This is a genomic window from Streptomyces achromogenes subsp. achromogenes, assembly GCF_000720835.1.
Classification (GTDB): domain Bacteria; phylum Actinomycetota; class Actinomycetes; order Streptomycetales; family Streptomycetaceae; genus Streptomyces; species Streptomyces achromogenes.
Genome location: NZ_JODT01000039.1, coordinates 1 through 57,340, shown reverse-complemented (window position 1 = coordinate 57,340; position 57,340 = coordinate 1). Strand labels below are relative to the sequence as shown.

The following is a 57,340-nucleotide window of genomic DNA, read 5'->3' as shown; positions in this document are numbered from 1 at the left end:
CTTCTGCCGTCCTGGCCGGGGTGCTGGCGGGCGTCGGCCAGATGGAAGGACCGCCCGAGCGCCATCATCGTGGTGGTCTTCCCCGTCGTGGCCGGGCCGGAGATGATCAGACCGCGGCGGGCGCCGGCCTGCTGGCGGCGGTTGACCAGCAGCAGCCGGCGTACGGCGGTGAACACGCTGTCCATGGCCGGGGTGCGCATGACGGCGAGCTCGGAGTGGTAGTCCTCGCGCTCCGCCTGGGACCAGGCGCCGTCGGTGGCGTCGCGCGCGGGCGCCGAGGCTCGGTGGACGAAGGCATCCCAGCCCTGCCACACGGTCGGAGGGGCCAACGGGGCGAACCCGACGGCATCGTTGGAGAGCGGGCTCACCATCGCAGGGATTCCTTGAAGGGGTCGTAGACCGTGACCTGGGCACGGCGCGGGGCAGGTACGCCGGCTTCCTGCACTGGAGCGGTCGGGGAGGCGCTCGTGCGTGCGCCTTCAGTCGGCCAGGCGCCCACGGCGTCGTCGTCGGTCAGAGGCTCCTCGTCGTCCTCGCTGTCGTCGAAGACGTCCTCGTCGGCAGGCTCGAGCGCCCTGGCCCCCGGCTGCTGGCCGTACAGGATCCCCCACACCGCGCCGCCATTGTTCGCGGCGCCGGCGCGGGCCCGGGCGGTGACGACCTTCTCCCGGTGGCTGCCCTGCCCCGCGGCTGCGCGCTCGAGCAACTCGCGCAAGGCGAGGGCCAGGTCGTGTTCGTGCTGGACGCGGCTGCCGCGTCGGGCGACGGTGCGCCGGATGTGCTGCCAGGTGAAGTTGGTGAACGGGGCGGTGACCAGGGTGTGGTGGATCCACGGCACCGTCTCCCACCCATATCCGCGCGGCTGGTCAGGCTTCGGCAGGCGTACCCAGACCTGGCCGGGAGCGTGCGGGTCGTAGTGGATCTCCCACAGTCCGTCCCCTGCTGGCGAGCGTTCGCCGCGGTAGGGGTTGAGGGCTTCGTGGTTGTAGGTGCGGTAGTCGATGCGGATGCCGTAGTCGTTGATCTTCTGCCGCTTGACGGGCATCAGCTCGATGTAGTCCTCGCGGCCCAGCGGCACCGGGACGTACCCGCACACGGCGACCAGCGCCGCCCACATCTCGTTCGGCGACAGCGCGCAGCGGGGCATCATCGGGTGCCGCAGCCCGTCGTGCTCACGTCCCTGCCACCCGCAGATGATCCACTCCTGGAACATCTCGGCCAGCTGGGCCAGCGTCCACACCGCCTCGCCCGCGGGGTCATTGCCGCGCTCGCCGGTGTGCGAGGCCGTGTAGCCGGCCACATGCTGCACGAACAGCGTGTTGATCGAGGAGAAGGTGCGCTCCACGTGACCCTTGGCCGGCCCGTTGCCCGGCGGCGCGGGCTGCACGGAAATGCCCAGCGACTCGCAGGCGGCGATGAACGAGGACGAGATGAACACATTGCCCTGGTCGACCACGATGGTCTGCGGGATGATCACCGGCCGCGCCGCGGCGCCCTCCAGCCGGGCGTCCACGCTCAGCAGCCGCTCGTAAGGCACCACCGAGTGTTCCATCGCCAGCGCCTCGGGCCAGGTGGGCCGCATCGGCGCCGGGACCATCATCTGCGCCAGCAGCTGCGCCGCGTCCACGCTGCGAGTCCCCTTCGCACGCAGCACGGCCGCGCAGATGGTGCGGGTGGCCACATCCAGCGCGATGGTCAGCTCCGGACGCTCCACCACCCCGGCATCGAGCACCACGAAGGCGTCCAGCACCGTGCTGTCCATCATCACCAGCTCACCCGGCGCCATCACCGTCGTCGGGACGAACGGGGGAGCCGGCCTCGCTGAGCGCCAACGGCGCTGCCGCGCACTGCCCAGCAGCCCGCGGCCGTCGGCGAGAGCGTGCACGAGCCGGTTGAACGCCGCACCCGAGGGCAACGGCACCACCCCCTGCCCGTACTGCTCGGCCAGCAGCCGCTCGGTGTACACCCGGAGCCGTCCCAGCGTCCCGCTGGAGCGCTCCCGCCCGGTCTCCAGCACCTCCCGCAAGGCGGCCACCACCCGCTCGTCCGCACGCCCCAGCGCCGTCCGCGGCCGGGTGGCCCGGTGGTCCACCAGCCCCCACACCCCCTCACGGCGGTAGCGGGCCCGCATCCGCCGCACCGTCACCGCGCTGGTGGGCATGCCGGCCGCCGACAGCTCCGACGCCTTCGCTTCCTCGCGCTGCGCCAGCGTCCGCGTCCGGGGGTCGTACTCCGCCCGCGCGGGACCTACTGCACCGGTTCCGTCCGGCCGCCCCGTCTCCACCTCCCGCACATGCCGCTCCCACGCCAGGGCCCGCTCCCGCACCGTCTCGGGCAACGACTCCAGCAAGCCCAGCGGCGCCAGACTGGGCACTCTTGGCGCGTCCAGGACTTCGAATCCCGCATCGGCGAACAGCAGCGACAGCAAAACCGCCGCTACTTCACCGTCCTCGGCGACCAGCCGCACCTGACCGTCAGCAAGAGCCCCCACCGTCCAGCTACGCCCCCCGAACCGCACCTGGCGCCCCAGCTCCACCACCGGCCCGCCCGGCACTCCGCTACCCGCCCTCACTCTGCCGCCTGCGCCCACACCGGCATCCGCTCATGCACCGGCGCCCCCAGGTCCGCCGCCAGCCGCCCCGCCCACAGCGCATGGAACAGCGCGGGCAGCACTACCAGCGGATCCCCGACCCTGCGTACGCCCTCCCACAACGGCGCCGGTTCGGCAAACACCTCCTGCAGCGCGGCAGCCAGCAGCCGACCACCGTGATGCCGCGGGTGCCGGTATCCGGCCAGCCAGGTCACATTGCGCCGGTAGACCGGGTCGACAGGCCCGAGCACCCAGTACCGCCAGCCCACCGCCCTACAGACCTCTCCGACCACCGCAGCAAGAGACCGCTGCCGCCGAGACAGCTCCCCTCTCCCTGTGCAGTCGGCGAGCACCCCCTGACCATCGGCCAGCCGGAGCATCAGCTGAGGAGCATGCGACCGCACCGCGCTCGTCCCATGCCACCGCAGTTCAAGCGGCCGCGCAGCCATACCCCTGACACGCGGGTCACGGTCGAGGAGCATCACATGCAGCCGCATCGCCGCGGACCCGTAGTGCACCAGCCGCCCGGTTGTGGCCGACCACCACCAGCCCGGTGCCAGCCGCTTGCCTTTGCGGACCGGGAACGGCTTCAGCGGCGGGCAGTTCTCGAAAACCACCTCACCGGCCGCCGACGACCACCTCGAACACTCCGTCGCCCCGCCCGCAGCCCGGAACAGCACATCCACCGACCCGACTTCAGGCCGCCGCACCCTCGCTCCACCCCGCCCAGCATCCTGCATACAGAACTAAACGGCTTATCGGCCCATCCGGTAATGGGCGACGCGCGGCCCATCGGCAAACGTCAGCTGCGCCCGGACTGTTCTGCAGCCCAGGCGTAGCCCAACTCGGCGAGGGCGGCCCGCTGCGCCGCATCCAGCCGGTCACGCCTGGCCTTCTGGTTACTCAGAAACACACCCAGCTTGATCACCGAACCGTCCGGCAGCTCCTCAACGTGCGCCCGCCCAACGACGGTTCTGCCCTCCCGCTCGATGTACTGGGTGAGAGCGGCCAGACCGCGCTGGAAGGCTGACGCCTTCCCACCGTCCTTGGCCGCCGGAGCTGGGGCGGGCTGCTCGGCGGGCGTTACGCCCAGCCGCGCGAGCCGCTGCCGCTGTTCCTCGGAGAGCTCCGGCCAGCTGCGGCGTTGTCGCTGGAACCACTTCCCGAGATCGTCACCTTCGAATCGCACGCCGGGCTGGATGTCGGGGAGCCGGCCATCGGGTTCGTCGGCGGCGAGGTCGGCGAGGATGCGGTAGTGGCGTTGCCAGTCCAGTGGCCAGGGGCAGTTCCAGTCCGGGTCGATCGCGGCCAGCTGCTTCGCGCGCTGCTTCGCCCGCTCCGGGTTCTTTCCGAGGCCGCCTTTGCGGCGGAGGTTGGCCATGTGCTGCCCGATCGGTACCTCCACGCCGTCGGCGGGGTTGGTCCACACCGCGTCCTGCCGGGGCGCGAGGTGCCCGGTGGCCCGCCGGTACGACCTGAGCGTGGCGAGCTTGGTCTCCCAGGCTTCCTCGCCGGGCTCCCACACCATCCCGGCCTCGGGCGCGTCCAGCAGCTCCTTGCGGTGCGGATCGAGCTCACCCGCCCGAAGCGTCTTCCTCTGCTGGTGCACCCACCGCCCCAGCGGAAAGTCCTTGGTGACGCCGACCTCGACCTCCGTGTCGTACGGGACGGCGTACAGCCCGGTGATCCCGTTCTCGCGGCGCCAGCGCAGCAGCGCCTCGTAGCCCTCCAGCCACACCAGCGACTCCGGCCGGTAGACCCGGGTGCGCAGGAACGCCGCGATGGTCGAGGCGTCGCGCGGGCTCGAGAAGTGCAGCAGCGCGGACTCGGCAGCGCCGTCGGTGCCGTCGTGCTCCTGGTCCTCGCCGTCTCCTTCGCCGCCGGCCCCGACGATCCGTCCGTCCGCGTCGCGCCGGAGGTGGACTTTGCGCTTCCCACTCGTGAGGGCGCGGGAGGCGAGTTGCTCGACCAGGCGCTCGTCGTGCGCGCGCAGGCCCTGGAGCACGGCTACGAGAGGACGGAACGAGGCGGAGGCGACCATGTCGGTCGGGTCCTCGCCGGGCTGGAGGAAGACCGGCACGATGATCCGCGCGACCTTGGTGGTGCCGTCGCGGTTGGGCCTCAGCGCGCGGCCGATGTTCTGCACGATCTCCACCTGCGAGCCGCGGGTGTCCGCGAAGCAGACCGCCTCCACGCCCCGTTCGCCGGTGATGTCCACGCCTTCCCCGAGCACACGGCAGCTGGCGAGGAAGGCGCGGTGCACCCGGCGCCCGGCCGCGTCGATCCCGCCTGCGAACTGCCGCAGCACCTCCCGGCGTTCGGCCACGGTGTGGTCACCGCACAGCCACGCCGACCACACCCGGTCCGGGGGCACGTGGCGGCCGGCCTCGAGTTCGTAGAACTCCGCGTCGATGGACGACGCGGGGAGCTTGTCGGCGGCGGCCAGGTCCTCGTTGGAGACGTCGTTGGCGTACAGCTCGGCCGCCGTCTCCGGCAGCTTCTCCGCGAACGCGGATGCCTCCTCCACCCGCTGGTGGAACGTCATCACCGTCTTGAGGTTCCACCTAGCGGCGTGCTCCAGGAGCGCGGTCTGCAGCAGCGCCATGCGCCGGCCCCGCAGCGCCTCGTCCGACTCCCCGTAGACGGGGGAGGGGTCACGGATCTCCAGGACGTCGATCTCGAACCCGGCGAGGATGCCCCGCTCGACCGCCTCCGAGAGCCCGAGCTCGGCCAGCCACGGCCCGTACGTCTGGGAGTCCCGGCCCATCGACGCCAGCTCCAGCTCCTGGCCGTCCGCGTCCTTCTGCGGCCGGGGCGCGGCGAGGATGCGCGGGGTGGCGGTGAGGTAGAGCCGGAAAGCAGCGGGGATCCGCTGGTTATCGTGGATCGCCGCCCACGGACGACCAAGATCACCTGCGGTTGAGTGTGCCTCATCCACGATCGCCAGGTCGAAGCCGTCCATGCACTGGCCGTAGAGCCGCTCCCCGCCCGCCAGGGCGGCTTCCAGGGGCCCGCGCACCTTCCGCTGACCCTCGGGCGCGTCGATGTCCTCACGGTCCACGAGAGAGGCGTACGTGGCGAACACGACCACCGGGCCGGACCCGGCCCACAGCGCGAGCTGGATCGGGTTGGTGGTGGTGCGCACGCCCAGCGAGTTGAGCACCGGGTCGTTCTCCAGCGAGCACACCGCGACCATGGGGGAGCGGTGGCCCACCAGGCGCCATGCTTGGGCGGTCTGTACGAGCAGGTCCAGGGTCGGCACGGTCACGAGGATCCGGCCGTCCCGGAAGCACTCCAGCGCGCATGCGGCGGCCGTGATCGTCTTACCCGACCCGGTCGCTGACACGATCGTGGCACGGGCACCCTGCGGGGGCACAGATGATCTTGCAGGAAATCCAACCCACTTACGGAAAGCGGCTTTCTGATCGGCCTGATGTTCCCGAAGTTGAATTACCCGCATTTTCTGGACTCTCCCCCTCTAATTTGTGATTGCTGGTACGTGCTCACCGGCAGACCGGGAATTATAAGCAGTGACACCCTACCTTCACCGCCCGGCAGGATCCGAAATACAGGTTGACTGATACTGCTTTCCGGACGCCGGGGCCTGTTTATCCCAAGGCAGGCATGGTCTGTGACCATATCCTGTGACGCGGGGGAGTACCGGTGGCGTCGTATCGGTGCGACGTGCCAGGAGACCAACGTCCAGTGCAGCGCGTTCGCATGAGACAGGCCCAGCGCTGCATCGCACCGGCGGCCAAGAGCCGCGGCAGGCAGTGGCCCGGCGTCGGTCGTCGAGGCTCAACTGCCGCAGGCAGGGCGGGTCCCGCCGGATCGCGGTGGTCGCCGGCAGGTACGACCACGCGTGAAGGAACGCAGGCTCACCCCCCGCCGGTTGACCTCGACCGCCAGCTGCTCCAGGAGCAGGTGCGGGACCGGGTCCACACTCGCACCCGCATTCGTGCCACAAGGCGGCGGCATGACCGGAGCGCCCGGAGTGGAAGCGGACGCGTGGCCTGGATGGTGGAGCGACCCTCGCTGCGGCTGCCGGATGACACCGGGCGGCGGCACCGTCGGCGCTCGGGCGCGGCGGCGAGGTCGGCTGGTGCACACGCTGCTCGGAACCGTGCAAGCGGTACGGCACGAACGCCAACCCGTTGTGCCGCAGCTGCTTCGCCGAGGTGGTCGGGAGGTGGGGCTCAGGCGTGAGGCGGAAGGGCTACAACGCCTGAGCAGCGGGCTGCGGGTGCAGGATCATGGCGTCGTACACCGGGGACTCGGGAGCGTGCTTGGTGCGGCCGATCACCTCGTAGCCCCACCTGGGGTAGGCGCTACGGGCGGGCTCGTTATCGATGATGCAGGTGAGCGTTGTCCACGGCTCGGGGCGGCTCAGGACCATCACGTCGTGCAGGTGTCGGCCGACGCCCCGGTTCTGGTGGGCGGGGAGTGTCATCAGCTCCCGCAGCCAGAACACCTCGCCCCTCTCGGCGGCCTCAACGACCTCGGCGGGCCGCTTGTCGCCGAGGGAGGCCCACCAGGCACGCTCGGGGTTGAGATTCACGCCGTGGACGTACCCAGCGATGGAGCCGTCGCCCAGGCGTGCGGTGACGACTCCGAACCCGGGCATCTCGAAGGCGGCGTGCAGACGGTTGATGTAGCTGGGCACGGAGAAGAAAGGGTCACCGGCGTACGGTTCTACGTTGTAGACCTCGGCGTACACGGCGATCAGCTCGTCTGCGATCTCCTGGGCCTCTTCGGGGCTGTGGCTCTGCACGGTCAGGGTGCTGATGGTCATGCCGGCTCCTCCTAGGCGATGTGCAGGTTCAGCAGCTCGATCGTGTCACGGGCCTGACCGTTGCGTTTGGCGTACGGCTCCAGGTTCTCGCGGACGACAGCGAGTTGACGCCGGTTGCGGGTGGAGGACTGACCGCCGTCGATCAAGCGCAGCGACTCGCGGGCCGCGCTGACGCTGCGGTCAAGGTCGCTGTCCTGGACAGCCGCCGTTGCGAGGCGGGCCAGGCACATGCCTCGGTTGCGGCTGTGCTCGATGTCCTGAAGGGTCGAGGAGCGCTCCAGCAGCCGGACCGCCCGCCGATTTTGGCCGAGGTCGGAGCGGCACATGCCTTCCAGGCAGACCAGTTCGGCCTCGTTGAGGAACGTGACCCACTGGGGATCACGGTCGCTGGGGCCGCGGTCGAAGGCCCGCCAAGCCCGCTTGATGGCGGTCGAGGCGTTCAGCTCGTCACCCAGGCGAGCGTAGCCCTGCGCGGCGCGGATAGCCAGCAGGGCCGTCACCCGCGGCGGGGCAGACCATGAGGCGGCATGCTGGGAAGCGAGCTTGGCGAAGCGGACGGCTTCGCGGGGCTTGTTCAGGTCGACGCTCTGCCTAGCCATGTTGGACAGGGTGCGGGTCGCCAGCGGCAGGTTGCCTTCGAGGAGCGCGGTGTTCAGCGCCTCGGAGAAGTAGATGCGGGCCTCGTCCTGGCGGTTGGCGTCGTAGCAGAACCAGCCAAGTGAGGTCGTGAGCTGGCCGGCGATCTGGTGCAGCTCCTGCTCGATCTCTTCCGGGTAGGTGCCCTCGTCGATCAGGTGCTGCACCCACATCAGGTGCGAGCGCGCGGTGCGCCACAGCCGGTCGCCGCCGAACCGCTGGTCGATGGCGTCCAGGTCGGCGGCGGCCTCTTTGAGCTCGTGGACATCGTCCTCGGTGACGCGGACCTCGTTGGCGTGGGAGCGGGCGGAGGCGTGGGAAGGGGCAAGCCAGGGCAGGCCGACGGCGGCACCGGCCCCGATGAGGGCAGAGCGACGTTTCACGGGATCGATCTCCTCAACGACTGCGGGGGCTTCTACCCCCAGCGTCGCAGGAGATTGAAACCCAAGGAACTCCGGGCCTTTGCCGAATGCGGCCCGCAGAGCGGTCGCGTGGTCCGGCTGAGGCCAGCCGGGAGAGACGGACTCCCACCGGCGGTAGGTACGGACGCTGACCGCGAAACTGGGATCTCGTAGTGCTTCCCGTCCGACCGCGCTGATTCCGTCAGCGGCACTGTCCTGACTGAACCAGCCCTTGGAAATGCGCGCCGCGAACAAGGCCTCGTTGCCTGGCGTCTTCGCCATCAGTCCCCCTGATGCGTAGTACCGACTTCACCGTATGGGCCAACGTCTGCGCATGGGGCCGGTGACGAAAAATTCCGGGTGATCGGCTCCCCGCGGCCGGTGAATGGCCGCTCGATGGCCGCTCCGTGGCCTGGAACCACGTACGGGACTGCTGTGCACTGAGTGCGCTGCCCTCGCGGGCGACGGCTCCCGCTCTCGTCCCCCGCGGGCAGGAGCCGCCCACCCACCCCCCAGTAGAGGCGTGATGATGGCCACAGCAGGAACCACGCATATGACCAGAGCAAACATCCCCGATGTCCCCAGCGCCCGTCAGGTCGACCAGGGCGGGGACGTGGACGGCGTTGCCGAGGGGCACGTCGTCCCCACCAGCGAGCGGAACCTAGCCGTCGAGCACTGGCTGTTGACGTCGGTGCCGAGTGCTGAGGAAGCCCGGACGAGTTGGGACCGGTTCGGGGTCGCACTGCTGCACTGCGGTGTGGTGTTCACCACCGTCCGCATGAACGGCGACCTGGTGCACGCCGCGGCCGACTCGTCGGACCCGCACACGGTGAGCGCCTACCTCACCCAGGCGCTCGCCGGCGGCCCGGTCGTTGTCGATACGCACGGCCACAAGCGCTATTACGCGCTGGTACCGGTGAGCACCATCGATCGTCCGGAATGGGCCGATGACCGGCACGCTCCGGTCGCCGACTGCATGACCAACGGCTTTGTCGGAATCCCGAGGCCCGGCATCACGGAGCCCGACGACTGTTTCACCTACTGGTGTGTGCCGATGGACCGTCCGGGAGTCCTCTGCGCCCCGGAGGCAGTGTCCGAGCTCGTGTCGTACGGGATGTTGAGGCTCAAGGCGGGAGCGGCCGGCTGTGGTGAGTAACGCGGTCGCTGAGTGGCTGCTGGGCGCGGCCGAGGACAAAGAGGCCGCGCGCGTGAGCTGGCAGCAGCCCGGAGGTACGACCTACCTCCCCTGCGGCGGCCGGTTCAGCGCGGTGCGGATCCCCGCTGGCCTGGTGTGGGAGGTGCTTAATACACACGATGAGAGGCACATCGACCACTTCCTTCGGTTGTGGTTCTACGACGGTGCGGTGATTCTCGACCGGGACTACAGCTGGTACTACTGCCTGGTGCCTCCTGCCAGCGAGTGGCCCACGAAGTGGGCGCACCTCGGCGTTGAGTACCTGGGCCCGGGCGCTGAGATCTGCGTTCCCCTCCCGACCCGCACAGAGCCGCGCGGACACGGGTACTGGCCTGTCCCCATGGCGTCCCCGGGCGCGCTCTGCCGGGTGGAGCAGGTCGAGATACTGGTCGCGCTCCGCAACATCCGCCTGTTGAGGAAGGGTCCCGCTGCGCGCGCGGCGGCGACGCCGGCTACCAGGCCCTGAGACCACGCTCCGGTGCGGTGTCCCAACCCCCCGTGCCGTCCGGAGCCTCCCGGGCCCGGCGCGCCAGCGCATCCGAGCGCAGGCCGTGGTGTGCCGGGCCCCCATTTCGAAGGGAAAGATCGTGGTTCGCCAATGGGGTACGGGCGACTGCTGGCTCGGCTGCCAGCGCACGGGCGTCCCGGTGCTGTGGCTCGGGCCGCTCCAGTGGGACGGGCAGCACGCCCCCTGTACTCATGCGAGCCCTGCCTCGACCGGCTGATGGCGCAGGCCCTCGCCTACTGGCTGAACCGGCGGCCGACGACCACGGTCACGGCGGCCTGACACTTCCACCCCGAGAGCTGGAGTGGCGACCTGGCCTCGGGGTGGCACCCCACCGCCCTGGTGCGGCAACGCCCCGCTGCCGCACCAGGGCCCGCCCGGCACATCAGTACCTGTGCTGGTGTGCCGGGCATCCAACCCACCTACGACGAGGACGAGAGAGACCACCACCGTGTTTCCGTCTGCACCACCCGGTGTCATCCCGTACATCGCGGGATGGAGCGAGGAGCGCCTGATTGAGGCGCCGCTCGTGGTGAGCCGGCGGCATGCCGGCCTCGGCTACGCGGATGAGACGCCCTACGACCGGGACAGCTTCGGCCAGTTGTGGGCGCGGCCGGCGCTGCGCCCGCGTCACCGGCGCGGGCGCCCGCAGCCGCATACGGTCCACCCCTACCGGCAGCGTCGGTCGATGGCCGACATGCTCTGCCAGGTCTGTGGACGAAAGCCGCCGAGCCCTGACGGTCCGCACCTGTTCCTGATGCGGGACAGGGGCGGGCCGGTGAGGGACGGGGAGCTGACGGCGAGCCCGCCGGTATGCGTGCCGTGCGCGGTCATCTCGGTCCAGCTCTGCCCCGAGATCCGCGGCGTGCACGTCTGTGCGTGGGTCGTCCAGGCCCCGGCATGGGGCGTTGCCGGCCTGGTGTACGACGCCGGCACCCTACGGCCGGTCAGCGACAAGTTGGTGCGGGCCGAGTACGACGGGCCTCTGGCGCCGTGGACGGTCGCGCAACGGCAAGTCGTCCAGCTCTTCGGGGTCCGTCCTACGGAACTGGAGACGGAGGCCGCCGCGTTCGGCCTGGACCGGCTGGAGGAGGAGTTCAAGCGTGTCGCCGCCATGGTGGGGGCAGGGCGATGACCCCGGCGCGTGAACCCCCACAGGCGGTGGCCCCGGCCGCCTCCTCCGGGCGGCCAGCCGCGCCCGCGGACTGAGACTCCCACCCCGGCACCTGGGCGCCGGGGTGGGACCACACTCCCGTCCTGTCGGCCCCGAGGCGGCCAGGACGGGGGCTCTGCCGGTGTCGTCCAGTTGGGCGATCCTCGGACTGGGGGACAGCGAGTGTCCGGCAGAGCGCCCGTGAGCGCAGACCATCGCCTACCCGACGGCCGCGTTGGTCTGCCACCCGGAACGGGTCTCCGGCACGGGCACCCCCCTTCCGTTCATTGGACGTAGCCCGGCGGTGACCTGCCGCCGCTGCCTGTTCACCACCACTAAGGACGAGACGATCGTGAGCACACCTGCCGCCCCGCAGCCGGCCGCGCCGTTACGGCAGGACCTCCAGCGCATCGCTGACGAGGCCAGCATGCCCGCGCTAGTGGGGCCCGGGGAGGACGGGACCTCCTTGGTCTTCAGCTTGTACCCGCAGCGAAATCTGCCGTTCAGGGCACGTCCCAGCGCCGTCAGGGCGTGGCTCATCGAGCACGGGATCGAGGGCGACGCAACCCGTGACGACGGTGGCCTCACCATCATGCTGCACCTGCCCACGGCCACGTCCGTGTGCCAGATCATCAAGGTGCTGCTGGAGCCACTTGTCCGCGTCAACGCCATCGCCGACCGCCTGCAAAAGGCGCTGAACAACCACGGCATCTATGCCTCGCTGAAATCGTCAACGCGGGCCATCACTCTGGACCTGGTGGATGACGAACTGAGGTCAACGGTCGCCATGGCCAGGCTGCTCGGCGTCCCTCAAATCGATCAGGGCCTGGACCTCCAGGACCGCGAGGGCGTGCGAGGGCTGGTCACACGCATGCGGTACCTCATCTCCGGGATCGTAGGGTCTGCGGTCGTGGTGAGAGCACAGCCCGGGTCCGCCCGTGTGAGCGACCAGCTCACCCTGCGTCTGTCCATCGACCAGGCGGCCTGCCTCGCCGATCGTCTGGCCCCCATCAGCGGAGGCCAAGGGTGACCAGGCGTGGAGCCCGAGAGGAGAGCGAGACCACCGTCGTCCAGGTGCGTGCGCCCGGGCCACAGGATGAGTGGGAAGTCTCCTGGTACCGGGAACGGCTTGCCGACCCGGGGCTGATCAACGCGGGCGTGGTGCTCGTGGTGCACGGCATGGGGTACCTGGCTGTGCCTGTCGGCGGTACGCGGAGCGCGGGGCACCTCGCTGTCGCCAACGCCAAGGTGGCCCTGCTGCTGGCCGATGTGCTGCGAGGCCGCGAGGGCTTTCCGGCGGTTCGCGTGCGCTGGTCCGACAGCCCAGAGACCTGCCACATGATCACGTGGGGTGAGCTGCCGCCGGAGACCGACGACGCCGCGCGCGGCCGGGTCTTCGGATACAGCGAGCAGGCGATCACCGCGCACCTTGAGGAGCAGGCCGACCGTGATGCATAGGCAGCCTGGTGAGGAACCCACACCCGTCCCGGACTCCGACACGTGCGCCTTCCACGCCGTCGTGGACGAGGAACGGCGCGCAGTCGAGGACGGAAAGTGCTGGGAGTGCCTGTACGCGCCCACAGAGCCCACCTCTCCCGCCGACGATGAGGACGACGAGGACGATGACGACTGCGAGTGACCAGCCCAAGGCTTACTGCGCCGAGGCCAGTGACCCTGTCACCTTCACCACCATTGACGTCCGGTGGTTCGGGGTGCGGTACCGGGCGGACGGCCGCACCGGGTGGCATGCCTGGCAGATCATCCGCCGACGAGACCCGTGGCTGGCCTGGACCACGCTCCTGTGGCCCGCCCTACTCCAGTCGGCCGTGATCACGCTGGCCGTGCTGTCCGTCAAGTGAAGACGTCGATGGGTAGGGCCTGGAGGCGCTGTGGCTGGTGGCACCGAGAAGAGAGCTGATGGAGTCGGGACCGCCTCAGCCGGCCCGCAGGGCAGGCCCAACAGGCGAACTGCTGGGCCTGGTGCAACGCCTAGTCCTGATCTGCGAAGTACCGTCGGGCAGTGCACTGACCGACGAGGCGGGCCGCCCCATTGAGTCGGTGCCGTCGGAGAAGGCGCACCGGCGCACCTCGGTCAGATCTCCCCCACTCGCGGGGCGAAGACGGGGGCGTGGTGTCGTGTGCTGGTACGGGTGAGGGCCGGGAAACCGTGACTCTGCGCCCGCGCCCCCGTTGAGCAAGTCATGCGCAACATGATCAAGGTTCTGACTGTGGGTGCGGCAATTGCTTCTGTTGTTGCCCTGCCTGGTACCAGGTCGGCGTCCGCTGCGGTGGACCCCGTGATGAAGACCTCGTGCGGTACCTACCGGCTGCCGGACGATCATGCGTGTCTCATGGCCAGGCGCGGAAGGCAGGTCAACGGCTGGCGGGTGACGGTCAACCTGCATGCGCAGCAGCGGCATGGCCACGACTGGGTGTTCGGTGCGGCGTGGGTCGGCACGGGTGGGCGAGTCTGGATCGAGCGGAAGCATAGGGGGCACACCCAGATCCTCGGCCGGAAGACCTCGCTGGGTGACGGCGCCGTGTCCATGGGTATCGACGGGGCGGTGTACGACGGGCCCGGCTACAAGGCTCGTGCCTGCGCGGACATCAAGGGCGGCCGTTTGCAGGCTTGCACGGACTGGTACTGAGGGGCTCTGGCCGGGAGGCGAGCCGGGGTGCCCCGGAGAGGCTGGATGTCGATCACTCGCAGCTGTCGGCGGCGTCCCGGGGCGCTGTGCCCTGGCCGTTGGCGAGCAAGGGGAGAGTGTGCGGGCCGACGCCGACCGCCAGCAGGACCGTTGTTATGCCGTGCCTGTCTGTCCCAGGTGCGCGAGCCGGGGCAGGTCGCTTTCGCCTACCAGTACGCCTCTTCTGCGCGGGGGGGGGGACACGGACAGGATGAACTCGTCGATCGGGCAGCGGCACGGTCATCGAGCCGGTGCCCGAACAGGCGACGAGTCCGTCGTGGCGCGGCTTCTACAGCAGGGCGAGTGCCGCCCCGGCCACCAGCCCGGCGGTGAAGCCGGACACCACCACACCCCACGGGGCGGCGCCGAGAATCCGTTGTCCGTACCCCGGGCCGAGCAGTTTGTAGCTGGCCAGCCACACGGGAACGATCACGGCGGCCTGGCAGACCGTCATCCACAGCTCGCGCGGAAGCGGAAGTCATCTCTTCCCTCGCGTAGACGGCCGACATCGTCACCAGATGCCAGACCCGGGCCGTACCCGAGGCCAGCAGCGCCGTCGCCTCCGCGAGGGCAGACGGCGTTGGACCACACCATGACCCGGTCCATGGGCGGCCGGTCCGCGACGACCCCGCCGACGAGCAACAGAAGGATCTGCGCGACGATGCTCGCCGCGAGGACCACGCCCAGGGCGCCGGGGTCGCCGCCGATCCTCAGGACCGCGAAGGCCAAACCGATGGGTGCCACGGCCGTGCCCGTCCAGGACAGCAGACGGGCAGTGAAGTGCAGCCGATACAGTCTGAAGCGCCTGCCTCCCGTGCCCGGGCCGCCCAGCCGATATGTGGGACGGGTCCCGCTGGATCCCGCTCGTGGATCCGCGCCTTATGCCAGATCCAACTCCACCCAGAGAACACGACATTCCGGCAGATGCGCCACCGGGAAGCCCGTCCCGACTTCAGGGCGACACGAAGATCGCCTGTCGCAGAGGCCCCAACGGAAACCCCACAGAACCGTCCAGCCGGGGTTGATGACCCGGCCAAGGCCACTCCAGCGTGGTAGCGCCGGGGGCGCTGTGCGGGTGCCGCAGTCTGGCAGGCTCCTTCACCGACGGTTGGAGTGCGCGGTCTCATGGGATGGTCTCCTCCTATCAGGACCAGGACGTCCAGCTCGCGCTCCTCAAGGCTTAGCAGGGGCGGGATCCCAGGAGCACGCCGGCGAGTGTCCCGGCGAGCAGGCACGGGCCCAACGGGATGCTGCTCGTACGGTCGGCCCGGCCCGTGAGGGTGAGGCCGATGCTGTACAGCGCGCCGGACAGGTATCCGGCGAAGGTCCCGGCCAGGACGATCGCCCAGCCGTACCAGCCGAGGATGGCCCCGAGGACGAGGGCGAGTTTGACGTCGCCGAACCCCAAGCCCCTGCTGATCAGGAAGAGCGCGAGGTGGCAGGCGCTCAGGATGAGGGAGCCGAGCAGCGCGGAGGTCCAGCTGCCGCCGGCGCCGGGCAGCACCGCGGCGACGCCGAGCAGGACGTGCGCGGCCGCGGCGAGTGGCAGGGTGAGGACGTCGGGCAGCCGGTGTACCGCGAAGTCGACGGTGGCGAGCAGCACAGCGGTCGGCGTGAGCAGCAGCCAGACCAGCAGCTCGGGGCGGGCACCGGTGGCGGCCGCGAGCAGGGCACAGGTCACGGCCGTGACGGAGGCGACCGGGAGTGTGCTCGGTCCGTAGGTGTGCCCGGCGGTGCAGCGGGCGCGTCCCAGCCATCCGTTGCCGGTACCGGTGAGGGGATGGCCGGCCGGGCACGCCGACCGCCAGGGCTCCTTGAGGGACACGGAGAGCCGGTAAGCGGGGCGGGGTATGAGCACGCCTGCGGCGCAGCCCCACAGGGAGGCAGCCGTGATGATCAGCAACGTCTCCACCGCATGGAGCTTAGAGCGAGGCGGCCACGGGGCTCAGTTTCAACGCGGCCCCGCGCCTCGACGTCCGGGCTTGGTTCAGGCTGCGGCACTTCACCGCCTGGATGTGGTGAGGATGCCGGGCGGATGTCCGCTGGGTCCGGCGGGGACGTGGCGGGCGAGGTCACCGGTCGCCCAGAGATCCTCGCCCGTGCTGAGGCCCACCCGGGCATCAGGCCCAATGCTCCAGTGATCAGACCCGAACACCGAGACAGGAGGTCTCATGCGCGCCCTGCGTATCGCCCCGGACACCGCAGTCAGGGAACTCGACTTGCCCGTGCCCGGTGCGCAATCCGCCATCCGAGATCACATCGGGGCGACCGGTTTCGTTGATCAAGGCCTGTACCACCGGCAGGCCCTGCTGCACATCCACGGTGAAGGACGTGTGATCGGACTCGCGCAGAACATCACCGCATGGGCCCTGGCGAGCGCCTGGCGAGGCATCGCCCTGTACCCGTTCCACGGGCCGGTCGTCGTCACTGGGCGTGCCGAGGACGGGGAAGTGGCTCCCCTGGACGATGACCTGGCACAGCAGGCGCACGCGGTTGCGCAGACCGTCCGGGAAACACTGGAGGAGTGGTGCATCCGGCCGCCCGCCTCCAACGAGGCCGCCCTGAGCGAACTGCTCGCCTATGTGGCTCAGGACATGGCCCCCAACCGGTAGTACGCATCGCGTCCTTCCGTGCCTCCGCGCCTACAGGGCCTTGCGCACCGCCGTGCCCGAGCCGTTGAGGAGCTCGTTGATGAGCTGGGTGGTCTCCATCTCCAGTGAGCAGTCCAGTGATCGGTTGACCTGTTGCACGCGGGCGATCGCAGTGTGCAGCCCCGAGCGGTTCCCGCGCGCAGCCTCAAGACGCATCCAGTCCCGATACAGGAGTTCTGCTGTCTCATCTACATCGAGACCGGTTGAGACGGCCTGCCGCGCGGCGCTCAGGTCGTGGTGGGGGCCGGCGGGAATGCGGTACGTGGCCACGGTGTGCGCGACGTCGATAATCCGCGTGATCATTTCCTGAGCGTAGGGCTCGGCCCACGGCAGCGGCCGGCCGCCGAATGGCTTGCCCCGCACCAGCCTCAGCGCCTTCTCCAAGTCGGTCAGACCCGAGGGACCTAGCGGCAGCGCGCGTTCGACGAGCTGCAGGAAGCGCGTCCAGTCACACCGCACGCCGGGGCCGAGCCGGTAAGGATCACCGCCTGCCTTGCGGCGCGGCACGTACAGGATGCCGGATGAGTCGCTGCCCAGGGAGCTGCGAAGGCCCTGCATCCGCGCGTTGAGGGTGCTCGTCGACCACGGGCTGACCGGGTCCATGGCGGCACACAGAACATCCGCGCTCCGCCCAGGACGGAAATACAGCAAGGCAGCCAGCTGTGCAATCCGCGGGCCGTGCCCGGTGCTGTCCACGCCTGTGACCTCGACAGGGCCCAGAATCCGGATCTCCGGGGCGTGGAGGTCGTGCGCCTCGCCTGCTTCCGTCTCTGGCGCCGTCGTCTCTTCGACGGCGGGTGCCGGGGCGTCGGCCTTGGCGGCCTGCGGCATGTCGGAGGAGTCCGCGCCGGCCCGGGACTGTGGGGTCGAAGGCACCGTTGGCCCGGTGTTTGGGCTGGCTTCGTCGTCGGCCCCCACTTCCGACGTGGTAGGGGAGAGAAGACGGAGCCCGGACGGATTGGTACTGGCGGCGAGTAGGGCCGGGAAAGCCTCACCGCTCACATCCGATGCCGCGGCCGACGCCGACAGCGCGGTGTTGCGGGCGACGGCCTCCTGAGGCGATTCCTGTTCTGGCTGCTGGGTGCCCGCAAGTTCCTCCGGAACGACCTGCCAGGGCCCTTCGGCGGGGTGGGGTCGCTGTCCGGACACCTTCAACGCGGTGGTGATCTGCAGGTAGGCGGCGCGCTCCAACCGCTGCACCGTGATATCGGTGCCCACGTAGCCGAGGTTTTGTGGCTCGCTGAGCGAGGCGTTGAGCATCTCCGCCTCAGGGAAGTGAGCGGCCGCCGTATTGGCCGGGGCGATCAGTACGACGGGCACCGCCCGCGCCCGGCCGATGACGTCGGCGAACTGCCAGGCCACCTCCTCGTCTAGCGGGGACGCGCACAGCAGCAGATACGGCTGATGCCGCGTTTCGGGCATCTGGTGGGCTTCCAGCAGGCGTTCGCTCAGATCGCGCAGCGCGTGCACGGCCTGCCGCATGTGGGCGATCCGCGCGGTGGGCAGTAGCTGTGGCAGGTCCTCACCGAACCCCACGGTGACGACCTGGACGTCGGCCGCCCACGGACTCATTGCGAGTTCCATCGCGAGCGAGGTGCACACCTCGGTGATGTGGACCGGGTTGCCGTCCAGCAGCAGGACGCGAAGGGCTGCGAGGTTGAGCAGCAGCAAGTCGCCGGCCGTGGTGCTGCCGATAGTGACCAGCCCCGGATACGGCGCCGGCACCTCGAGAGCGGCGTCCTCCTCCAGGAGTGCGGCGTCGGCGGGCAAGACCCACCAGCCGCCCTGCCCGGCAGTGAAGGGGGCCACTGACTCCTGGGCGAGGTCCTCGGGCAGCACCTCCACGGTGCGGGTCCCGACCCGGGCAGCCCGCAGCGGCGGCACAACCAGGTTCTCCTGCCGCTGGGCCGCGTGGTGGGCCAGCGTGCGCAGGGCTACGTCCAGGAGGGCGGCGCCTGCGGGCTCGGCTGCCGCTGCCAGCTGGGCCTCTGCAGCGCAGGTTTCCGACATGATGGCGATCTTCTCGCCGGGCTTGCGGCGGCGGCGCTGCAGTGTCCTGCGCAGGGCGAGGGCGCCGGTGACCGCGGCGGCCAGCAGGGCGCCGGCGCCGAGTACGGTGCGCAGGTTCAGCGGACTGCTGCTGGCCGGAGCCGTGGCCGGGGCAGGAGAGCCGGATGATTCTGATGGCGACGCTGACGCTGAAGGAGAGGCGGCAGAGGATGAGGCGCTCGTGCCGGGCTCGGGCGCCGTGGACGCTGAGGTGGGCCGAGACGACTGCTCCTTCCCCGGCTGCTCGGCAGGGTGGCCGGCCGGTGCGCTGGGCACCGACGACTCGACTGCCGGCGCTGTGCTCCGGCTGGGCACGGGCCAATCCCCGCCGTCGCCCGGCCTCTGCCCACCATCGGGAGTCTGGGTGGCCGGGGCAGTGGCCTCGTGGCCGCCCGACTCCGTGCCCTGCCCGGCGTCCTGGTCCGGTTGATAGGGCCGGGCCACGGGCACCGTCACCTGCTGTCCCGTGTAGATGACGTCGGGGTCGGTGATCTCGGGCAGGCCGCGCGGCTGCGGATTGCCCTTGCTGGCCTCGAACAACTGGGGCCAGGCGTCGCCGTCGCCGAGTTCCTTCTCTGCGATCTTCGACAGGTAGTCGCCCGGATGAACCGTGACGACGTGCCCGGCCTTCTCGCCGGCAGCGGGTGCGCTGTCACCCGGCTGCGTACGGATGCCACCTACGGCCGCGGCGGTCTCGGGCATTCGCAGCTGCCAGCCGGGCCGCAGAAAGCTGTTCGCGTGGAAAACAGTACCGTCGACCATCACCCGGCCCTCGTTGAGGTCGGCGATCTCCCGCCACCGCTCGCCGTCCCCCAACTCTCTTCTTGCGATGCCCCACATGCTCTCCGCGGGCCGCGTCTCGCGCACCGTGTACGTCGCGTGGGGAGCCGGGGTGCTCGCCGCAGGCGTCTGAGCTTGCTCGTTCTCGGTGGTCTGGGGGCTTTGAGTTTGGCCGGGGACATGGGGGGATGTGCTGGCGGCCGGGGATGCCTGGACGTCGGAGGCCAGGGCCGAGGTGGTGGGCAGCAGCACCAGAATGCTGCCCACCAGCAGGGCCGCGGCGCGTTGCGAGGCACCCAGCCCGCGCGGGGCATGCCAGGTATGGCCCTTCATCTGTGCGATCAGCTCGCGGATGGTGCAGAAGCCGAATTGCGCCCACCCGGCCCATCCCACGCCGACGAGCAACAGCAGGAACACGCTGCCGGTGTCCTGCCGGTCCAGCAGGTGCATGACGTCGTCGTGGGTGGTTGCCCAGATGACCGGGGAGGCCCAGGTCAGCAGCAGCGGCAGCCCGACGATCGTAACCGCCAGGACCAGCAGACTCAGCACTGCCTTGACGACCCGCGCCAGGGTGCGGCCGGCGGTTGCGGCGGAGCAGGGGGTGGTGTGCATCAGTGTCCTTCGTCGGGTGCCGTGACGCCATGCAGGAGGGTGGCCTTGCCGTGGCCGGTCACCGGCAAAGAGCCGATCCCGACCACCGACAAGAACTTCGTGTCGTAGGTGCCGGTGACCGTGACAACCAGCGACTTTCCGTTGCCGGACACGCCGACCGTGCCGGTGGCACCGGCGGAGCGCAGGTAGGCCCGGGCTGCGGCGGCCGCGGCCTGAGGATCCACGTCGATCGCCTTCCCGCTGATCGCGTCGGACGGGTCGATCGCCTGCCCGCCTGCCCGGGCGGCTTCGCCGGCGATGTAGTCCGCGCGTTCTGCGGCGCGCATCTTGCTGCCGCCGTCGACGGCGACACCGATGATCCCGATCAGCGCGATGACGCACACGGCGACGAACACGGTGACGCCTCCCCGGTCGTCCGTCCGCCGCCGGAACAGCCCACAGAAGATCATCCATCCCCCCGCTGCCTGTACTGGTCCACCACCGAGGTCGCCGTGGACGTCAGCGTCTTGGCTCCGGGCACGCCCGGAAGAAGAAGGCCGGACAGATTCACCGTGCAGGTCACGGTCACGGTGACCGTGCCGACCTGCCCTACCGGCACGCTGAGACCACCGGTGTTGATGTGGACGGACGTCGACGCGCACGTGATGCCCTGGTCGCTGAGGGACTCGGCAGCCGCTGTGCGCGCGGGACCTTGGGCGGCTGCCGCTGTGCGGTGGAGGGATGCCTCCCGCGCTGCGTCCTCAGCCGCAGAGTCGATCTTCGAGCCGGAGGTGACGATCCGGCCGCCAGCGATCGCCAGGCACAGAAACATGATCAAAGCCGGGAAGACGACAGCCGCCTCAACCGCGGCACTGCCCTCATCGCTGCGCAGTCTGCGCGCCCATCGGGCCATGCATACCACGTAGATCACTCCCCCGGGACGGTCCAGCGCTCCACGGGGCCGGACGCCGACTGCGTGACGTGCAGGCCCGGCAGATCAGGGATCATCGACAGGGCCGTGCCGGACACCTCCACTCGCACACGCTGACCGTCGCCGCCGGCCAAGACCCTGTAGTTGCGCAGGCTGTCACCCGCGGTGCGTCCCAGGACGCTGCGTGCCTGTGCCGCACCGTCGGCCGGACTCGACTGGTAGGCCCGGGCGGCGCTGACGCCCTCGCGGGCTGCGGTCAGGGCGATCTGCCGGGCGTAGTACCACATGGAGGCCTGGATGACGGCGACCGTGGCGAGCAGCACAAACGGGAAGATGATTACCATCTGGATGCTGGTGTCGCCGCCGTCGTCGCGCCATCTTCGCCCCTGCCACCAGGCGTGGAGACCCTCGGAATGACTCATCACAGATTGGCGAGCTTGCCGTTGTACTTGGCGATCACGACAGTGATGGTCCCGGCGATCAGAACGGCACCGGTGACGGCGGCCACCCAGATGATGACGGTCGTGGTGGAGATGTCGCCCCGGTCGGGCCGACGAGCGGCCTCCTGAAGGCTTTCCTGCACGCGCGTGGTCAGACGCAGGGCCGCACGGTTGGCGCCGGCCCAGACACGCGCTCCCCGGCGGTCACGACCCGGACGGCGGGACCCGCTGTACGGGCCGGTGTGCGGGTGGGCGGTTGCCTGGAGCACAGCACGGCGGGCGCGGGATGCAGTGTGCTTCATGGTGCTTACCTCTCTGGAGCGTTGAACGAGCCGGATCGTCTAAACGGTGAGCATGCGGATCACAGCGGGGAAGGCCATCAGCAGCATCACCAGGACGGCCAAGAGGGCTCCCGGCGCGGTCATCTTTTCGCTTGCTGCGTTCGCCTCGGCGGCCTGATCGGCCAGGAGCTCGGCGTTGAGTGCCGCGGTGCGGGCCCGCAGCGCCTTGTAGACGGCGGCACCGTCGGTGGCGCTGCCGCGCATGATGTCGGCGACGTCGTCCAGGACGGGCAGGTCGTACTGGGCGGACAGGTCCGCGAGCGCCTGGTAGGGAGGGATCTTCTCCAGCCGGGCCCGGCGCAGAGCGCCCTGGAGATACAGGAAGGGCCAGCCTTCACCGACACAGGCGGCCTTCTCCAGCGCTTCGGCGGGGCCGGCGCCGGCGGCCCGCTTCAGGGCGACCAGGTCGAGGTAGGCGGACAGGGCGTGCGCGAACTCCTCCCGCGCTCGCTTGGCCTGGTCTCGCAGGGCCAGATCGGGTGTGATGAACAGCAGGGCTGCGACGAGGAGTCCGACGCCGGCGGGCACGTAGAACGGCAGGCCCACGCCGGCGATGACCCACGGGATCGTTGCGATGACAGGGCAGAGCAGTCCCAGCGCGGCGAGCGCGGTCTTCTTGAGCATGAACTGGCTCGGTCCCTGGCCGAGCAGGGCCAGGTTCGTGGTGGGGACGCTCACGCCCGGAAGCCGCTCAAGGCGGGCCAGCAGCCACCGGCCCCACACCTCCTCGCGGTCCAGTTCCGGTTCCGGCATCGTCAACGTGCCCGGCGCACTGCGCTCGAGGGCAGGCCCCAGCGCCGGCTGGGGCTGCAGCAGTTCCCGGATCAGCAGCGCAACGCCGCCACCGACCACGCCGCCAGTCACAACAACAGCAAGCAGGTTCACGGCGCGGCCCCCTCCGGCTCACGGACGGCGGCCGGCGCCTCCGGCTCCGACGCGGCCGCGGGCAGCCGGACGGTGCTGGTCGGGTCGGTGACCAGGAAACGGGGAATCCGGCGGAAGGATCCCAGCTGCCGCATCAGGGCGAGCACTCCGACGAACCCCGCCGTCAGGAACGCGAGCACGAGCTGTCCCAGCAGCGTGGAGTACGGCTTCGTGTACGACGGCACGAAGAACCCGGCCACCACGACACCCACGGTGATGATGGTCATCCACCGCACGGTGGTGCGGGGCTTGGCCCGGTCCGCCTCGATGGCGCGCTTCTTGGCGACCTCCTCGCGGACGGCGCCCGACAGGTCCTCCAGCGCCTGCGCCAGGCCCGGCCCGCGGTCGTTGACCGACAGGATGAGCGCGGCGACCACCTTGTCCGCGGTGACATCGTCCAGTTCATCGGCGAACGAGCGCAACGCCAACTCTGGCCGCCACCCCAGGCGCAGACGGTCGGACAGACTGACGATCTGTGGCGCGAGCTCGTCTGGGGCGCCCTGGCGGCTAGTGATCATGGCCTGCTCGAGACCCATGCCCAGCCGCAGCAGACCGGCCAGCCGCTGCGTCCACTCACTCAGCGCTTCCAGCTGACCGATGCGTTCCTGCGCCAGCTGCGCCGGGGCGATCAGCCAGGGCACACCGATGACGGCCGCGCCCAGCAGCGCACCGCCGACGAAGTTCCCTGAGACCAGCCACACGGCCACGAACACCACGACGGCAGCGACCAGGAGGGTTCTCCGCCGCAGGCGGACGTCCTCACTCTGGTTCTTCCCACCGCGCATGGCTGCCTGCCAGCGCATGTGCAGGGGGGCCCGGCGCGGCGCCGCGGTGCCCACGACGCCGGCCACGACACCGACCAGACCGCCGACCACGGCGATTCCACACAGCAGCCCGAACAGCACCGTCATCGGCTCACCTCCACCTTCAGCGGCAGCGGTGCCTGCCAGGCCCCGTACGGCTGTTGCAGCAGCGACGAGTCGAAACCGACGCGGCGCAGGTCATCGATGCAGCCCGGGTCCATCCGAGGCACCGCCCGCAGCTCACCGAACTCGCGGCCGGGGGAGAAGATCTCGTTGGTGGCGGGCCGGCCGTTCTCGCCGATCCCGGTCAGTTCCAGGACATGGGAGACGTACCGGTGGCGGCGGCCGCCGATCTGCGTCTCGTCCGTCATGTCGACGTAGACGATGAAGTCCAGACCGTTGGCGGTCTGTCGGTAGGCGAGCTGCTCGGACAGGTTCTCCTGGGCGAGTGCGTACAGCTCGGCGATCCGGTCGAAGATGATGTCCGGGCGACGCGCGTGGATGGTGCACAGGTTGCCACCGGCGCCGTTCGTCAGCGCCTGCATCATGGCGACGACTTCGGGGCCGCGGACCTCGCCGACCACAATCCTCTCCAGCGACATCCGCAGCGCCGGGTGCATCAGATCCAACAGCGTTACCTCGCCGGCGCTGCGCCCGGTGACGTCCTTCTCCCCGTTGGACTCACGCCCCACGAGGGAAACCACCTGCCTGTGGTAGCCGTTGGCGTGGCAGAACAGCTCGTCCTCGGTCTGGATCGTGGCGAACCGGCACTCCGGGTCGAACTCCTTGAGCATGGCCCGCAGCAGCGTGGTCTTCCCCGCCTTCTGCTTGCCCGCGATCATGATGTTCTTCTCGGCGCGCACGCACGCCCCGAGGAACTCGCGCAGGATCAAGTCGATGGTGCCCAGCCGTACGAGATCGTCAAGGTCGGCATGGGAGACCCGGTGCCGGCGGATGACCGCATACGTCATCGGCCCCAGTCCGGTAATGGCCTGCAGACGGGAGCCGTCCTGTAAGGACAGGGCCAGGGTGGGGCTCGCGGTGGAGATGGTGCGCTCACTGTGCCCGGAGCCACGGGCCAGCTCTCGCAGCAATTCGAGCAGCTCCTCCTCGGAGTCCGCGACCGGGCCGACCCGGCGGCGTTCGCCCTCGCCGTAGTCCAGCCACACCTCGTGCGGGCCCTGGATGATGATGTCCTCGACCCGTTCGTCGTCCAGGTACGGCTGGAGCCGGCCAGCCCGAAAGAGCAGGTCGTACACGGCACGCCGCAGCGCCTCGTCCTCCTGCGGCGTCATCGCCTGGGAGTCCGACCACAGCGCGACCGCCTCAGCGATCCAGTTCAGGCAGCGCTGCTCCTCGCTGGCCCGGTCCATGTCAGGCTGGGTCTTGAGCAGTTCCTCGCGCTGCTTGGCGACCTGGGACGCGATCTCCCGGGCCACCCGGTAATCGACGGTGATCTGCGGAGCCGCCGTGCCGAGTACCTGCGGACTGGAGGCGGCACCGGCAGGCAGCGGCGCGCCGCTGACATGCCGCGCCCACCCCTGGGACGGCGGAGTCACCGTGGGGTCGGGGTGCAGGGGCCTAGCGTGCATGGGCCACCTCACCGCCTGTCGCGCGAAGTCCGCGTGGATCGAGGCGGGCCCGGCGCATCGCGGCCCGCTGGGCAAGCAGCGTGCCGCCCGTGCGGGCGGCCTTCATCAACGGCGACCTGGTGAAGTGGCGGGGCTGTTCGGCGCCGTCGGACAGCACGCGGGCGTCCTTCGGCGCGAACGGCAGAGTGGCGATCACCGACACCTGCAGCACGCGCTGCACCTCACCTGCGGGATACGGGCCTTCGTTGACCATCACCACGCTCACGTCACCGACACGCTCTTGAAGGGCGCGGACCCGGCCCTGCGCTGCCTGCAGGCAGCGCAGGGTGTTGCGGACCACCAAGAACACGGCGTCGGCCCGCTCGGCCAGGACCCCGGAGGGCCCAAAGGCGCCGCGGCGGCCGAGATCGATGAGGACGTCGTGGGCGGCCTCGGACTCGATGCCGCGGAACATCTGCGCGAGCATCTTCCAGACCGAGCCGAGGCTTGCCGCCTGCGCGGGGTCGGTGAGTCCGGGCAGCAACAGCCGGTTGCGCGGGGACTCGCCCCTGCCGTCATCGCCGCTGAGATCGATCAGCTGCCGCCAGAAAGCGTCGCTGAACTCGCCCGTGCGGGCGGCGACCGAGAGGTTGCGCAACCCGTACCTGTCGCCGAGCGTGCCCTGCAGCAGGCCATGCAGCACGGCCCCGCCGTCCGGGTCGCACTCGGCCAGGATCATCCGCCGGCCCGCCTCAAGTGGCCACGACAGCAGCAGGGCCAGCGCGCTCGTGGTCACGCCGGGCGCGCCGCTGCAGCCTGCGAGCGCGATCACAGCCATCAGTTACCGTCCGGGGCAGCAAGGACCAGCCGCAGGGTGCCGGCCGCATCCCACGCCGCGGCCGTGGGGCCGTCGGCAGCAGAGGTGGCAACGTCGACGACCACGATCCCCGTGCCGGGGGCGGCGCCAGACGCTTTCACTACCCGGCCGTCGATGGTCTGCCAAGCGGCGTCGGACGTCTTGCCGCTATCCGTGGTGCCCTGGGCCGGGACGTGCACCAGCTCGACCCTCTGGCCGGGCGCCAGCGCGGTGGCGGGGATCTGCTTGGGCTCCAGGCCGATCGGCACCAACTGCTCCCCGGCCTTGACGAGGTTGTCCTTCGTCACCTGCGAGGGAGTGAGGAGGGAGCCGGGCTTGAGTTCCACGGCGGCCCGCTTGCCCACCACCGACTCCAGGTCACTGGCGCGCACCGCCTTGACGGCCGGGTCCAGGGCGATGGACGCCTTGCCGAGGTCATCCTCGGCCAGGACTTGGCCGACCTGGACGTCGCGGACCACGGTCACCACATCCGTGCGGTTGCCGACCTGGAGCAGCAGGACGGCAACGCCGGCGCCGCCGGCGGCGATCAGCGCCAACGACAGGGCGATGACGCCCGGGCGTCGCCTGCGGGCTGACACTCGGGGCGGCGCCACCACAGTGGCCACGTGTCCCTGCCGGGGAACGCCGCTCGGGACGGTGCTTGCGCGTTCTTCGGTCTTACTCAACGTTCTGTCCTTCCGGTGGCGTTACCTGACGACCTGGAGTTCGCCGACCGCCACCTGCACGTTGGTCTGCCGGACCTCGGTGAGCCGGTCGGCCTGTCCGCCGCCGTGCCAGTTGATCGTCCACGTCGAGGTCGCGGTCACCGCGAACGTGCCGTTCCGGACACCCGCCGAGGTCTTGGCGTATACGTGTCCGCAGGTCGGCGACTGGGTCATGCCATCGGACGACTTGTAGGGCGTTCCCGGCCCATTGCAGGCCACGGAAGCACCGTCGCCCATCGTCCACACGATCTCCGACACCCTGGCGGTCGCAGTGACGGTGATGCCACCCGCCGTGGCCGATGCGGTGTTCGGCCCATACGTGGTCGGGCTCTGCTTGACCCACATCCACATCGGGACACCCACGGTGTACTTCCCGGCCGGGCGCGGGCTCGCGATGTCCGGTCCCAGCAGCGTCATGGATGCGACCGCACGCCGAGCCAGCTCCCGGGGGTCGACCTGTGACGCAGGAGGCTGACCTGCCCGCACGACGACGAAGCCGTCCGGGTTGTCCGGACCGCCGTCCGTGCACCCGTAGAAGTACAGGTCCTTCTTCTTCGGGTCGGCCCCCTTCCAGCCCGGCCATTCGGCTGGTGGCTTGGGATCGACCTTGGTGTATTTGCAGTCCATCTTGCTGTCGCCGCTGGCGCTGCCGTCTTGCGAGCCGCCGGCCTGGCCGCCGCTGCCGCCGGTCCGGTCACCCACGCCGACGTTGACACAGAACTTGATGACCTGGCACTTACCGGCACCGACATCGGGATCACCGTCGGCGTGCGCCATGCTCGCCGAGACCAGGGTGAGGGCGCCGGTGAGTGCCGCGATGCGCCGAGCTAGCAGGCCCGCTCTTGAGCGGTCAACTTCGTGACCATCCACTTCGTGCCCCACTTTTCAAGCGTCGCGGTGCTGACGTATTTGATGAGCCGGGTCGTGGGCAGAGGGACTTCCTTCTTCGAGGCCTTGTCGATCAGCGTCCAGTGCGTCGTGTCGATGCAGTCCGTCACCGTGGCCGTGGGGATCTTGGCGGTGGTCACCTTGACCACCTTCGGATGGATCACTGGCTTTCCGGTGGTGACCTGTCCGGCTTTCCGCATGACCTCGAGGTCGTGCTCGATATCGAACAGGGCCCTCAAGGTGGTGCTCTTCTTCAGGTCGGTGCCCGCCACCGACGCCTTGCCGTAGGCCTCGGTCTGTGCATACCAGGAGCTGGTGTACGCCGCGAGAACAGCGGCATCGACGGCGTCGACGGTGGAACTGGGCGCGGGCGAGACCGCCGCAGAGGCAGAGCCGGCCTTGGACGACGTGTCCGAATCGCTGCTGTTACAGCCGGCCAGCACCAGCAGACCTCCGGTGAGGAGCAGCGCGATTGCATGCTTCCGGGTGCGAACAACGGCGTGCACGTGCCCCGTTAACCGCCGTTGTGCAGCTTTCACGTTGCCTCCCCGTACGACGCAGTGCGGTCGGCCGTCACTCCCGGCCTCCGGCGGGCGGTGACCCAGAACTACGGCCTGATCCAACTGTGGTAATGCCGTTTGCGTGACCGCATGATTACGCATATGCCAACCGCTTTCCCAGTTTGATATTGGCGTCCAGCTCACATCCTTGTGACGTATCCAGTCACTCTCGGAACCCGAGTTCGATTTGCAGTTCTCTATCCGCCGCCCGGCGCGCCAGCACACTTCAGGACGCGATGCCGGACCGAGCGCGCCATCTGGCATCTACTGTGGGTGACAACGAGATCACCGCGTATCGGTTATCCCCGCGGCTGGCCCCGGTGGCTCACAGGACACCGGATGCCCTCTGGCCGGGGCACGTTCCGTAGGTGAGACGCGGGGTCATAGTTCAGTCCACGGACGAGGCGTGCCGCCGGCCAGCGGCATCCACACGTCAGCGGTGGGATTGCACTCGTCCAGGTCCTCCAGAACGGCCGCCCCCAGCGGAACCTCGCGGGCCATATCGGCCACGAGCGGGTGATGGGCGACCATGGCCTTGAGGTCGCTGATCCGGTTGTCCATCGCCTGACGCCCTGTACCAGTCAGCACGAACAGAACCCGGGGAAACACCGGGAACCACCGCAGCCAGCCGGGCCCGACCGCCTGCCGCCGCCGGCCGACGGTCTGCGGCTCATACGTCCACAGCCTCGCGTACTCAATGAGCTTCGCGGCCAGGCGCTCGCTGCTCATGGTGGCGCGGTCAACCTCCACGAACGCCCGCAGCTTGCGCCGCTGCTGACCGTCGATGAGCGTGTAGTGCATGACCGCGTCGGCGACGACCCGTTCCCCGTCGCCGATCGCGTGGCCCACCTCGGGAGTCCAGTCCAAGTGGCCATGCTCGTCACCGCGCTGGCGGGCGTCAACGACGAAGGCCAGGTGGGTACGCAGGACCGTGAGAGTGTGCGGGGTCTTCAGCGAAGCGGCCGTCGCTGAGGTGATCGGATACGGCGGCCGGCCCCGCAGCGCGGGCCAGTCCCGGGTGAGGCGTGCGCCCTTGGGCGTGAGATACCAGACCCGGCTGCGGTTGGACTGCGGCAGCACGACGAAGTCGACCAATTTCTCGCCGAGCAGGTCGTTCAGCCGCTCCGAAACTGACTGCCGGGAGCGGTCGGGCCGCAGCAGCACATGCAACTGGTTGGTCGAGGCCATGCGGTGCTGGGCGAGCGTGGCCAGGAGTTGATGCTTGAGGGGCTCGACGGGACTAGGCGTGAAGCCCGCCGCGGCACGCTCGGCAGTCGGGGCGGTGATCAGTTCCATTCGTTCTCCTTCGACAGGCGGACAGGGGCGACGCCGGCACGGGCGTGCGCGGCGAGAAAGGCGGCGACCCGGCCGAGCTGCTGGGCGGCGCGGTCGGTGAGCGTTTCCAGCGGAAGCGCGTGCGCGTTGGCCTGGGCGGCCCGCTCCAGCGCAACGACCTGCTTCGGCCGGGCCTGGGCGGCGAAGACGTCGTCGAGGTAGGGTCCGCGCAGCCGGACGGGCCCGACGCGGCGGCCGCGGACGTTCATGGAGACGTAGTGCTCGAAGCGCTCCATGATGGCGACCCGGTCGGGGCTGGGCTCATCGCCCCATTCGGCGGTGATGGGCGCGATCGCGGACTTCGACCCTGCGGTGGTGGCCAGCGTGGACGCGTTCTGCACCAGGGAGAGCCGCACCGGCGCGGGGAGGCGGGACAGCAGCTGAGTCATGCCGTGGACGTGACACTTGTATTTGCGCAGGTCCTCGAACATCGCGGCGATCGTCTCCGGGGCCGCGCCGGTCAGGGTGATCAGCTCATCGAAGTACGGGCGGAACGGCACCCGCTTGGCTTCCGGGGTGTTGCGCCTGGAGCGTGCGGCGCGCAACAGATCGCGGGCCAGGAGCGCGGTCAGCAGGCGGTCGGTGGGCCCGTTGCCGCCCGGGCACACCCACACGATCATCTGGGTGTCCATGGCGGCGCGGATGTTGTAGACGCCGGCCGGCTGGCCGAGGAAGGCGCGGGTGACCGGGTTGGCGGCCAGGCGGGTGATCGGGTTGAGGACGACGGCGAACGCGTCGGGCGGCAGGGTCGGGAACACCGACTGCCACCATGCGCGGGTCTCCTCGTCCAGCCGGCCGGCCACCGCGGCGAGTGCAGCCTTGCGGAACCCGGGGTCGGTGAGGAGAGCCCGCATGTGGAAGATCGTGGCCTGGTCCTCGGGCTGTCCGGCCCGGCAGGCCGTCTCGTTGATGGCGACCAGCACGGTGAGCGCGGCGGTGAGGATGGTCAGCGCCCGCGGAGCGGTCGCATCGTCCCAGGCCAGTGCGGAGGCGTAGGCGTCAGCGATCGCCTCGACGACCTCGTGCGCCGCCTGCCCGTGATGCATCCCGAGCGGATTCCACGAACTCACCCGCGGATTGGCACCCATCCCGTTGAGGTCGACCAGCGCGATCCTCGGCATCAGGTGGTCGTGGGCCAGGAACGGCACCGCGCGCGGCCATGAGTCGCGGTGCGGGTCGACGAAGACCAGCCCACCGCCCGCGTGGGCCCAGCCGATCGCCTGCGCCAGGGCGCGCTCCGTCTTGCCGCCGCCTGCCTTGCCGACCCCCACCTCGAACAGGGTCTCCTCGGCGTAGGTGGCGACCAGCCGCTCGCGCCCGTCCGGGCCCCGGTAGATGCCCTGCAGCAGCAACCGAGGATCGCCGAAGCTGAAGGTCGGCAGGTCACCGGCGAGTACCGGCAGACGGCAGTGCACGGTCGGGGGCTTGAGCAGGCCCGTCAGTTCCTCCAGCCGCAGCCAGTTTGCGCGGGGAGGCTGGCAGTGTCCGAGCTTCCAGCGCCGCTCGAAGCCTTTCCGGGTGGGCCAGTGGTCGGCGCCGATCCGCCACGGCCCCAGCCGCCAGCCACGCATCGCCCACCTTGAGCGGCCCCCGAACACGTCCAAGGCGGCCTGCAATTGAGCGAGCCGGGCCTCGGCGCGGCCTTCAATGTGCGAGGCACACATCACCAGCAGCTGCACGCGCACCAGGTGGTCGTCCTCAGCGAGCTTGCCCAGGGCCTCGGCCGGCTCCACCCGCCGAGGCACCGGCGGCATCACCAGCCGCCGCCCGGCACCAGATGCGGGCTTGTCCGTGAGCATCTGCTGCAGATGCCAGCCCAGGGAGTCCTCGATGCCGGAGGCGTCCTGCCGCAGCCACCGCGCGGCCCGCTGGGCCTCCCGGCGCTCCGACCGGCGCGCGGCACCCATCAGCTGCAGGCGGCGCTCCCGCAGCGCCCACTTCGGTGCCCGCTGGATGTCGAGCCGAATTTCGGCGAGGTCACCGAGCTCGGCACGCAGGTCGGCCACGGCGTCAACGAGCGGCTGCAGGGGATCGGGCTTGAGCGGCACCTCACGCAGCGGAGAGATGATCTTGCCCCGCAGGATGAACTCGGCCCGCACGGTGTGCGCACGCGGCGTGTCGACGGTCGGCCTCGCCCGGTTGACGGTCACGTCCGGCCCGAACGGCGTTACCGACAGCAATCGCTCACCACCCGCCGGGCCCTCGATGCGGTAACGCAGCGGCGCACTGCCGTCCGCGCGCAGCCGGATCTGGACCGACTTCGCCCGGCGGGGCGCCCACCACGGCATGGCTGTGGACGCGCGGGCGAGCTGCACACCGCGCCGGAAGATCTCCTCCAGACTCGGGTCGAAGTGCCGGGTGGAAACGAGCTCCAGAGCCATCCGTTGGGCTGAAGCCTTGGCCGCGAGCCGGCGTACCACCCACTCGCCCACGAGCCAGCACACGGTGATGACCAGCGCGAGTAGGTACCAGTGGCCGTAGACCCAGTCGGCGGCGTGAACCAGGCCGGTGACCAGTCCGAGCGCCGGGCCGGCAGCCGTGTGCTCAGGCCCGTCAGTCAGGTGCGGGGCTGCGGAATCCACGTCGTTGTTCCCTTCTTTGACGTCGTTCGGATGAAGTGCCAGTCGCTGATGCGCAGGTCGGTGAAGGTGCCGCCCCGATCCATGCCGGCCCACACCAGATGCACCACCGCGTTGTCCGGGCTGCCGTCCCGGCGGGCGATCGCCGCCTGGATCCGGAAACGCGCGGTGGCGAACGCCGGCGCCACCGCTTGGGCCGAGGCGGGGAACATCTGCGGCCACTTCGCGCGGCCGACGCCGGTGGCGTCCGCGCGCAGCAGCGCGCGGCCCGCGGTGAGGAGCTCCTGTTCGTCGCCGGCGGAAAGGTCGGCGGGCCAGGCCGCATCCAGGGAGTGCTGGATGGCCTGGTCGCCGGCCGGGCCCTCGCCATGTGGCGGAAGCTCGGGCTCGAGCGCTGACGGCGTCGATGCGGTGGATGCAGCCGATGCGGGGAAGGGCGGCGTGGGGGCGGCCGGCTGGCTCGCGGGAGGTACAGCAGCCGAGGGCGGATCCGTGGTTGCACGCGCCGACGCGGTTGCCGGGGCCGGCGGCCGCTGGATGGGTGGCACGCCCAGCAGCGTGACGCCACCGACGACGGCGAGGACGACAGTGCTCAGCACCAGCAGACGCGCAGAGCGCGCAGTCGTGGTCACAGCAGCCGCGCTCCCCCCGCATAGCCGGACATGGCGTTCACCGAGTCCAGCCGGACCACGGTGCCAGGGCGGGCGGCATTGATCATTTGACCGCCACCGGTGTAAACACCGACGTGATAGATCGTGGAATCGTGCCCGGGGGCGTAGGCGTAGAAGACGAGGTCGCCCGGCTTGAGGGCGCCGGTGCCGAGGCCGGCGGGAATCCGCCGGCCGCGACCGGCCTGCGCGGCCGCAGTGCGCGGCAGGCCGATGCCCACCTTGGCGTAGGCATAGGTGGTCAGCCCCGAGCAGTCGAAGCCTTTGATGCGCGCGCCGCTCCTGCCGCTGGGCGAGCAGCAGATCCCGTACGACGGTCCCTGGGCGTTGCCGCCGCCCCACGAGTAGGGCACGCCCCGCTGGGAGAGCGCGGCATCGATGACGGTGCGGACCTTTCCGGAGAAGTCCTTCAGATCGGGGCCTTCAGCGGCTGCCGTGTACTGGTCGATCCACCCCAGCACGTTCGCCAGGTACTCGTCGGAGTGGTTGTACTGCAAGATCGCGGCCTTCAGCTGCGGCCGCTTCGTCAGGTCACGGCCGCCGCACAGGTAGACCGCGGCGCCGAGGGCGGCGTCGTCGGCGTTGTGCGGGTCGGCGACACGGTCACCGTTGGCGTCCTTGCCGATCGACTCCCAGGTGGAGGGAAGGAACTGGAAGGGGCCCACGGCGCGCTCCCCGTGCCCGGAGCCATCCCACGTGCCGCCGTCTGTGTCGGGGAAGACGGTGGTGTTGCCGCCCTGGCCGGAGCCGTTGAGGAGCGCCCCGTAGATCTTCGGGCGGATGTCTCCGTTGTCGGCGATGTCCCGTCCGATGGCGTGGTTGGACTCGGCCTTGGCGATCCCGGCGAGGACCGGCCAGCGCATGCCCTGGCACTTCGGCGCGTACCTGCCGACCTGCGCGGCGGCCTTCTTGTAGGCGGCCAGCATCCGGGCAGGGATGTCCGCGGCACTTCCCCCTTCGGCGATCCCGCCGTCATCCTGTGCACCTGTCTTCAGCGCGACGTACGCGCTGATCGCATTCCCTACTGGTGCGGCACAGCACACGGCGGTGAACATCAGCAGCGCGACCATGCACCCGCACCGCCTCACGCGGCGTCCCAGCGGTCTCATCCGTCCTCACCGCCTTCGTCCTGCCGCCGGGCCCGCTGCCGGCGCAGACGCTCGGCCTCGGGCGCGGTCCTGCGCATCAGGTCCTGCATTCGGGCCCGCGCCTCGTCACGGGCTCGGTTGTGGGCGCTCCCGACTCCGGGGAGAACCGGCCCACCGAGATCGGCACCCGGCCGCGGTGCCGGGCCTGGCGTTGCCGACGGACCGCCCGCCCCAGCGGTCGGCCGCGCCGAGCCGGAGGCCGGCCGCTCCGCAGGACGACCGGACGGCGCAGGCCGCGCAGGCGTTGCCGGGCGGGGCGTAGCAGCCGCTGAGGCTGCGGTCGGCAGGCGGCGACTGACAAACGGACCGGGTCCGCCGCGGTCGTCGGAGTACTCCCGCATGACGCGAGAGACGTGCCGTCCCGTGTCGCCCCAGGCACGGCCGTCCTCGCGCACGGTGTTGCCCCACACTCGCACCTGTTGGCGAGCGTCCTGGGAATAGCGCGAGCCCCCCGACCGCGCGCGGCGGACGTTCGCCGGCAGGCCGACCGTCGCCCCGTATGCGGCCCGGCCGCCGCGGTGCAGGATCCGGTACCCGCGGAAGCGGACCAGCCGGTTGTGGGCCCGGGTCGACAGCAGCGTGCGGTCGCTGTTCTGGTCGTGCAGCACCTGACCGGTGTTGCGGTCGACGACCTGGCCCTGCTCGTTGCGGTACCGGTCAGGCGGCCCAGAGGGCCGACGCGGACCTGTGCCGCCGCCTGAGCCACCGTCCCCGCCCGATGCCCCGCCCGCATCCGGGTCGCCATCGGCGGTGGGCTTGCGCCACTTGGCCAACTGCTCCTTGTCCGGGCGGCGACCGATCAGCAGCCAGTGCGTGCCCCTGGCGCCGAGCCGTGCGCCCAGCCCGCCCACGGCTGCGGCAGCGGTGAGAGGAGCCAGACCACGGCTGGCTTCGGCGGTGGCATCGGCGAGGATCCCACCGGTGTCCACGGGCATGCCAGCGCCGTCGAACGAGGAGGTGAGCGCGCCCAACAGCCGCTGGCGAGTGCCGAGCATCCCGAACCGGCCGCCACCTCCGCCAGTGAACGCACGCAGACCTCCGCCGTAGCCACCCATCGCGACGGGGGAGTTCATGGCGAGTGCAGCGCCGAGCTCGGAGGTGTCGCCCGGCATATGGGTGCCGCCGACCTTGGCGTACCGCATGCGCATGGCCATCCGCCGGCCGAAGGAGGTGATGCCGGTCAAGAGCCTGCGGTGCCCGGCCGCGCCGGCGATCGCGAGGACGTCGAGGAGCAGGATCCGTTCCACCATCAGGTCGGGCCCGTTGGTGATGGTGGAGTCCACGGCGATTCCGAAAAACGGGATGAACGCGCAGATCCCGACCACAGCCAGAACGGCGATGCCCCACAGGGACAGCCACTTCCACACGCTCTGCCGCGCTGGCCCGGGCAGCATGCCCGCGACGAGGGTGACACCGCCGGCGGCCGCCGCCGCCGCGCAGACGCCCTGGGTACCGAGCAGGACGATAGCGCTGGAAAGCAGCATGCCGCAGATGAACGCGGCGGCGATCAGCAGCAGCAGGGCTCCTCCGAACCGCCACCAGGTGGGCTTCTCGGCATACGAGGCGCACGCCTTGCCTACGGGGCCAGCTCGTTTCATGTCCGAGAGGAAGGCGGCGAACCTACGGTCCTCGTCGCTGACGATGGCATTGGAGGTGTCCAGCAGCTGACCGCCCGGGGTCAGGGACGGCAGTGTGTCGCTTCCGGGCACGCTGGAGTTGTCGCGTTCGCAGTACTTCTTGGCCTCGCCACGGACGAGACTGCACGCGTCCTTCCTTTCTCTCCGCTCCTCGCAGTACTTCCGGGAGGGCGGTGCGAGCACGTCGCACGCGCTGTCGCCGTCTGCGCCCTCGGCCGGCATGTAGCCGCCGCTGATCCACTTCAGATGGACGGCGTAGGCCTTGCGATCAGAAGACCTGGCCGGATCGAGGATGCGGCCGTATTCCAACAGCATGTACGGCTTGACGATCAGGGCGTTGGTGATCGCGTCCTGGATCGGGCGAGCAACCTCCTGGGCCGAGACGGGACCTTGCTCTAGCCGCTGAAGGCACTTGGACTCGGCGTTGCCGGCCAGATCTTCGCAGGGACGCTTGCCCGCGATCTTTCCGCCCCAGTCGTAGGAGTTGACCGACTGCTGCGCGACCTCGGCGGCCACCTGCTGGCTCTGTCCGAGCGGTCCGTCCTGGGCGAGCAGGTAGTCCGGGCGGACGAACATAGAAGCAGCGAATGCCGCGATCAGCAGGGTCAGGAAGATCTCGCCCAGACCGCGGCCCACCCGGCCGCGCACGATCATGAAGCCGGCGAACACGAAAGCCCAGGACAGAAGGAGACCCTTCAGCCCCAGCGTGTCGACGACCACGCTGTTGTAGGTGTCAGCGGCCTTCTGCGCCGGGCGGGCCAAGATCTTCAACAGCGGGAAGCGGAAGGCCAGCTCGATGGTCCACCCGGCCAGCCCGACCAGCAGCCGGATCAGCGTGAACAGACCTGACAGAGCGAAGGCCAGCGCCTGTGACCTGAAGGCGATGATGGAGCCGCCCTCGGCATTCAGCTCGTAACCGTTGATCGGCGCTCCCTCGGACGAGGTGATGTTCAACGGAGCGAGCAGGCCCCCCGTCTCGCTGTCGCTGCTGGCCGCGTACACGACCTGGGTGTTCACGATGAGGAACACGCCGGTGAGCAGCACGGCAAAGCCGGCCGAACGCAGGGGTGCGCGGTCTGGACGCAACACTTCAGGGCCGCCTTTGCCCAGCGGTGGACCGCAGCCGCCACACCACCAGAGCAGCCACACCGGCACCGGCAGCAGCCAGCCTCCACACTCCACCGCTCCCGTGCTGCCTGGGGGCCGCGGTGCCCCGCTCGCAGTACGCCTTGGCCTGTCCGATGATCCAAGCGCAGGGGTCTTGGTGCATCGTGTGAGTGTCGGAGGCGAATACCTGTCCGATGTGTGGCCACCACGTGTCTGGTCCGCCCGCCCCAAGGGCGAGGAAGACCGCGCCGGCGGCAACGGCGATCACCAGGAGGACGCTGGCGGTTGCGGCGACGCTTCGCAAGCGGATCCAGGAAGCTGCGGTCATCAGGCGTGCTCCTTCGGATGTGCCTCCGCGGCTTCGCGGGTGAGCGGTTGAGGAAGGGAGGCCGAGGCGGTGCCCAGGCGGCGTCCTGGGGTGGTGGTGATGGAGGTGGTGATCCGCGGGATGCGGGGGATGGAGACCTTGATGCGGCCGGTGTTCTGCCGCGGGCAGGTCAGCAGGAACTCGCCCTCGCGGCCCTTGTGACCGACCGGGGACAGGCCGGTGGTCACCAGCCGCACCAGCTCGTCGTCGTTCGGGTCGAGCCCGATGAACTCCAGTCCGCGGCGAGCGCGTTCGCGGTCGGCGGTGCGGGCAAGTGCCCGGTAGGCCATCAGCCCGCGGTCCGGGCCGAGTTCGTGGGAGTCGTGGGAGCTGGCGATGAGGCCGGCGCCGTGCTTGCGGCCGTCGTGGAGAATCTCATGGACGAGGGCGGTGCCTTCGGCGGAGCTGGTGAGCCAGTACAGCTCGTCCAGGACCACCGCGGTGAACCGCTCGGGGTCCTCGAACGCGGTTTGCCGGGCGATCGCGGCGATCAGGTAGAGCACCGCGCGGCCGATCAGCGCCTCCAGCGGCTGCTGGTGCAGTACCTCGGGCTTGTCGAACGCGGCCTTGGGCGGGAGCTTCAGACCAGCCGTGGTGATCACGATCATGTCGGAGGCGCTAGAGGCGTCCAGCCGCACCGGCGGCAGGCCCGGGTCGAAGACCATTCGGGCTAGGGAATTCGTGGCGACGACGCGGACGAGGCCAGCGAGGGTGGCGGCCGCGTCCTGCCGTTTACCCGTCTCACGCGTGGCCATCGCCTCAAGGACCTCCAGAACGCGGTACATGGAGGGGGCGTCGCTGAGGGCGGCCTGCTCGACAGCGTGGTGGAGGACTTCACCACTGGTACTCATCGGGCCGATGCCGAGCTGCAGGGTGAGGTACGACAGGGCGTAGTGGCGGCCCTCGGGGCCGGCGAACATCCGCAGGGGGTCGATGGACACCTCGGCCTGGGCGGCGTCGATAATCTGGACACGGCCTTTGGCGGCGGAGCGGGCGAAGGCGGCCCACTCGCGTACAGGGGTGCGGTCGATGCAGATCGCGCAGCCGCCGCGCGCCCATACCGCCTCCGCGATCAGCTTCTGCAGCACGCTCTTGCCTGCGCCGAGGTCCCCGACGATCCCCATGGATGCCGAGGCGTCGACCTTGGGGGCATCTGCCACGTTGATCATGACGGGGCGGGTGGCGCCGCAGTCCAGGTCGATGCCGAGGAACATTCCGTTCGGGTCGCCGACCTCGGCCGCGGTGAAGGCCCCGGACAGAGCCCAGTCCTCGCTGACCTGGTGCTGGGTGAACTCGCGTGCGATGCCGGGCCGTGCTGTGCCGGGCAGGCCCAGGGCGAACAGGGCCTCTTGCAGGCCGACCGGGCGCACCGCGCGGTAGTCGGCACCCGCCAGCAGCGCGGCCAGGGCCCGCGCCCTCGCATCGCAGACGGCGGCGGTCGGCCCCCACACCGTCAGCACGGTCACCGACTGGACCTCGACCTCCACGGATGTGCGGGACAGGCGGGCATCCAGCTCGCCTAGGTCCCGGGCGGCCTCGGTGAGCGACGCCGGCATGCCGGTCGGGTGGGCGTCGTACTGGTCGGCCTGGTCGATCAGTTCGTTTTTTTTGCGCCGTACCTGGTCGCGGGCCTTCTCCGCAGGCACGAGGGTGAGGTCGACGGTGTAGTCCACCGGAAAGTCGAGCGTCTCCAGCTGGGCGAACAGATCAGCGGCGTCCTGGCTGACGGCAGGCGGGCACTCGGCCAGCGCCAGCTGTGCCTGGTAGCCCACCCCGGCGTCGGACTCGACCTGCAGCCAGCGCCGGCCGAGCGGCGAGGCGGTGTGCAGTCGCCACCATGCCTTGCGGCCCGACCGCGTGATCTGGCCAGCGCTCTTGAGCTTGTCGACGTCGTCGAGCTCGGGGTCGATGCCGCCCTCTTGCAGGCGGACCTGGCCGAGGTCGGCGTAGCTGGGGGAGCACAACACGTCGTTTCGGATCTGCCCGCTATACAGCTCACTGGTCTCGGCCTCGGTCAGCAGTGGCTCGGCCAGGCCGCGGTGGAGGGCGTGCTGGATTATCCACACGATCTCCGCCGGGCGGGCGGGCCTGAAGGCGATTCCGCCGGCGAGTGCGGCCTCCACTCGGGAGGCCTGCTCGCGGTAGGCGGTCACCTCGCGCCCTGCCACCGGTGCCGGGCGCATGCCCAGCATCGGTGCGATCTCGGCCCACGCCGCACCGAGTGAGGCCGACACCTGCAGGCCGCCTGATTCGGTCTGGAGAGGAAGGGCCAGCCAGAGGGTGCGGCGGTGCATCTCCTGGTCGTCCAGCAGATCCAGGGTGGCCTCGACGTTCTCCACCCACGGGTGCCGGCCCGCACAGGGTGCCTGTTCGGCCGGCTCGATGCCCTCGATCATCTTGAGGGCGATCTCCCCCGGGTCGACCTGCGCGCACAGACCGAACAGCCGCGGTGCCCCGGACAGCGACCGCACCAGATGCGTGATCCTGGCGAGCTGTTCGTCACGGACCGCCGCCGGCACGTACGTGCCTTGGACGGTCTCCTCACGCTGTCCCTGCGCGTCAGGTCCGGGGTGCAACCGGTAAACGGCCCACACGCTGCCGTGCGTCGACCACACGAGGTGCCCGGCGATGTGACGGATCGGAACCCTCATCGCGCACCCCCGTGCGGGGCGAGTGCGAGCAACTGCTGCACACCCGACACCGGGCCCGCGGCCACCGCAGGAACAAGCGACTGCGCGCGGCGGGGCAGGGGCGAGGGACCTGTGGCTTGGCCCGGGTGCTGTGCCCGGGCTGAAGACCGCCGATTCGGACGAAAGGGCGCGCCGTGCACAGTGGGGTCAAGCACGGGCGCGTCCTCGATGGTGAAGCCGCCGAGCAACGGGTGGGCAGCGCGATCGCAGGCAGCCCGCCCGCCAATCCGCCCTCCCCGGGGCTGCAAGCCCAGCAGCACCCAGCCCAATGCGGCCTGCATCGGCGCGCGACCACGGATCTTCGGCCGGCGCACCGCCCAGATGGCCAGCACCCACGCGACGATGGGCAGCGGGAACATCCACGACCACCAGCTGACGGTCTTGACCAGAAGGAAGCCGCCACCGACGGCGAGAGCGATCTGCGCGGGGGTGTAGGGGCCGAGGGGGATCTTCCAGTCGGCTACCTTGCCCAGCACCCACGGGTGACGGCGGGCGGAGGTATAGAAGCGGCCCATCCGCGCCGCGGCTGCCGCGCTCACAGCCACTCTCTGACGCCCGGGGAGTGGTTACGGGAGGAGGGGAGTTCGGACTGAAGGACGCCGGGAACCGCGGGTGCGCCCTTGGCCGGGTTCTTCACCTCGTCCACGAACATGTTCGCGAGGCTGTTGCGCGAGTCGTACAGCCCGAGCGCAATGATCATCAGCAGCAAGGCGCCGATGCCGGCCTTGAGGCTGAACTTCTGAACCATGATCACGACGACGAGGCAGATCAGGCCCGCCTGCAGTCCCTTGGTCGCCCAGTCCTTGAACATGTTGATCCACGAGGTACCGAGGTCATCCAGCTGCCCGGCGAGCAGGAAGCTGTGCACCGTGTTCACCGCGCACCCCCGTCCCGGGCAGTCCCGGTCTGAAGCGCCGCGACCTCCCACCGGCCAGAGCGGGCCTTGAGCGTGACCTCATAGGCCAGCGGCCACCGGCCGGCGGCGTCCCGGGCCTCCACCGACACCAGGACATGCACCGGCGTGCCGTCGGCTGACACCTCCTCGGCGGCCGCGGCCTCCTCGACGGCTGACACCTGCTGGACGGCGACCGCCTTGTACGGGGCGGGGGAGACGGCGGTGAGCTGCACGCCGGGTGAGAGGTAGCGGTCAACCTCTCCGGCACCAGTCAGGTAGGCGGCGAGGAACTCCCCCATGGCAGAGGACAGGTCCCCCTGGGGAACGGTCTCGCCGTACGGCGACTTCGGCACCGTGGCGCGGACCGGACCCGCTACCTCGCCGGGCGCACCGGTCACCGCGAACGAGGCACCCGGCCCGTCGGCCACCACCGGTACGGCGTAATACCGCACCGAGCCGTCGGCGTACTGAGCAGCCACTGTCACCGACCACGCATTGCCACCGCGCTGCGCAGTGCGCACCGCCGTCACGGACTGCGGTGCCGGGAGCGCATCGGACGCGGGCTCGGGCAGGCTGACGTCGGGCGCCATCGAGTGCGCAAGCTGCGCCTGCGCGCTCGTCTCATCGTCGGCGCTGCTGCGCAACCAGGCGCCGAGGAACAGCTGCGCATAGCCGCCAGGGTCGGCGGTGGCCGCGGCCGTGCGCACCGCGGTGGGCTTGTTCGGGGTGGCCGCCTGGACCGTGGTCGGGGTGGAGGCGACGGCGACGCACAGGGCGATGGGGCCGGTCGCGATGGCGGCCAACACAGCTAGCCGCGACAGACGTACCCGGCGCCGCATCGACTCCAGTCGGGCGCCCGCCGCCATCGCAGCAGCAGCCTCGCTCACCGAGGCTTGCTTGCCAGGGGACATGGTCAAACTCCCAGGTCAGAGACGAATGTTGCTGACCTTGAGAAAACCCGCCGACCCCGACCCGACCACCGACCACCAGACCCCGACCAAGGTCACGATGGTGACACGAAGTCCATGGTCGGGGTCATGGTCGGCCCTGACCACAGGTCCGGAACCGGCCGGCCGCGAGCGGACGGCGGGGCATCGGGCCTCGTCCAGGGTCGCCGGACCAGGCGAGCGTCTGGGCGACCACGTGACGTTCGTCCACCGGGCTGCCCGCGATGCGCGGGACGCTGTGCGCGCGGCCCGCGAACACGTTCCTGGGACGTGATCGCCAGTCCGCTCATGATGAGCAAGCAGGGAGCACACGAGAAGTTCGCCACGCACGTGGAGGCGGACACAGAGGAGACGCTCTCGCCAACGGCCTCTGCCTGAGCTTCTGACCCGGGTAACGCGTGCTGATGCCCCGGCGCTCCGCGACGGCGGGGCCGGGGCATCAGCAGCCCAGGGGAAGCCCTGCACCCTCAGCGAGGGCGCGCAGCAAAGGGGCCTGGTCGGCCCGACCACGCGTCCGACCACGGCAGCTAGACGCCCGTTGCCGGATCGTGACCGATGGTCGGGTCTCATGGCCGTCAGCCTGGTCAGGGCCGGCGCGTGAGCTCTCCGCATGGAGCACACGTACGTCCGCGCCCTCAGGCCAGCGGCCCGCCCCATCTCGGCGGCCCGGGTGCGCCGCCTCGGCCCCCACGTGCGGCCCCGTTCGGGAGCACGGCGGTGAGCCGCCTTGGGGCAGAGGTCCGCCGAGGCGTCATGGCGGGTGATCAGTTCACCCAGATTGCCAATGGCCTGTTCCGGGACAGCCGGTTGTCCTACAAGGCGAAGGGCATTTTCGGGTACGTCAGCACGCACCGGGACGGCTGGCAGGTCACCGTCGCCGACCTGGCCGCCCTGGGCCCGGATGGGCGCGAGGCGGTCCGCGCCGGCCTGAAAGAACTGGAGCGGTACGGCTACCTCGTCCGTGAACGCCTGCGCCGCCCAAACGGGACATTCGGCGAGGTCGTCTACTCGATCACCGACCGTCCCGCCGCCACCCTCGACGTCGCCCTGCTGCATGCCGCCTCCACCGCCGCGATCGCAGACGAACACGATGCCGGCTTCGCGGCGGGCATCCGGCGCGGGGTGATGGCGGGTGATCAGTTCACCCAGATCGCCAATGGCCTGTTCCGGGACAGCCGGTTGTCCTACAAGGCGAAGGGAATCTTCGGGTACGTCAGCACGCACCGGGACGGCTGGCAGATCACCATCGCCGACCTGGTACGCCGCGGCCGCGAAGGCGTCGACGCGGTCACCACGGGGCTCAAGCAGCTGGAACGGCACGGCTTCCTCTACCGCACCCGCGAGCGGAAACCCGACGGCACGCTCGGCCAAGCGCTGTACTTCATCACCGATCTGCCAGCATCGCAAAACCCCAGCTCGCAACAAGAGTCGGGTTTTCCAGGATTGGCTGAGTCTACGTTGGCTGATCCGGGCACTAAGAACACCAACAGAAAGAAGACCAAGAAGCAGAAGACCAGACCCCTCCGTCCGTGTAGCCGCAGCGGCGCCGCGCAGGAACCCGGACGGAGATACCAGTCGGCAACGCCGAAGCTTCCGCCGGCGCCGCCCGCTGCGGATGAGATGCACCCGGGCATCCGGCTGCTGCTCGACCTCGGAGCGGCCCGCCCCGAGCTGTTGCTGACCGGGCAGGCGCTGACCGATCAAGGCCGCGTCGTGACCGTGATGCTGGAAGCCGGCTGGAGCCGTGATCAGTTGCTGCACGTCATCGCCGACCGGCCCTTGCCCCACCCGGTGCGCACCACGGTTGGCGCGATCATCGCCGCCCGCCTCCGTGCCGCTCAGGCCTACCCGCCGCCTGCCATCGCGGCCGGTCACCACGACGTACCCTCCTGGGACGCTCCACCGCCGCGGCGGTCCGCCGAATCCGCCGCCACGCGCACGGTGAGCGAAGCCCTCACCTACCGGGCCCTCGTCGAATGCGCCGGCTGCGGTGTTCCCGGGACCGCTCCCGGCGAGGATCTCTGCCCGGCCTGCCTCGGCTGGCCGCTGTGCCGCACCTGTCCAGGCCCCACCCCCCGGCGCGCCCACCCCGACGGCGGCGGCCGCTGCACCAGGTGCGCATCCACCCTGACCGACCAATCAGAAGGAAGCAGCTCGTGACCAACACCCTCCGCATCCCGCCCACCGCGCATCGCGAGCGTCCCTCCCCCCGAGAACCCGGGTGCTGGGAGAAGGAACGCTCCCGTGCCCTGCATGTCGGCCACATCTGCGACCACACCTTCACGACCACCCGGCCCGCGGCCGGACCGGGGCTCTGCCGAACTGGCCGGCGCCCCGCCGCCGCAGGGCCTGCTGCCCGGCACCACCGCGCGAGCGCACAACCAGACCGGCGCCGGTGTCGCCCGGCCCACCGAGCTGAGACAGGCCCAGCCGCACCCGCCTGGGTGAATCCGTCGTGCCAGCGAAACCCTCGTGGGGATCGCGACGTGGTGCTGTACGTGAACCCGATCAACGAGACGCATGTGAGGGAGCCGGGGCTCGTCGTGGTCGACGTCGCGGCCGCCGACGAGGCAACCGCCCTCGCTTTCCAGCAGATGCTTGCCGGCCGGTGGGCGACAGCGACAGCGGAGCACACCACTCGAGACCCGGGACAACCCGGCGTCCGGCTGCGCTGCTACCTCGACCTGCGCCAGGAACTTCCCGCCCATAGCTGAGACAACGCATACCGAGGACCCGGTCGTGGGTCAGGAAGTGGCTGATCTCGGTTCGAGGGTTACCGGAGGCCGGGATGACTGCCGCGCAGCCACTGCCGCACCCGGATGGCCAGTCCCATGACGACAGCGGTGGCCAAGCCGCCTAGGAACTCCGGACGCGGCCGCAGCAGCGCGCTGCCGGTACCGGGTTGCCAACCCGTTTGAACTCTCGTCTCACGCGTCCTCCTGTGGCCACCGATTACTGGACTCTGCCTACCGTTCGCGTAGCAGGCTCAGCGGGAGGGGCCGGCTCTCGCCGCCTCGACGGTCGCGCAGGATGCTGACGTCGCCGAGAAGCTTCCGCAGCGCCTTCTCCTGCTCCTGGGCGTAGGCGTACCGTTCGGGCAGGACCTTCAGAAGGTGCTGCCACTGGCGCTGGCCCGCGCGCACGCACGTGCCTCCACAGTTGTTGTGGGCGAAGCCTAATTCGTACATACGGGGCGGTGTGACGCCCAGGGCCCGCGCCTCGTCCAGGAGCTGCTCCTTGGTCCGAGCAGACTCCCACTTCCCGCACAGCGGGAAGCGCGTGACCCAGGGTTTCCAGTTGCGCGCGATCGCCGGGATCCGGGCCCGGTCGCGCGGCGTGTTCTCGATCCCGACATACACCAGCGTGTCGGCGGGGTCGGCGTGCTCGTCCATCCACTCCCGGCACGGCACCTGCTTGAGCAGACGTGTGCAGGGCGCCAGCCGGTCGTTGCCGAGGAAGCGGACGTCGCGGAATACCTCCCAGGGGGTGCGCCCGTCGGCGACCTTCGTCAGCGGAACGCCGAGAAGCCGGCTGGTGTCGTCGGCAAACCTCCACAGGTCGTCGTCCTCGATGCCTGTGTCGGCGATCAGAACGGTGAGGTTGCGGGTGCCGTACTTCCGGGCGACACGGACGGCGACTGCGAAGGACCCGATGCCGCCGCTGAACTGGACGACGTGCCGCCGGACGGTGAGGGACCGACGGACCCGGTTGGCCTTCTGGGACATGGGCGGGGGCTCTCTCTCATCAGGTGAGTCGGTGGGAGCCGTCGTTCAGCCGTTGCCGCGCCTGAACGCCGAGGTTGAGCGGCGGTCCGGACCCCGAGGGCCGGGCCGCCGCAGTCGGGGAACGGGTCAGGCAGCCAGGGCCAGACTCGGCAGCAACCGTTCGCCCAGCCAGCGCGCGGCGTTGACGCTGACCGCGTTGCCGATCTGCAAGATGGCCTCGGTCTGGTTGCCGAGGATGATGTAGTCGGCGGGGAAGCGCTGGACCTGCTTGAGCTCGGGCACCGACAACATGTGCAGGGTGCAGTCGTCCACGCCGCCCAGCCAGCAGTCGAACAGCTCCCAGTCGGTGGCGAACTCGGCCACGTTCTCGACCAGGACGGCGGCGGGCTGGTGCAGCTCGGTGACCGCCAGCACGTCCAGCGCGGAAGCCCTTGTCTGCACAAAGGTCGCCGCCTTGGCGCCTTCGTCCTTACCGGTCAGGCTCAGCCGTTGCTGGCCGCGGTAACGCTTCCTGCCGCCGGCCTTGCTGGCCTCCGTGCACAGGATGGACGCCCAGTACACCTGGGCGCACGGGAGGTTGCGCTTGTCGTAGGTGTGGATGTCCTCGCACTGGTGCTCGGCGTGCGGGTGGTTGGCACGGTGAGTCGAGACCGCGACCGGGTCGTGGTTGATGCCCAGGAGCAGGCGATAGCCCGCCTTCTCCAGACCGCGGCTGCTGCCGCCGCAGCCGCTGAAGAGATCAACGAAGGGGATGAGCCCCAGAGCGGCCTTGAGACGGGTCAGCTCGTCCGGCGGGAGAACCGGTGCGTAGCGCAGCACTGCTGCCTCCTTCACGAGTCGGGTCGGTGAGGCCGTCGGCCGGGCGTTGCCGCGCCCGGCCGACGGAAGGAATGGATCAGGAGCCCTGGGCGGGTCCGCGGGCGGCCGGCCGTTGGGGTTCGTCCGTGAGGACGGGCCGGCCGCCGTGCGCGCGGGAGCAGTCGAGGACGGAGGCCGTCAGGGCTGCGGTGTCCGCGGCACAGGCCGGGCCCTGGCGCGCGGAGCGGTAGACCTCGGCGAAGACGCCGTTGAAGTCGTGCCCCACGGCGAGCCAGCCGCCACAGCCGCCGACTGTGGGCGGGGAGCCGGGCTCATGCCCGCCGGCGGGCGTGCGGCGGAAGGTCATCTGCGATCAGTCGGCCAGGGGGACACGTCGGCACGCTCCCGCGTTGCCGGGCACGGGGACCCAGTGCAGGCCCGCCGTCTCCAGCTGGCCCGTGAGCGAGGCCGCGTCATCGTCGGGCAGGTCGGCGAGCTGCAGCTCACGCGTGTAGAGGGTGAGCGTGATGTTGAGGATCCGCAGCGTGGAGACGTCGACCCGAACCGCCTGGGCGCCTTCCTGATTCCTGACGGTCCGCTCGTAGAAACAGCGGACATCGTCGCTGGCAGGCAGAACGGCCGGGCCGAACCCCGTCAGGGAGCCGTCCTCGAGCGCGCGGACGAATTGGAAGAACCGCTTTACCTCCTGTGCGCCGGCGGGGAGATCCGGCAGCGGCGTCGGTTCGCCCGGGCCAGGCAGGTCCTCGAAAGGGATGACGGTGCGGGTCTGGAGGAGGGTGTGCTCGGTCAGTTCGACGCGGGCCGTCGACTGCTTCACGGACCAGTAGGCGTGCTGGTGGCGAGCGGCCGAGGCCGAGTGCAGGCCGGTCGTCCGGCGCACGGACCCGTACGTGTCGCAGACCGCCACCGTCCAGTAGACGGTGCGCTGTTCGGGGCTGAGGGGAAGTGTGATCACGTCTGCTCCTGAGTGGGCTGGTGACTGTTCCAGGTTGCCGCCTGAAACTAAAATCAATTTTACACCCTCATTGGGATGCTGCAACCCCCTTGATGCAAGGGGGTTGCAGGTCAGGCGGCTGCCCAGGCGTGGTGCCGCTCGTCCGAGTCGTTCGGCGGCGCGACCCGGCTGTCGGAACCGGGCGCAGACTTCCCGGGCGGCGGCCGCGGTTCACGGCACGGTCCGTCGGCTACAGCGCGGGCGTGGCGGCGTCGTCGACGCCCAGGAGGAGCACGTGGTGCCCGACGGTTTCCACGGTGCCGGCGGTGACCTTTTCGACGTCGAGGCGCAGACGGATGCGTCCGGCGCCTTCGCCGTTGGCCGTAAGGTCGTGTTCCAGCTCGTCGTCGAGGCGGTCCAGGGCGGCCTCGGCTGCAGCGTAGTCGGCCAGACCGCGAACCAGGAGTCGGCGCGTGACGGTATCGCGGAGCTGATAGCTGGGCATCGGGAGGCGCCCTTCTGCTGGCGGGCGGCGGGTCAGGTGGTGGGGTCGGCGAGTTCGCGTGCCGCGTTCACCGCACGCGACCAGACGTCGGGGCTGCCTCCGTGTTCGCGAGCGAGAGAGGCGGCAAGACCTCGGACGTCGCCGCGCTCGCGCAGGGCGGACAGGGCGATGGCCGCCCGCCGGTCGGCTTCCGAGCGGCGCGTCGCGACCGCGTGGTGGCGTTTGAGGGCGTTGCGGACGGCGTACTCCCAGGACCTCTGCGGCCCCCCGTACTGCGCGCTGAGCTCTGCGGCCAGTCCCGGGTGGTAGCCGTCGTGGTCGATCGCCTCGGTGGCGTACTGCTCGGCGAGCTGCGTGGCGGTCAGCGGCTCACCGCCGGCGCGGGCGCTCAGCTCGGCCGCGAGGGCCTCCTCGAGCGCGGAGGGGCGGCCGACGGGCGCGTTCGGCTGCGGCCCGGGACGGCGGCCGGCCTTGCCGAGCTTGTCCCCGGTGCGCTTGCGGTCGAAGTCCTGCAGGTCGCCGACGCGGAAGCCGGGGATCATACGGCCAGTGGGGCCCTGGACCGGCTCGTCGACGGGCTCCGGGAAGTATCCGGGGTTCGCCTGACGGTACTTGCGGATCACCGAAGGCCCGCTGAACTTGAGCAGTTCGGCGGCCTTGTTGATGGAGACGATCGTCTCGGGGGCGAGCTCATACAGCTCGGGATCGGCCTTGAGGACCTTGCTCGCCTTCTCCTGCTGGAACCAGGTGTAGAAGTCGCGGAACCGCTGCTCGTCGTAGAAGTCGGTCCCGTCGATGCGCTGCTTCTCGGGGTGGCGGTGCTCCTCGGGCTGCTCGAGGCGAAGCTTGTACCAGCGGGCCGCGGTGCCGGCGCTGGCGCCGGTGAACTCGCGGATCCAGTCACGGTTGACCACGGGGCGGTCGCCGATGACGCGACGCTGCGGGTTCAGGGCCTTGGACATTGCATTCTCCGGTTCGGGCCGCGGCCCTATACTGAGGGCCTGCTCCTCTTGTTCTCCCGGTGCGCCGGGGGCGAGTCGAGTTGGTGATGGTGGTCGGCGGGACGCTCGGCCGGGGTTGCCGCTCTGGGTCGACACCCCCGTGAGGGGGTGCCTTCCGCCGCCCACCGCTTTTGCTGCTTATTCCGCGTAATCAATATGGCGCTCTTGTTGGGTGGGTGTCAATCTCGACGGCACCCACGCCGTGTCACGACCGGTCGTGGCGGTGTGCCGCCCACTCCCGTTCGAACTGCGGTACCTGCTTGTCGCGAACATGGAACGGGGCGGTGACCATCAGTTCCTCCACAGTCGGCAGCTCCGGTCCGCGCCGTTGGACCCACGCCCGTAGCGCTCGTCGACCTCGACGGGAACACCGTGCCGCTCCGAGACGCTGCGCAACGCACGTGGACCAGGCCGTTGGGCATCTCGCGGACACGGTAGCGGACGGGGTCGAAACCCCCTTCGCTGGTCGGCCTCCAGCTGTGCCGGCGGTTCTTCCACCGCTGGCAGACGGCGCCGAGATCGAGCGGCGGTTGTTCGTACACGGACATCACAAGGGTCCTCTCGGGCGGTGAGTTGGTGAGCTGTGCCGGACCTGGGTTGCCGCCCCGGACCGGCACGGTCAGCGATAGGTCAGGCCGTGGTGGGGAGGATCAGCTGGCGGGGGGGGCGCGCAGAACGTCCAGGACGCGTTCGCGCCAGCGCATCGCCCAGTGCACGCAGTTGGAGCAGCTCTTGTGCGACTACCTCGCCTCCGTCCGGGCCGTACGTCCGAAGAGGTCGTACGGGGCTGACGGACGCGCGGTCGGATCGGTGAAGTGCACGGGGAGCCTCCTTGGGGCTGTAGTCGGTTGGTGAGCGGCCGGTCCCGGGTTGCCGCCTCGGACCGGACGCGGGGCGGAATGAAAAGCGCTGGCGGTGCCGTCACCTGGCCGGCGCCTGCGTCAGGTGTCCGCGCTGGGCGGGGCGCCGCGCTGCCATGGGCCGAGGACGGCCCACGGCTCGCTCATCCCACGTCGGCGTTCGCGGCGCGCGGCCAACAGCAGATCGAGGATCCGCCGGCCCTTGACCTCCGCCTGGTGGCGCAGGGCTGCGGACAACTGGGCGGGGAGCATCACCCGCTTCGCTCGCAGATCGATCACCAGCGTGACGGTGCGCACCAGGGTGCAAGCATTCTCCCGGCCGGCGTACAGGCGCAGCCGCGCCTCGACCCGGTGGTCGACGGGGGAGAGCTGTACGGACTCGTAGAGATCCGCACCCGGGCGGGCATTGTGCGACCGGTGGGCACGACGCGGTCGTTGAGCGGGGCGGTGGGGTCCGTCTCCCGGCGCCTCTCGTACTCGTGGAAGGGATACCAGCCGGGCCCGTAGACGACGGCTTGGCCATCCAAGACGTACGCCCAGTCGCCGAGGTCCAGCTTCACGCCGTACGAGTAGCGCTGGTTCTTCGGGGCGACGTGGAGATACAGGGACGCAACTTCGTGGTATGGGGCCCGGGCCGCAGTGAGCGAGGGCGGGATGGCCGGCGGGGGCGAACGACGTGCGGCTGTTGCCCAACTCATCCGGGCCGTACGCGCCGTCGCTCACCACGGTGCGGACAAGGCGGGGGACGGCGCGGTCGCGCACGGCGACGCGCAGCGCGACTGCCGAGCCCTCCACGGCGAACAACTCCTGGAAGCCCCAGTCCGGCCGGGCCGCGCGCAGATGGTGTTGGACCTCGCGCAGCGCTCGCGCGATACGGCGGCCGAACGGGTCTTCCGGGTCCGGGCAGCGGGTTGCGGGAAGGACCAGGGCGGCGTCCGGGTGCCACTGGTCGGACAGGACCTGCCACGGCCCGGGCTCCAGCAGCACGGCGACCTCGCCGGCGAGCTGCCCCGCCTCGGTCAGCTCGTGCAGGACGGCGGCGGTGAGGCGGGCGGTGGACGGCGCGTCCCACGGGCCGCCCAGGACCAGGCTGAGCCCGCTGCCCGTGCTGCCCAGAGTAACGCTGATCCGCCTGCCCTCCACCCAGGCCTCCGCCTGCCCGAACCGGACGAACAGCCCCGGCTCGTCGAGCCGTTGGAACGGGGCCCCGGTGATGAGCAGACGGGTAACTGCCTGAAGGGGCGGATGGGCGTCACGGGCGTCGGGCAGGGCCGGGGCATAGCGGGTGACCGTGTCCAGGATGCGTGACGTGACGGCGGGTGGGGTGTGCGCGCTGATGCGCGCGGTGCAGATCCGGGCGGGCCCGGTGGGCAACGGCGCGAACAGGACGGCCTCAAGCCGGCCGGGCCACTCGCGCGTGCGCAGGGTCAGCCGGTAGCCGCCGGGCAGGTCGGCGCGGGTGCGGCTCCGGCCGTGCAGCTGGTGTTCGACGAGGGTGTCGGAGATGGCGTAGGTCGGTGAAGCGGGCTCGAACGCGTACATGGCGCAGACCTCGAAGGGGCGGTAGTCGTCGCGGGACTGGGGCGGTCAGCGGGTGATGCGGGCCCGGGCGCGGTCGGCCTGGACGTGGGCGGCATCGGCGTGCGCGGCGGCGCCCACCTTGTCGGCCCACTCGGCGGCACGCTGGGCCAGTCCGGCGAGGCGCACAAGGGCGGCGTCCTGGTGGCGGCGGGCGCGATCCATCAGCGCTGCGCGCTCGGCGCTCAGCTCCTCGGCGGCGTACGCGGCGATCGCTTCCGCCCCGTGGCGACGGGTGACACGTCCGAAGGGGCAGGAACCCTCCTCCTGCTCGATGACCGCGAGGTCTGCGGCAGGCCAGCCGGTCTCCTCGTCACGCGGGCCGAGCTGGATGTCGAGCACGCACACCGCGTCCGGGTCGTGCAGGCCGTCAGTCTGGTAGCGGATGTGCGGCCGGGGCACGGGACCGGCCTGGCGCTCGGTGTGCGTGCGCCACAGTTCGGGGGAGGGATCCTGCTCGTCCTGGCGGAGGCGGTGAAGGTAGGAGACCAGGGCGGGCAGCTGCCAGGCGGGGGATCCGAACGGTACGGCCGGCATGGCGAGCCCGGTCCGGGCGATCAGACCCGTGTGATTGCTGACGGCTGCCTGGGCGACGAACAAAGGGACGCTGAGGCGGAGTTCGGAGCGGAGCATGGTGAGGCCTTCCAGGACGGCACGCAGAGAGGAAGGGGAGAGGGGCCCGGGCCGGTCAGGTCCGGCCCGGGCAGCGGGTCAGGACGCGTCCTCGCTGTCCTCGGCGCTCGCGCCGTCCGGGGTGTCCTCGGAGTCCTCAGCGGCCTGGCCGTGGGCGTCGGAGGCCTCGGGCGCGCCCTCCTGGTAGGGCTTGTCGTCGACGATGGCCTGTTCGACGCTGGAGAGCGGGTAGCCGTTCCCGGCGAGGAAGGACAGCCATGTGCGGGCGTCCTCGCGAATCTCCCGCAGCTCGTACACCGTCGAGCGGGCGGCGGAGTCGGTGCGCCAGGTCCGCACCTCGCCCAACCGCTTCTCGAACGTCGCGGCCAGCACCGCGAAGTTCAGCAGCGTGAGCTTGGCCGGGGTCGCCGACTTGGCGCGCTCGGCCGGGTTGTCGTATCCGGTCAGTTCCTTGACCAGGTCCCGGCGCCCCGCGTCGCCCACCCACTGAGCCACCGGCTTGGGGCAGGATAGGAGCTGCTCGGTGACGAATACGGCGAGCGGCTTCGGCGCGGTCTTGCGGCCGATCAGGTCCTTCAGCCACCCCTGCCGGGCCTTCTCGGCGGCGCGGTAGGCCTTGTTGCCCGCCTTCACGTACTCGCGGGACGGCTCGGAAGGCTTGCTCTCACGAGTCGCCTGCGGCTGCTCCTGGACCTGGTCGCCGTCGGAGACGTCCTCCTGGGGCGGGCGGTGGCCGAACCGGTCCGGGGCGGTGCAGAAGTACTCGACCTCGCCCGGCTCGCGGGGGTTCTCGGCCCAGGTCGCCACGTGGCCGGGGCACCCGGCGTGTGCCTCGCTGCTCAAGGGCTCGCCGTCCGGGCCGGCAAGCTCGCTGAGCGGTTCGGCGGTCTGCGGAAGGTCGCCGTCCTCAGCCAGCCGTACCCCCGCCTCTTCCAGCTGCGGGCGGATCTGCTCACGAGCGCGCCGCTCGGCGCGGTCGTCGCGCTCCCACTGCACCTGGAACTCGAAGCGGTTCTTGGCGTAGGCCTCCAGCAGCCGCTCTACGGCGGCCGGTTCGTCATCGAACTCGCCCAGCACAGCGAGCACTTCGAGATCGAGGTCGTATGCACCGGCGTCTGCGAGCATGGAACGGGTCCGCTCGCCCACTGCCATGGCGGTCCTGACGGCGCGGGAGACCTCGGTGCGGGACCGGCCGGTGAGCTGGGCGACCCGCGCCTGCTTCATGCCCGCGTCTACCGCGCCGAACAGGGCGTCGGCCTGCTCCAGCTCCGTCAGGCCTTGGCGGTACTCGTCGTCGTTCTCGATGAGCTGGTCGATGAAGTCCTCACCCGCTTCACGCAGGGAGGGATCGAGCACGTACGCGGGAACCTCGATCGCGTCCTGCTCTTTCTTGGTCTGCTTGGTGGCCCGGGCGGCGTGGTAGCGCCGGTGGCCCATTTTGAGCTCGTAGGTGTCCTCGCCGAGCGGGAGGACCACAACGGGGACCTTTACGCCGTTGGCCGCGACGGACTTGAGGAACCTCTTCGTCAGGTTGAGGTTCCGGCGGACGTTGTTCTCGCTGACCCAGATCTGGCCGAGACGCAGGTTGACCCGCTGCACCAGTGCCGTTGTTGTTGCGGTGTCGCTCATGGATTGCTCCTCGTGTGGTCGGGTTGGTGGCGAGCAAGTTGCCGCTTGCTCTTAAGAATCAATAATACGCTGTAACGGGTTGGGGACAAGTGCCTTTACCCCTGGTGGGTGATGGTGTGGTGCTGGCGGACCGCTTCCGCGATGGCTTGGGTAAGCGCATCGATCCCCTCGGGCGTGTACGCCCGGCGCTGGCCGTCCAGTCGCCGCCGAGAATCTCGGCGACGCGAGCGGCCATGTCCGCGGGGTGGGCATGGGCGTAAGTCCGTTCGGGCAGGGGCCCCGGAGCGTTGGGCCCCGGGCCGGCTGCGATGATCGAGCGGTTCAGCGCAGGCCGCAGCCTCGCCGACCCCGGACAGGGCCGTCCACGGCGGCGACCAGAAACCCCGACCATGGGTCACACGTCGGTTACACCGTGACCCGAGGGACGGGGCGGTGCCGGTGCCCCTCGGGCGGCGGGACGTTAGTCCTCGTCGGGCTGCATGATGGTGATCACGGGCTCGCCTTGGTCGCCGGGCCCGATCACGCAGACGAGCTGGGCCGGCCGGGCCTGCGTGGTGCGGCCGTCGCGCGGAACTCGCCGCAGGTCGACGGTGACCCGGTCTCCGCCCCCGCCGCTGCGCCGGATCGCGTGGCGGGTCACGGTCAGCACGTCCCACAAGCGGCCGCGCTCGTCCTGCGGTGTTTGCCGCTCGCTGTCGCCGTCGTTCCAGGCCACGCAGCCCTCCCACACGGCGCTGGTGAGAGCGACCGGAACGCGGAAGCCGGCCTCCCGGGCCAGATCGGCGTCGGCAGCCACCAGGACTCCGTCCGCCAGCGCCTGGGCGCGGGAGTAGACGTGGATGATCTCGCCCGGGTCGGCCAGGGGGACGGACCGCATGGTGTCGTCGCTGACACTGGGGTCGTCCATCACGGCGACGTCGTACAACACCGAGTCGGTGCGCGACAGCATGTCATCCTCGCGCGCCGCGCGCCGGGACGCGCGCCGCTGCGAGCCGGCGCGCGGGTTCGTGGCGTCCTCCTCGGCCATCGCGGTGTGCACTGTGAGCATCGTTGCCAGGCCGTTCGCCCTCTGGGCGTTCCCGGCGGCCTGGGCCTGGGCGTGCTCGTCCCGGATCTGCTCGTGGCTGTAGCCCGGGGGGAGCTTGACGCGCACCTTCTTGATCCACGGACGCAGCATGACGGGTACTTCGCCTGCCGGTGTGGCAGCGATGGAATCCGAGACGACCTCGGCCGTGACGGGCTGCGCGTCCCGCTTGCCGTACACCGACGGGGACAGGTCCGGGGCGGTCGGCTGGGTGCGGGCGGTGGGCGCCTCGGCGGCCGCCAGGTCCCCCGCGGCGCGCCATGCGATGCCCTCGGCGGCCGTCTGGCCGTAACGGGTCAGGGTGGCGCCGTCCCAGCGGTAGCCCTGGGCGGTGAACCGCCACACGCACCGCAGGTCGGTCTCACCGGCCTTTTGGAGGGCGGTGAGCAGCAGCGCGCAGTGTCCGGGCTGAGGCTCGACGGTGGCAACCCATCCGGCTGCTTCCGCGCGGGCGGTGAGGCGGACCAGGTTGCGGGGCAGGTCGGCGGTCGGGGCGGTGGGCGCCGGCACGTCGGCAGGGTTCGGGGCCGGCTTCTGGGCAGCGGGCCGTGAGCTGGTGGCGGGGTGCGTGGTCGTGGCCATGTCGGGCTCCTGGTCGGGTTGGTGCCGGGTGAGTTGCCGCTCACACCGGGAGGCAGGGCAAGGACGAAACAGAGGGCTCCTGCTCGGGCCGGTCGCCCGACCGGCCCGAGCAGGGAGGTGCTCAGTTGCGGCGGTTCGTGGGCCGGTTGTCCCGGGGCGCGGTGCGGCTGAGGCTCCTCCGGCCGGGCTGGTCCTCGGCCCGAGGACGGGGCACGCGCTCGGCCTGCCGGTACTCGACGCCAGGCTCAGGGGGCATCGGCACACCGGTAACAGGGTCGACGCTGTACGCACGCCGGATGTCGTTCGCGGTGAGCGGCCGTAGCCAGAAGTTGCGGACCGTCCAGCCGCGTACCGATTCCGACCCGTCGGGCGCGAAGGTCCGCACGACCAGTCCGCATGCGGCGGACCTGACCATGCCCGCTGCGAGCACGGTGCACAGCCGCAGGGCTTCGGTTTGGTTGATGATGACGGTGTCTCCGATCACGGTGAGCTGATGTCCTTCGGTGAGCTCGCCGTGCGGGCTGCTGGAGCTGGCCACCATGTGGTGTGTCCCGTCGCCGAGAACGGAGTTCAGCAGCGACAGGTACGCGTCGGCGGCGCGGTCGAGCAACGCGTGCGCGGCTTCGGCGGCGTTGATCACCTCATCCGGCACGTCGTCGCTGACAGGCGCGGGCGTCCACCTCATTGCGTCCATGCCGAGATCCTCGCTCAGGTCCTCGTGCTGCCCTTCAAGGGTCTTCCGGATGTGGTCCTGGTACTCGCTCATGTCCCCTGCCTTGGGTGGTTGAGTTGGCGGCGGGTGAGTTGCCGCTCATCCGCAGAATCAATAATACGCTGTCTGCGGGGGTGATCGTCAAGTCCCAATCACCCCCAGGTGTGGCCAATTACGGTGACTCGACCGGCCGTACTGCCGTACGGAAGAACATGTTCCGGGCCAGACTGAACATGACGCGCTGAGTCTTGCCCGTGTTCTTGTGCTTGCCGAAGATCTCGACGGCGGTCAACTCGTCTTCCTCATAGGTTACTTGCAACACCCGGCCTTCCCACACCTCCGGCCACGGTGCGGGCTGGTGCGCGGTCCTCGGGCGTGCGAGTGCGGCCAGGCTCCGCGTGGGACGGCGTTCGATCCTCACCTGCTGTCCCCGGCTGATCGGTCCTGCAGCGGCCATGCTGTCCCCTTCTTTGGTGACTGTCGCTTGGAAGGGTGAGGCGACTGGTGTCCGCCTCACCCTGGGGCCGTCACCGAGTCCGGCCTGCCTGCTGTTTCTCGGCTGCCATCAACAGCTCGTAGACCCCGTGGCGGATGTGGTCGGCGCGTACGCGCTCGGCCACCTCGTCGGGGGACGGCAGTCCCAACCCCCCGTCAAGGGCCAGCATTTCGTACGCCTCGCGCCACCCGCGCACCTGGCACTCGACGGCGGCGCGGGACGCACACGCAATGGTCAGCCCTCCCACGGTCACGGACAGTGCGCCGATCCCGTCCGGGCTGGCTGCCGCGCTGCGGGCCCGGACCTTGGCGCGCCGGGGCGCGTCTTCCAGAATCACAAACGAATTGATGGAAAATTCTGGTGCGCGTGCTTTTCCTGCGTCGACCTGCTGGGGGAAAATCCTGTCGAGCATTGCGGCTGCTTCGCACCAGCCTTCCCACCAAACGCGCACGGCGGTTGGATGCCGGAATTCGATGACTGCCGTGGGGATCTTGAGAAGGGGAATGAGCGTGATACCGATCTGTGCGTCGGTCTCGTGCTCTCCACCAAGGTGGATCGTGAGGCGGCTTACCGCGTCAACGGTTTCCGTGTCCAAGGAAGCTCCTTTGTTGGTGATTGAGCCTAAGTCAGGTTGCCGCCTGAACTCGAAATCAATAATACCCCTTACAGGGGGGCAGGGACCTGGAACGCGCCGAAACCTGCAACATCTCCTGCGTTAACTCTTGCGGTTACTCCTGCGCCATCTCTTGCACCATCTCTTGCGCACGCCCCTCGGGAAGGGGCCACCTATGCGCAGGTCAATCAGGGTTTTCACGCCTGGTCAGGGGTCCGACATCCCCTCTGCTGCCACTTTTCCGCGCCCGTTGAAGGAGAGTGAGGAATGGGGGCTGGGGTGCGCGGCTGGGCGGCGGCTTCGGGGATCGGGGCCCGGGTGTTCGGGTTGCGCGTCGGCGGGGCCTCCGCGCTCGGGCGCTGGCGCGCCCGAGTCAGGGGGTGTCCCGTGTTTCCGCCAACGATACATACTGCATCACTTGATGCGTGATCGAGCGACTCCCACCCTCGTAGCCAGCCTGGCCCGCAGGTCCTGGAGGCGCAGCCGGAAGGACCGTTGAGACGGGGGAGCGCAGCGGACCCGCCGACCAAGCCGGAGCGAAGCGGCGGCTCGATAGCGGGACGCAGTCCCGCTCGGCCTCGGGAGCGCAGCGGACGGGGCGTCAACTGGCCTGCGCAGCAGGCCAGTTGCGCGGATGGCGCAGCCATCCGCTGGCGCTCACGCGGAGCGTGAGCGCAACACTCGTGCGCAGCACGAGTGTTCGCTTGCTCCGGGCGCAGCCCGGAGG

55 protein-coding genes (1 of these 55 cut by a window edge) are annotated in these 57,340 nt (G+C 70.2%); 11 read left to right on the top strand and 44 right to left on the bottom strand.

Annotated elements, in window-relative coordinates:
* From IH25_RS0131440 to IH25_RS0131415, 6 genes are all read right to left on the bottom strand, one after another.
* Positions 1-371, bottom strand: partial view of an ATP-binding protein gene (locus tag IH25_RS0131440; protein ID WP_030618433.1) — the beginning only. 649 nt of this gene lie to the left of the window's left edge; only the first 371 of its 1,020 coding nucleotides appear in the window; it begins with the start codon at positions 369-371; its stop codon lies beyond the left edge, outside the window.
* Positions 365-2,491: a transposase family protein gene (locus IH25_RS0131435; protein ID WP_245172933.1), complete on the bottom strand. Its 2,127-nt coding sequence runs from the start codon at positions 2,489-2,491 to the stop codon at positions 365-367. Before IH25_RS0131435 ends, IH25_RS0131440 begins: the two co-directional genes overlap by 7 nt.
* A 77-nt stretch (positions 2,492-2,568) precedes the next feature.
* Positions 2,569-3,276 (bottom strand): TnsA-like heteromeric transposase endonuclease subunit, encoded by a 708-nt coding sequence (locus IH25_RS0131430; protein ID WP_245172932.1) that lies wholly within the window; start codon positions 3,274-3,276, stop codon positions 2,569-2,571.
* 116 nt (positions 3,277-3,392) lie between these two features.
* Positions 3,393-6,050 (bottom strand): DEAD/DEAH box helicase, encoded by a 2,658-nt coding sequence (locus tag IH25_RS0131425; RefSeq protein ID WP_078844516.1) that lies wholly within the window; start codon positions 6,048-6,050, stop codon positions 3,393-3,395.
* A gap of 756 nt (positions 6,051-6,806) precedes the next feature.
* The gene (locus tag IH25_RS0131420; RefSeq protein WP_030618415.1) at positions 6,807-7,382 is read right to left on the bottom strand and encodes a GNAT family N-acetyltransferase; all 576 of its coding nucleotides are present in this window, start codon (positions 7,380-7,382) and stop codon (positions 6,807-6,809) included.
* 11 nt (positions 7,383-7,393) lie between these two features.
* Complete coding sequence (locus tag IH25_RS0131415; protein WP_051754278.1) at positions 7,394-8,401, bottom strand: hypothetical protein; 1,008 nt, start codon at positions 8,399-8,401, stop codon at positions 7,394-7,396.
* Positions 8,402-8,972: 571 nt separating this feature from the next.
* Between IH25_RS0131415 and IH25_RS0131410 the strand changes: the two genes are divergently transcribed.
* The 8 genes from IH25_RS0131410 (at position 8,973) to IH25_RS0131375 (ending at position 13,920) form a co-directional block, all read left to right on the top strand.
* Complete coding sequence (locus tag IH25_RS0131410) at positions 8,973-9,575, top strand: hypothetical protein (protein WP_051754277.1); 603 nt, start codon at positions 8,973-8,975, stop codon at positions 9,573-9,575.
* Positions 9,568-10,080, top strand: a complete 513-nt coding sequence (locus IH25_RS38740; protein WP_157847051.1) for a hypothetical protein — start codon at positions 9,568-9,570, stop codon at positions 10,078-10,080. Before IH25_RS0131410 ends, IH25_RS38740 begins: the two co-directional genes overlap by 8 nt.
* Positions 10,081-10,570: 490 nt before the next feature.
* The gene (locus tag IH25_RS38735) at positions 10,571-11,254 is read left to right on the top strand and encodes a hypothetical protein (protein WP_157847050.1); all 684 of its coding nucleotides are present in this window, start codon (positions 10,571-10,573) and stop codon (positions 11,252-11,254) included.
* Between the two features lie 370 nt (positions 11,255-11,624).
* Positions 11,625-12,302: a hypothetical protein gene (locus tag IH25_RS0131395; protein ID WP_157847049.1), complete on the top strand. Its 678-nt coding sequence runs from the start codon at positions 11,625-11,627 to the stop codon at positions 12,300-12,302.
* Positions 12,299-12,730, top strand: a complete 432-nt coding sequence (locus IH25_RS0131390; RefSeq protein ID WP_051754272.1) for a DUF6302 family protein — start codon at positions 12,299-12,301, stop codon at positions 12,728-12,730. The genes IH25_RS0131395 and IH25_RS0131390 overlap by 4 nt, the downstream gene beginning before the upstream one ends.
* Positions 12,723-12,911 (top strand): hypothetical protein, encoded by a 189-nt coding sequence (locus IH25_RS0131385; protein ID WP_157847048.1) that lies wholly within the window; start codon positions 12,723-12,725, stop codon positions 12,909-12,911. Before IH25_RS0131390 ends, IH25_RS0131385 begins: the two co-directional genes overlap by 8 nt.
* Complete coding sequence (locus tag IH25_RS0131380; protein ID WP_030618391.1) at positions 12,895-13,131, top strand: hypothetical protein; 237 nt, start codon at positions 12,895-12,897, stop codon at positions 13,129-13,131. Before IH25_RS0131385 ends, IH25_RS0131380 begins: the two co-directional genes overlap by 17 nt.
* 342 nt (positions 13,132-13,473) lie before the next feature.
* A complete protein-coding gene (locus IH25_RS0131375; RefSeq protein ID WP_030618390.1) occupies positions 13,474-13,920 on the top strand; it encodes a hypothetical protein in 447 nt (148 codons plus the stop codon).
* Between the two features lie 328 nt (positions 13,921-14,248).
* On the opposite strand, the gene IH25_RS41400 is transcribed toward IH25_RS0131375, so the two are convergent.
* From IH25_RS41400 to IH25_RS0131360, 3 genes are all read right to left on the bottom strand, one after another.
* On the bottom strand, positions 14,249-14,392 hold the full coding sequence (locus IH25_RS41400) for a hypothetical protein (protein WP_157847047.1): 144 nt from the start codon (positions 14,390-14,392) through the stop codon (positions 14,249-14,251).
* Between the two features lie 17 nt (positions 14,393-14,409).
* Positions 14,410-14,703, bottom strand: coding sequence for a hypothetical protein (locus IH25_RS37985; RefSeq protein ID WP_037655976.1), 294 nt, complete (start codon positions 14,701-14,703; stop codon positions 14,410-14,412).
* Between the two features lie 436 nt (positions 14,704-15,139).
* Positions 15,140-15,871, bottom strand: coding sequence for a prepilin peptidase (locus IH25_RS0131360; protein ID WP_030618387.1), 732 nt, complete (start codon positions 15,869-15,871; stop codon positions 15,140-15,142).
* 259 nt (positions 15,872-16,130) lie between these two features.
* Between IH25_RS0131360 and IH25_RS0131355 the strand changes: the two genes are divergently transcribed.
* Positions 16,131-16,571 (top strand): hypothetical protein, encoded by a 441-nt coding sequence (locus IH25_RS0131355; protein WP_030618384.1) that lies wholly within the window; start codon positions 16,131-16,133, stop codon positions 16,569-16,571.
* Between the two features lie 30 nt (positions 16,572-16,601).
* On the opposite strand, the gene IH25_RS0131350 is transcribed toward IH25_RS0131355, so the two are convergent.
* From IH25_RS0131350 to IH25_RS0131245, 21 genes are all read right to left on the bottom strand, one after another.
* Positions 16,602-20,051 carry a LysM peptidoglycan-binding domain-containing protein gene (locus tag IH25_RS0131350; protein ID WP_030618381.1) on the bottom strand — a complete coding sequence of 1,150 codons (3,450 nt, stop codon included), beginning with the start codon at positions 20,049-20,051 and terminating at the stop codon, positions 16,602-16,604.
* Entirely contained in the window at positions 20,051-20,500 is a 450-nt protein-coding gene (locus IH25_RS0131345) for a TadE/TadG family type IV pilus assembly protein (RefSeq protein WP_030618378.1), read from the bottom strand. Before IH25_RS0131345 ends, IH25_RS0131350 begins: the two co-directional genes overlap by 1 nt.
* Positions 20,497-20,943 (bottom strand): TadE/TadG family type IV pilus assembly protein, encoded by a 447-nt coding sequence (locus IH25_RS0131340; protein ID WP_030618375.1) that lies wholly within the window; start codon positions 20,941-20,943, stop codon positions 20,497-20,499. Before IH25_RS0131340 ends, IH25_RS0131345 begins: the two co-directional genes overlap by 4 nt.
* A 14-nt stretch (positions 20,944-20,957) precedes the next feature.
* Complete coding sequence (locus IH25_RS0131335) at positions 20,958-21,383, bottom strand: TadE/TadG family type IV pilus assembly protein (RefSeq protein ID WP_030618366.1); 426 nt, start codon at positions 21,381-21,383, stop codon at positions 20,958-20,960.
* Positions 21,383-21,703 carry a hypothetical protein gene (locus IH25_RS43035; protein WP_030618363.1) on the bottom strand — a complete coding sequence of 107 codons (321 nt, stop codon included), beginning with the start codon at positions 21,701-21,703 and terminating at the stop codon, positions 21,383-21,385. The genes IH25_RS0131335 and IH25_RS43035 overlap by 1 nt, the downstream gene beginning before the upstream one ends.
* 39 nt (positions 21,704-21,742) lie before the next feature.
* On the bottom strand, positions 21,743-22,627 hold the full coding sequence (locus IH25_RS0131325) for a type II secretion system F family protein (protein WP_030618360.1): 885 nt from the start codon (positions 22,625-22,627) through the stop codon (positions 21,743-21,745).
* On the bottom strand, positions 22,624-23,577 hold the full coding sequence (locus IH25_RS0131320) for a type II secretion system F family protein (RefSeq protein ID WP_030618358.1): 954 nt from the start codon (positions 23,575-23,577) through the stop codon (positions 22,624-22,626). Before IH25_RS0131320 ends, IH25_RS0131325 begins: the two co-directional genes overlap by 4 nt.
* Positions 23,574-25,061, bottom strand: a complete 1,488-nt coding sequence (locus tag IH25_RS0131315; RefSeq protein ID WP_030618356.1) for a CpaF family protein — start codon at positions 25,059-25,061, stop codon at positions 23,574-23,576. The genes IH25_RS0131320 and IH25_RS0131315 overlap by 4 nt, the downstream gene beginning before the upstream one ends.
* Positions 25,051-25,878, bottom strand: a complete 828-nt coding sequence (locus IH25_RS0131310; RefSeq protein WP_030618354.1) for a hypothetical protein — start codon at positions 25,876-25,878, stop codon at positions 25,051-25,053. The genes IH25_RS0131315 and IH25_RS0131310 overlap by 11 nt, the downstream gene beginning before the upstream one ends.
* Positions 25,878-26,522, bottom strand: a complete 645-nt coding sequence (locus IH25_RS0131305) for an SAF domain-containing protein (RefSeq protein WP_037655973.1) — start codon at positions 26,520-26,522, stop codon at positions 25,878-25,880. Before IH25_RS0131305 ends, IH25_RS0131310 begins: the two co-directional genes overlap by 1 nt.
* A gap of 81 nt (positions 26,523-26,603) precedes the next feature.
* The gene (locus IH25_RS0131300) at positions 26,604-27,503 is read right to left on the bottom strand and encodes an ATP/GTP-binding protein (RefSeq protein WP_245172931.1); all 900 of its coding nucleotides are present in this window, start codon (positions 27,501-27,503) and stop codon (positions 26,604-26,606) included.
* Complete coding sequence (locus IH25_RS0131295; RefSeq protein ID WP_157847046.1) at positions 27,449-28,048, bottom strand: hypothetical protein; 600 nt, start codon at positions 28,046-28,048, stop codon at positions 27,449-27,451. Before IH25_RS0131295 ends, IH25_RS0131300 begins: the two co-directional genes overlap by 55 nt.
* A gap of 402 nt (positions 28,049-28,450) precedes the next feature.
* The gene (locus IH25_RS0131290) at positions 28,451-29,365 is read right to left on the bottom strand and encodes a replication-relaxation family protein (RefSeq protein WP_051754268.1); all 915 of its coding nucleotides are present in this window, start codon (positions 29,363-29,365) and stop codon (positions 28,451-28,453) included.
* Positions 29,356-31,986 carry a hypothetical protein gene (locus IH25_RS0131285; protein WP_030618341.1) on the bottom strand — a complete coding sequence of 877 codons (2,631 nt, stop codon included), beginning with the start codon at positions 31,984-31,986 and terminating at the stop codon, positions 29,356-29,358. The genes IH25_RS0131290 and IH25_RS0131285 overlap by 10 nt, the downstream gene beginning before the upstream one ends.
* Entirely contained in the window at positions 31,962-32,615 is a 654-nt protein-coding gene (locus IH25_RS0131280) for a hypothetical protein (RefSeq protein ID WP_030618337.1), read from the bottom strand. The genes IH25_RS0131285 and IH25_RS0131280 overlap by 25 nt, the downstream gene beginning before the upstream one ends.
* Entirely contained in the window at positions 32,612-33,721 is a 1,110-nt protein-coding gene (locus IH25_RS0131275) for a C40 family peptidase (protein WP_245172930.1), read from the bottom strand. The genes IH25_RS0131280 and IH25_RS0131275 overlap by 4 nt, the downstream gene beginning before the upstream one ends.
* 35 nt (positions 33,722-33,756) lie before the next feature.
* The gene (locus tag IH25_RS0131270; protein ID WP_030618332.1) at positions 33,757-36,525 is read right to left on the bottom strand and encodes a hypothetical protein; all 2,769 of its coding nucleotides are present in this window, start codon (positions 36,523-36,525) and stop codon (positions 33,757-33,759) included.
* Between the two features lie 345 nt (positions 36,526-36,870).
* Positions 36,871-39,561 carry an ATP-binding protein gene (locus tag IH25_RS0131260; RefSeq protein ID WP_030618326.1) on the bottom strand — a complete coding sequence of 897 codons (2,691 nt, stop codon included), beginning with the start codon at positions 39,559-39,561 and terminating at the stop codon, positions 36,871-36,873.
* Entirely contained in the window at positions 39,558-40,139 is a 582-nt protein-coding gene (locus IH25_RS0131255; RefSeq protein ID WP_030618322.1) for a hypothetical protein, read from the bottom strand. Before IH25_RS0131255 ends, IH25_RS0131260 begins: the two co-directional genes overlap by 4 nt.
* Positions 40,136-40,477 (bottom strand): hypothetical protein, encoded by a 342-nt coding sequence (locus tag IH25_RS0131250; protein ID WP_030618319.1) that lies wholly within the window; start codon positions 40,475-40,477, stop codon positions 40,136-40,138. Before IH25_RS0131250 ends, IH25_RS0131255 begins: the two co-directional genes overlap by 4 nt.
* Positions 40,474-41,406 (bottom strand): conjugal transfer protein, encoded by a 933-nt coding sequence (locus IH25_RS0131245; protein WP_030618317.1) that lies wholly within the window; start codon positions 41,404-41,406, stop codon positions 40,474-40,476. The genes IH25_RS0131250 and IH25_RS0131245 overlap by 4 nt, the downstream gene beginning before the upstream one ends.
* 753 nt (positions 41,407-42,159) lie before the next feature.
* Between IH25_RS0131245 and IH25_RS0131240 the strand changes: the two genes are divergently transcribed.
* Together IH25_RS0131240 and IH25_RS0131235 are read left to right on the top strand one after the other, a co-directional pair.
* Complete coding sequence (locus tag IH25_RS0131240; protein WP_030618313.1) at positions 42,160-43,602, top strand: hypothetical protein; 1,443 nt, start codon at positions 42,160-42,162, stop codon at positions 43,600-43,602.
* 326 nt (positions 43,603-43,928) lie between these two features.
* Positions 43,929-44,156, top strand: coding sequence for a DUF6207 family protein (locus tag IH25_RS0131235; RefSeq protein ID WP_342447388.1), 228 nt, complete (start codon positions 43,929-43,931; stop codon positions 44,154-44,156).
* Between the two features lie 252 nt (positions 44,157-44,408).
* Here the strand turns inward: IH25_RS0131235 and IH25_RS0131230 are convergent, their stop codons facing one another.
* From IH25_RS0131230 to IH25_RS0131165, 14 genes are all read right to left on the bottom strand, one after another.
* Complete coding sequence (locus IH25_RS0131230) at positions 44,409-45,167, bottom strand: adenine nucleotide alpha hydrolase family protein (protein ID WP_051754266.1); 759 nt, start codon at positions 45,165-45,167, stop codon at positions 44,409-44,411.
* 126 nt (positions 45,168-45,293) lie between these two features.
* The gene (locus IH25_RS0131225; protein WP_078844515.1) at positions 45,294-46,001 is read right to left on the bottom strand and encodes a DNA cytosine methyltransferase; all 708 of its coding nucleotides are present in this window, start codon (positions 45,999-46,001) and stop codon (positions 45,294-45,296) included.
* A 61-nt stretch (positions 46,002-46,062) separates the two neighbouring features.
* Positions 46,063-46,332, bottom strand: a complete 270-nt coding sequence (locus IH25_RS0131220) for a hypothetical protein (protein WP_030618299.1) — start codon at positions 46,330-46,332, stop codon at positions 46,063-46,065.
* A gap of 6 nt (positions 46,333-46,338) precedes the next feature.
* Positions 46,339-46,941, bottom strand: a complete 603-nt coding sequence (locus IH25_RS0131215; protein ID WP_030618296.1) for a hypothetical protein — start codon at positions 46,939-46,941, stop codon at positions 46,339-46,341.
* Between the two features lie 229 nt (positions 46,942-47,170).
* Positions 47,171-47,425 (bottom strand): hypothetical protein, encoded by a 255-nt coding sequence (locus IH25_RS0131210; protein ID WP_030618292.1) that lies wholly within the window; start codon positions 47,423-47,425, stop codon positions 47,171-47,173.
* A 32-nt stretch (positions 47,426-47,457) separates the two neighbouring features.
* Positions 47,458-48,387 carry a hypothetical protein gene (locus tag IH25_RS0131205; RefSeq protein WP_030618289.1) on the bottom strand — a complete coding sequence of 310 codons (930 nt, stop codon included), beginning with the start codon at positions 48,385-48,387 and terminating at the stop codon, positions 47,458-47,460.
* A gap of 689 nt (positions 48,388-49,076) precedes the next feature.
* Positions 49,077-49,142 carry a hypothetical protein gene (locus tag IH25_RS43310; RefSeq protein WP_457852789.1) on the bottom strand — a complete coding sequence of 22 codons (66 nt, stop codon included), beginning with the start codon at positions 49,140-49,142 and terminating at the stop codon, positions 49,077-49,079.
* A gap of 225 nt (positions 49,143-49,367) precedes the next feature.
* Positions 49,368-50,828, bottom strand: a complete 1,461-nt coding sequence (locus tag IH25_RS0131195; RefSeq protein WP_030618286.1) for a hypothetical protein — start codon at positions 50,826-50,828, stop codon at positions 49,368-49,370.
* Positions 50,829-50,873: 45 nt separating this feature from the next.
* Positions 50,874-51,497, bottom strand: coding sequence for a hypothetical protein (locus tag IH25_RS0131190; protein WP_030618284.1), 624 nt, complete (start codon positions 51,495-51,497; stop codon positions 50,874-50,876).
* A gap of 78 nt (positions 51,498-51,575) precedes the next feature.
* Complete coding sequence (locus IH25_RS0131185) at positions 51,576-53,126, bottom strand: ParB/RepB/Spo0J family partition protein (protein ID WP_078844514.1); 1,551 nt, start codon at positions 53,124-53,126, stop codon at positions 51,576-51,578.
* 460 nt (positions 53,127-53,586) lie between these two features.
* Positions 53,587-54,792 carry a DUF6573 family protein gene (locus IH25_RS41985; protein WP_209445398.1) on the bottom strand — a complete coding sequence of 402 codons (1,206 nt, stop codon included), beginning with the start codon at positions 54,790-54,792 and terminating at the stop codon, positions 53,587-53,589.
* Between the two features lie 121 nt (positions 54,793-54,913).
* Complete coding sequence (locus tag IH25_RS38725) at positions 54,914-55,558, bottom strand: hypothetical protein (RefSeq protein ID WP_051754262.1); 645 nt, start codon at positions 55,556-55,558, stop codon at positions 54,914-54,916.
* Positions 55,559-55,676: 118 nt separating this feature from the next.
* Positions 55,677-55,961 carry a hypothetical protein gene (locus tag IH25_RS41980; RefSeq protein ID WP_157847045.1) on the bottom strand — a complete coding sequence of 95 codons (285 nt, stop codon included), beginning with the start codon at positions 55,959-55,961 and terminating at the stop codon, positions 55,677-55,679.
* Positions 55,962-56,031: 70 nt separating this feature from the next.
* Entirely contained in the window at positions 56,032-56,595 is a 564-nt protein-coding gene (locus tag IH25_RS0131165) for a hypothetical protein (RefSeq protein WP_030618272.1), read from the bottom strand.
* Positions 56,596-57,340 lie beyond the last annotated feature (745 nt).

Excerpts from the sequence above, each read along its gene's own strand:
- IH25_RS0131425 (WP_078844516.1), bottom strand. The coding sequence starts at position 6,050 with ATGCGGGTAATTCAACTTCGGGAACATCAGGCCGATCAGAAAGCCGCT.
- IH25_RS0131420 (WP_030618415.1), bottom strand. The coding sequence starts at position 7,382 with ATGACCATCAGCACCCTGACCGTGCAGAGCCACAGCCCCGAAGAGGCC.
- IH25_RS0131410 (WP_051754277.1), top strand. The coding sequence starts at position 8,973 with ATGACCAGAGCAAACATCCCCGATGTCCCCAGCGCCCGTCAGGTCGAC.
- IH25_RS0131385 (WP_157847048.1), top strand. The coding sequence starts at position 12,723 with ATGCATAGGCAGCCTGGTGAGGAACCCACACCCGTCCCGGACTCCGAC.
- IH25_RS0131380 (WP_030618391.1), top strand. The coding sequence starts at position 12,895 with ATGACGACTGCGAGTGACCAGCCCAAGGCTTACTGCGCCGAGGCCAGT.
- IH25_RS0131375 (WP_030618390.1), top strand. The coding sequence starts at position 13,474 with ATGCGCAACATGATCAAGGTTCTGACTGTGGGTGCGGCAATTGCTTCT.
- IH25_RS0131355 (WP_030618384.1), top strand. The coding sequence starts at position 16,131 with ATGCGCGCCCTGCGTATCGCCCCGGACACCGCAGTCAGGGAACTCGAC.
- IH25_RS0131350 (WP_030618381.1), bottom strand. The coding sequence starts at position 20,051 with ATGCACACCACCCCCTGCTCCGCCGCAACCGCCGGCCGCACCCTGGCG.
- IH25_RS0131345 (WP_030618378.1), bottom strand. The coding sequence starts at position 20,500 with ATGATCTTCTGTGGGCTGTTCCGGCGGCGGACGGACGACCGGGGAGGC.
- IH25_RS0131340 (WP_030618375.1), bottom strand. The coding sequence starts at position 20,943 with ATGGCCCGATGGGCGCGCAGACTGCGCAGCGATGAGGGCAGTGCCGCG.
- IH25_RS0131335 (WP_030618366.1), bottom strand. The coding sequence starts at position 21,383 with ATGAGTCATTCCGAGGGTCTCCACGCCTGGTGGCAGGGGCGAAGATGG.
- IH25_RS43035 (WP_030618363.1), bottom strand. The coding sequence starts at position 21,703 with ATGAAGCACACTGCATCCCGCGCCCGCCGTGCTGTGCTCCAGGCAACC.
- IH25_RS0131320 (WP_030618358.1), bottom strand. The coding sequence starts at position 23,577 with ATGACGGTGCTGTTCGGGCTGCTGTGTGGAATCGCCGTGGTCGGCGGT.
- IH25_RS0131315 (WP_030618356.1), bottom strand. The coding sequence starts at position 25,061 with ATGCACGCTAGGCCCCTGCACCCCGACCCCACGGTGACTCCGCCGTCC.
- IH25_RS0131310 (WP_030618354.1), bottom strand. The coding sequence starts at position 25,878 with ATGGCTGTGATCGCGCTCGCAGGCTGCAGCGGCGCGCCCGGCGTGACC.
- IH25_RS0131290 (WP_051754268.1), bottom strand. The coding sequence starts at position 29,365 with ATGGAACTGATCACCGCCCCGACTGCCGAGCGTGCCGCGGCGGGCTTC.
- IH25_RS0131275 (WP_245172930.1), bottom strand. The coding sequence starts at position 33,721 with ATGGTCGCGCTGCTGATGTTCACCGCCGTGTGCTGTGCCGCACCAGTA.
- IH25_RS0131260 (WP_030618326.1), bottom strand. The coding sequence starts at position 39,561 with ATGAGGGTTCCGATCCGTCACATCGCCGGGCACCTCGTGTGGTCGACG.
- IH25_RS0131245 (WP_030618317.1), bottom strand. The coding sequence starts at position 41,406 with ATGTCCCCTGGCAAGCAAGCCTCGGTGAGCGAGGCTGCTGCTGCGATG.
- IH25_RS0131230 (WP_051754266.1), bottom strand. The coding sequence starts at position 45,167 with ATGTCCCAGAAGGCCAACCGGGTCCGTCGGTCCCTCACCGTCCGGCGG.
- IH25_RS0131220 (WP_030618299.1), bottom strand. The coding sequence starts at position 46,332 with ATGACCTTCCGCCGCACGCCCGCCGGCGGGCATGAGCCCGGCTCCCCG.
- IH25_RS0131210 (WP_030618292.1), bottom strand. The coding sequence starts at position 47,425 with ATGCCCAGCTATCAGCTCCGCGATACCGTCACGCGCCGACTCCTGGTT.
- IH25_RS0131205 (WP_030618289.1), bottom strand. The coding sequence starts at position 48,387 with ATGTCCAAGGCCCTGAACCCGCAGCGTCGCGTCATCGGCGACCGCCCC.
- IH25_RS0131195 (WP_030618286.1), bottom strand. The coding sequence starts at position 50,828 with ATGTACGCGTTCGAGCCCGCTTCACCGACCTACGCCATCTCCGACACC.
- IH25_RS0131190 (WP_030618284.1), bottom strand. The coding sequence starts at position 51,497 with ATGCTCCGCTCCGAACTCCGCCTCAGCGTCCCTTTGTTCGTCGCCCAG.
- IH25_RS0131185 (WP_078844514.1), bottom strand. The coding sequence starts at position 53,126 with ATGAGCGACACCGCAACAACAACGGCACTGGTGCAGCGGGTCAACCTG.
- IH25_RS41985 (WP_209445398.1), bottom strand. The coding sequence starts at position 54,792 with ATGGCCACGACCACGCACCCCGCCACCAGCTCACGGCCCGCTGCCCAG.
- IH25_RS38725 (WP_051754262.1), bottom strand. The coding sequence starts at position 55,558 with ATGAGCGAGTACCAGGACCACATCCGGAAGACCCTTGAAGGGCAGCAC.
- IH25_RS41980 (WP_157847045.1), bottom strand. The coding sequence starts at position 55,961 with ATGGCCGCTGCAGGACCGATCAGCCGGGGACAGCAGGTGAGGATCGAA.